The following is a 53,369-nucleotide window of genomic DNA, read 5'->3' as shown; positions in this document are numbered from 1 at the left end:
ACGAGCTTCGCCGGACCGGGTGCGGCGGGGCGGCAGATGCGCGTGGCGAAGGGGCGATCCGCATGGGGAATGGTCAGCTCGATCAGCTCGCCCCCGCCCTGGTCCTGCGCCTCCGCCGCACAGGCGGCGAGCAGCAGCGCGGCGGCGAGGAGCGCCCGGCGGATCACTCCCCGCCCTTGTTCCGCATGAGGCGCGCCTTGTCGCGCTGCCAGTCGCGCTTGGCGATGTCGGCGCGCTTGTCGTGCATCTTCTTGCCGGCGGCGAGGCCGAGAATGACCTTGGCCCGCCCCTTCTCGTTGAAGCGGATCTCCAGCGGCACGAGCGTCGCGCCCTCGCGCGTCACGGCGCCCGTCAGGGTCCGTATCTCCTTGCCGTGCAGCAGCAGCTTCTTCGGCCGCACCGGGTCGAACTTCGCCATGAAGCTGCCGGCCTGATACTCCGGGATGTGGCAGCCGAAGAGCCACATCTCGCCGTCCCGCTCGCCGGCCCAGGCCTCGGCGATGGAGGCGCGGCCGAGGCGCAGGCTCTTCACCTCGGGCCCGTGCAGCACGAGGCCCGCCTCATAGGTCTCGCCGATCTTGTAGTCGTAGCGCGCGCGGCGGTTTTGCGCCGCCGTGCCCGTGCTGATGATCGGCTTCTTGCGTGGCTCCGCGGCCATCAGGTGTCTTTCAGTTGAGCAGGCCCGCGCCGCGCATCGCGCTCTCCACGCGCTTGCGCGTGGCGTCGCCGATGGGGGCGAGCGGGAGGCGGCAGAACTCGCTGCCGCGGCCAAGCAGGCTCGCCGCGTACTTCACCGGGCCCGGCGAGGTCTCCGAGAACAGCGCGTCATGCACCGGCACCAGGCGGTCCTGGATCGCGATCGCGTCGTTCACGCGGCCCTCGCGCCAGGCCTTGTGCATGTCGGCGCAGAGGCGCGGCGCGATGTTGCTGGTGACCGAGATGCAGCCGTGGCCGCCGGACGCCATGAGCGCGAGCACCGTGTGGTCCTCGCCCGAGAGCTGGATGAAGTCGGCGCCGCAGGTCATGCGCTGGTGCAGCGGGCGCGCCAGGTTCGCCGTCGCGTCCTTCACGCCGATGATGTTCTTGTGCTTGGCGAGGCGGCCCATCGTCTCCGGCGTCATGTCCACCACGCTGCGCGGCGGGATGTTGTAGATGATGAGCGGCAGGTCCACGGCGTCGGCGATGGCCTTGAAATGCAGGTACATCCCCTCCTGCGTGGGCTTGTTGTAGTAGGGCGTGACGACCAGCGTCGCGTCCGCGCCGGCCTTCTTCGCATGCGCAGCGAGGTCGATGGCCTCGGCCGTGCTGTTGCTGCCTGCGCCGGCGACGACCGGCACGCGGCCGCGCGCGGTCTCGACGCAGATCTCCACCACCCGCTTGTGCTCGTCATGGCTCAGCGTCGGGGATTCGCCGGTCGTGCCGACGGGCACCAGGCCCTCCGTGCCTTCCGCGATTTGCCATTCCACGAGGTCCGCGAACGCCTTCTCGTCCAGTTTGCCGTCGGCATGCATGGGCGTGATGAGGGCGGTCAGCGATCCCTGCAGGCGAAGGGCGGACATGGGCGATTTCCTTGTGCGTTTGGCGCAGGTGCGCGCGCAGCGGTGAGAAATAGGCAAGACTCCGCGGCGTAACAAGCGCGTTGCCCGGATGACCTGCCCTGCGTGGCCGGGTTAGAATGCGGGATGCGCCGGATCCTCGCCCTTCCCGCCCTGGCTCTCACCGCCACCCTGAGCCTGCCCCTGGCCCTTCCCGCCGCCTGGGCCCAGCCCGCCCGCGAGGCTGGGCGGCAGGCGCTGGCCGCGGCCCAGTCCCAGCGATGGATCGACGCGCAGCAGGCCGCCGCCAGCGCCGATCCGCTCGTCGCCAAGATGGTGAACTGGATGCGCTTCACCCAGCGCGGCGGCAGCAGCAGTGCGGCCGAGATCGTGGCCTTCATCGAAGGCGCGGCCGACTGGCCGAGCCAGGACGCCCTGGCCCGCCGCGCCGAGGAGCTCCTGGCCTCGGACCCCGACGACGCGCTGGCGATCCGCTTCTTCACGCCCCGTCCCGCCCGCACGCTGGATGGCGCTATCCGCCACGTCACGGCGCTGCAGAATGCCGGCCGCACCTCCGAGGCCCGCGCCGCCGCCCGCCGCGCCTGGGCCGAGGACACGCCTTCGGACGCCTTCGCGGAAACGACCTTCCTGGAGCGGGCAGGTTCCCTCCTGAACTCCGACGACCACTGGGCGCGCTTCAACCGCCTCTCCTTCGGGCGCGACCCGGCGGCCGGCCAGCGGCTGGCGCCCCTGCTCGACCCGCAGCGCCGGGCCCTCGCCCAGACGCGCCTCGCCTATGCCGTGGATGGGGGCGCGAGCGACCCGAACCCGGCCGCCGCCGCCCGCGATGCCGGCGCCACGCTGGAGCGCGCCCGCGGCCTGCGCCGCCGCGACCAGGACGCCGCCGCGGCCGCCGCCTGGGCCGCGGGCGTCGACGCCCAGGCCAACCTTCCCGCCGATGCCCAGCGCGCCATCTGGACGGAGCGCCAGGTCCTGGCGCGCAAGCTGGTCCGCCTCGGCGATCCGCGCACGGCCTACACGGTCGCGGCGCAGCATGGGCAGACCCTGCCCGGCGAGTCCCGCCAGGAGGCCGAGTTCCTGGCCGGCTTCATCGCCCTCCGGCTGCTCGACGACCCGGTCCGGGGCCTCGCGCATTTCCAGCGCCTCGGCGAGGGCAGCCGCAGCGCCATCACCCAGGCCCGCGCCGCCTACTGGCAGGGCCGCGCCGAGCGCGACCCCGCGCGCGCCCAGGCCCAGTTCCAGCGCGCCGCCGCCTTCCCCGTGACCTTCTACGGCCAGATGGGCGCGCTCGCCCTCGGCGAGGGCGGCACGCAGATCTCCCAGCGCATCGCCAGCCTGCCGGTCCCACGCCCCACGGAGGCCGAAGCCCGCGCCTTCCTGGAGCGCGAGCTGCCCCGCCTCGTCTTCACCCTGGGCGAGCTGGGCGAGGCGCGCCGCGCGCGCCCCTTCCTGCTGCGGCTGGAGGAGACTGCGCCCAGCAATGCCGAGCGCCTGCTGGTCGCGCGCCTGGCCACCATCATCGGCCGGCCGGACTTCGCCGTCTGGGTCGCGCGGCGCGGCGGCGCGCATGGCGCGATGCTGGTCGAGGACGGCTGGCCTGCTCCCTACCCCGCGCCGGAGGGCGGCGCCGAGCCCGCCGTGGTCTTCGCCATCACCCGGCAGGAGAGCAATTTCGACACCGAGGCCGTCTCCTCCGCCAGCGCCCGCGGGCTGATGCAGCTGATGCCCGCCACAGCGCAGAACGTCGCGCGCCGGATGGGCGTCCCGCATCAGGTGGGTTGGCTGACCTCGGACCCGACGCACAACATCCGTCTCGGCTCCTTCTACATTCAGGACCGGCTGGACACCTTCGGCGGCGTGATGCCCTTCGCCTTCGCGGCCTACAATGCGGGCGGCGGGCGCGTGACCGAGTGGATCAGCACCTTCGGCGACCCGCGCGGCGGCGGAATTCCCATGCTGGACTGGATGGAACTCATCCCCTTCGGCGAGACCCGCAACTACGTGCAGCGCGTCATCGAGAACGTCGCGGTCTACCGCGCCCGGAACCCGCGCGCGGCGAGCATGGACCACCCCATGGCGCAGTGGACCCGGTGAGGACGACCCGGTGAGGGGCATCGCGTCGCTGGGCGGCATCGGCTTTCTGCGTCCTGCTCCCGGCACCTGGGGCTCGCTGGCCGTCCTGCCCTTGGCGCTGCTGCCGCCCTGGGCCCTGGTGCTGGCCGCCGCGATCTTCACCGCGGCCGGATACTGGGCCCTGACCCGCCTGCCGGAAGCCGCCGAGGACCCGGGCTGGGTCGTGGTGGACGAGGCGGCCGGGCAATCCCTGGCGCTGGCCGCCGCCGGGGCGAGCTGGCTCGGCGTCGTGCTGGCCTTCCTGCTGTTCCGCGCGTTCGACATCCTGAAGCCCGGTCCCGTCGGCTGGGCCGATCGCCAGCACGGCCCCTTCGGCGTGATGGCGGATGACGTGGTGGCGGGCGCGCTCGCCGCTTTGGCGCTACTGGGGATTTCCTGGCTGGGATGGCTCTGATGCTGGACGACGCGACGCTCGAAGAGGCCGCACGCCTGCTGCGCGACATGGAGGCGAAGCGCCTGACCCTGGCCACCGCCGAGAGCTGCACGGGTGGGCTGATTGCCGCCGCGCTGACCTCCATCGCCGGTTCCTCCGCCGTGGTGCTCTCCGGCTTCGTGACCTATTCCAACGAGGCCAAGACCGCGATGGTCGGCGTACCCGCGGACCTCATCGCCCAGGTCGGCGCCGTCTCGGAGGAGGTCGCGCGCGCCATGGCCGAGGGCGCACAGGCACGTTCCGGCGCCTCGCTGGCCCTGTCCTGCACCGGGATCGCGGGCCCCGGGGGCGGCAGCGCGGCCAAGCCTGTTGGCCTGGTCCACCTCGCCGCCCATCGCGCCGGCCAGCCGACCCTGCATCGCCGCCGCGTTTTTTCCGGCGACAGGACAGCCATCCGCGCCGCCACCGTGCGGGAAGCCTTCCAGATGGCACACTCCCTGCTTGGCTGAACCGCGCCCATCTGAGCAGCTGATTCGCCGCTCGGCGTAGCCGCCCCGGCGGATCAGACGCTATATCAGTTCGATGACAAGGACCGCCCCCCATGCCCGATAACGACGAATGGGAAGTCCCCGAGGCCTTCCAGCCAGACCCGTCCGAGTTCGCTTTCGACCTCGATGAGCGGCTGGCCAGCGTCGTCGCTATCAAGGCCCTGGTGCCGCCGGACGCGACCTCCGCGCCCTCGCTGGGCGTGGAGCGAGAGGGCTCGGGCGTCTGGATCGATGCGGGCGGGCTGGTGCTGACGATCGGCTATCTCATCACCGAGGCCGAGCAGATCTGGATCACCAATTCGGACGGCAAGGTGGTCGAGGGCACGGCGCTCGCCATGGATTTCGAGACCGGCTTCGGCCTGGTGCAGGCGCTCGGCCGCCTGCCGAACCAGAAGGTGGCGCCGCTCGGGGATTCGGATTCCATGCGGCACGGCACCCATGGCGTGCTGGCCGCCGCCGGCGGGCGCAGCCACGCGCTGGCCTGCACCGTGGCCGCGCGCCAGCCCTTCGCGGGCTATTGGGAATACCTGCTGGAGAACGCGATCTTCACCGCCCCGGCACATCCGCATTGGGGCGGCGCGGGCCTCTTCGGCAGCGACGGGCGGCTGGTGGGGATCGGCTCGCTGATCCTCCAGCAGGGGCAGGAGGGCGGCAAGCGCATGGACCTCAACATGGTCGTGCCCGTCAGCGAGCTGCTGCCCATCCTGGAGACGCTGCGCCGCACCGGCCATTCCGGCCGCCCTGCACGCCCCTGGCTCGGCCTTTACGCGACCGAGGACGACGAGGCGGTGGGCGTCGGCTCGCTCGCCAAGGGCGGCCCGGCCGAGCGCGCCGGCGTGCGCCCGCGCGACCGCATCCTGGCGGTGGATGGGCAGAGCGTGAACGACCTCGCCTCGCTCTGGACCGCCGTGCGCGCGGCGGGGCCCGCCGGCTCGGAGGTGCGGCTCACGCTCTCGCGCGGGAACCGGCAGCTCGACCTCGCCATCACCAGCAGCGACCGCTCGCGGCATCTGAAGGCGCCCCGGCTTCACTAGCCAGCTCCGCCCTCGGGGCCCGAGGGCGCAGAATACCACGCAACCGTCCGCCTCCTTGCAGGTTGTTCCGCCGCAACGGCGGAGCCATTTCCCATGCTGGCGCGGGCGGTCACGATGGCGAAGGATATCGTCAACGGCTTCCTCGAGGACGAGGCGCTGACGCGCGCGGCGGCCATCGCGTATTTCGCACTCTTCTCGCTGGGCCCCCTGCTCTTCCTCATCACCGGCCTCGCGGGCGTGGTCTTCGGCGAGCAGGAGGTGAAGCGCGCGCTGGCGGAGCAGATCACCGGCCTCATCGGGACCGAGGCAGGCGGCGCCGTTCAGGGCATGGCGCAGAACGCGCTGGGCGACGCCAAGGGCGGCTGGGCCTTGGCCCTTGGTGTGGCCACGCTCACACTCACGGCCTCGGGCGCTTTCGGCGCCCTGCAAAGCGCGCTGAACGCGATCTGGCGGACGGAGACACCTCCATCCGACGCGGAGACGACGACGGAGGCCATCACGCATTTCGTGCGGGCCAAGGCGCTGAGCCTCGGCCTCGTCGGCACGACCGGCTTCCTGCTGCTCGTCTCGCTGGTGGTCAGCGCGGCGCTCTCGACCTTTCAGAACTGGCTCAGCAGCCGCATGCCCGGGCTCGACCTCCTGCTCGGCATCCTGAACTTCTCGGTGTCGCTGATCTTCATCACGCTGCTCTTCGCCGCGATCTACAAGATCCTGCCCGACCGTCGGCTGCATTGGCGCGACGTGCTGGTCGGCGCCTTCGCGACGGCCCTGCTCTTCTCGTTCGGCAAGACGGCGATCGCGGTGTACATCGGCAGCTCGGGCGCCGCCGAGGGCTTCGGCGCCGCCGGTTCGCTCGCGATCATCCTGCTGTGGCTGTACTACTCGGCAGTGATCTTCCTTCTGGGGGCCGAATTCACGCGCGCCTGGTCGGGCAAGGAGCCGACGACCATCGAGGCGGCCGCGATGGTCGGCGCGCCGCCGCCCGCGCCCAAGGGCAGCGGCGCCCTCGCGCTCGACGGGACGAAAGCGCGCGAGGCCCAACTGCTGCTCGCGCTCACCGGGATCGCAGCCATCCTCTCGTTCATGCGGCGCGGCCGCCGCGCCTGATGCCCGCCCCCACGCACCCGGCGCCGGCGCTCGCCTCGGAAGCCGAACTAGTTCAGCGGCACTTCCATCCGGCTCAGCACGGGCTTCCACGCCTCCTGCTGGTCCGTAAGGAAGCGCGCGAACTCGGCGGGCGTACTGCCGACGATGTTCTGCACCTCGCCCGTGATGCGCTCCCGCACGCGGGTGTCCGTCAGGGACTGCACCGCGGCCGCGTGCAGCGCCGAGATCGCGTTCTGCGGCGTACGTGCCGGCGCCAGCAGTCCAAACCAGCTCAGCGCCTCCAGGCCCGGCGCGAATTCGGCGAAGGCCGGCACGTCGGGCGTCTGCGGCATGCGCTGCAGGCTCGTCCAGCCGAGGATGCGGCCCTGGCCGTTGCGCATCACCGGGATCGCCGTGCTGCCCGCGACCACCAGCAGGTCCAGGTTGCCGGCGACGAAATCGTTCATCGCCGCCGCGTCGCCGCGATAGGTCACATCCTGCATGGTGATGCCGAGGCGCTGCAGCACCATCAGCATCGCGACGTTGGTCAGCGTCGTGGGCCCATTGGTGCCGTAGGTGATCCGGCCCGGGCGCGCCTTTGCAGCCTCGATCAGCTCCTGCACGTTCTTCGGCCCGTCCGGCCGCGCGATGACGGCGAAAGGATAGGTGGTGCAGAGCGAGATCGGTGCGAAGTCCTCGATCTTGTAGGGCAGGTTGCGCTGCACGATCGGGTTGATGGTGAGCGTCGTGCCGGAGGACATCAGCAGCGTGTGCCCATCGGGCTGCGCGCGCGCCACCGCCTCGCCGCCGATGATCGTATTGGCGCCAGGGCGGTTCTCCACCTGCACGGGCTTGTTCAGCGCCTGCGTCATGCGCTCGGCCATCAGGCGCGTCAGCACGTCGGTGCTGCCGCCCGGCGCGAAAGGCACGATGATGGTGACGTTGCGCGACGGGAAGCCGCCCTGCTGGGCAAGCGCGGGCGTCGCCAGCAGCGGCAGCGCCGCGCCCAGCGCGCGGCGGGTGATCTTGGACATGTGGTACCTCCGTTTAGCGCGATTATGACGGCGCGGCGCGAGGTGTCGAGTTCACGAGACCGGAATGTGGCGGAACCGGTAACCGCGGCTACATTGTTTGGCCGCAATACCCGGCCAATCCAGGCCGGGCGGTAAGCCGAAGGGAAACGCCGTGGCCAAGATCGTTCTGGTTGTCGAGTTCAAGCTGAAGGAAGGCGCGCATGCCGCCTTCAACACCATCATGCGCGACCACGCTGCCGGCACCCTCGCCGACGAGCCGGGCTGCGAGCGCTTCGACGTGCTGCAGCCCATGGGCAAGGAAGGCCCGGACCTCAGCCGCGTCATGCTGGTGGAAGTCTATGCCGACGACGCGGCGCTCGCCGCGCACACCGCCAATCCACGCCTCGGCCGCACCCGCGCCGCCTATGCCGACCTCATCGAGGATCGGAAGATTCACCTCTGTCACTTGTAAGGAGATCATGATGTTCCCGAAGCAGCTTCGCCTGGCCCTCGTCGTCGCCGGCCTCGGCCTCGGCACGGTGGCCTGCACGAATCCCTACAGCCCTGGCCAGCGCGCCGCGGGCGGCGCCCTCATCGGCGCCGGCGGCGGCGCGGCGGTTGGCGCGCTGGCGGGTGGCGGCCAGGGTGCGCTGATCGGGGCAGGCGTCGGCGCACTGGGCGGCGCGGCCATCGGCGCCGCGACCACCCCGCAGCCGCCGCGCGGCCGCTACTACCGCGGCTACTGACGCGACGCTTTGCGAACCTCTCCGGGCGTGGCACCATCCCGCCCGAGAGGAACGTACAAGATGAACTGGCTGAACGGGGCGATCGACGTCGATCTGCATCCCATGGTGCCCGGGCTTTCGGCCCTGGCGCCCTACCTCCCGCCCCTCTGGCGCGATCATATCCACATGCGCGGGCTGGAGGGCTTCGACAGCCAGTCCTTCCCGCCCAATTCGCCCAAGGTGGTGCGCGCCGACTGGCGCCCCGCCAGCGGGCCGCCCGCCGCGACCATCGGCCAGCTGCGCGAGCAGGTTCTCGACCCCTGGCAGATCTCGCGCGGCATCGTGACGCCGCTCTATGGCGTGCAGCTCGTTTTCAGCGAGGACATGGGCAACGCCTTCACCGCCGCGCTCAACGACTGGACGCGCGCGGAATGGCTGGATGCCGAGCCGCGCCTCGCTGGCTCCATCGTGCTGCCGATGTTCAATCCGGAGCACGCGGTGGCGGAAATCGAGCGCCTCGCGCCCGATCCGCGCTTCGTGCAGGCCATGGTGCTGGTGATGGGCGAAAGCCCGCTCGGCCGCCGGCACAACTGGCCGATCTTCGAGGCGCTGGCGAAGCACGACATGCCGCTCGCCATTCACGCCGGCAGCACCTACCGCAATCCCGTCACCTCGCTCGGCTGGCCCTCCTGGTACGCGGAGGACTACGCGGCCAACCAGCAGGCCTTCCAGAGCACGCTGGCCTCCCTCGTCACCGAGGGCGTCTTCGTGAAGTTCCCGAAGCTCAAGGTCGTGCTGCTGGAAAGCGGCGTGAGCTGGCTGCCCGCCTTCCTGTGGCGCCTGTCGAAGACCTGGAAGGGCGTGCGCTTCGAGGTGCCCTGGATCGACCGCTCGCCGCTCGAGATGGTGCGCGACCATGTGCGCCTCTCCATCCAGCCCTTCGACGCGCCGGACGATGCCGAGACGGTGAAGCGCCTCATCGACCATCTTGGCAGCGACGAGCTGCTGATGTGGTCGAGCGACTGGCCGCATTGGCAGTTCGACGGCGATCCACGGCTGCCGCCGGGCATCGCCCCCGAGCTCGCGCGGAAGATCTGCGTGGAGAATGCGCTCTCGACCTATCCTCGCCTCGCCGCGGCCCATGCCGCGACGGCGAGCTGACCGGAGGATCGTGCCATGAACGTCATCCGTCCCCAGGCGGCCCCGGGCCGTCCCCTCGCCGCGACGCAGGGCCTCGTGGATGTGGACATCCATCCGCGTCCGCGCTCGCTCCATGATTTCGACCCGTGGCTGTCGAAGGAGGTGCGGGAGCGGCTGCACACCTACGGCATCCGCCCGCGCCACGGCTTCGTGAAGGGCTCGCCCTACTTCAAGTCGCAGCCGCTCGCCTCGCGCAAGGATTCCTGGCCCGTGGGCGGCACGCCGGCGAGCGACCTGAGCTTCGTCGCGGAGCAGCACCTGGATTTCCACGGCGTGGATGTGGGCGTGCTCAACCCGCTGCAGCCCACGGGCCAGGGCGACCAGAACAACCCCTTCTCCGCCGCCATGGCGCATGCGGTGAACGAGTGGCAGCTCGCCAACTGGGTCGACAAGGACGACCGCCTGCGCGCCTCCGTCGTCGTGCCCTATGAGGACCCCGAGGCGAGCGCGAAGGCGATCCGCCTGCGCGGCGGCGACCGGCGGTTCTGCCAGGTGCTGCTGATGAGCCGCACGTCGCATCCCCTCGGCAATCCGAAATACTGGCCGATCTTCGAGGCGGCGGAGGAGGTGGGCCTGCCCATCGGCATCCACGCCTTCGGCTATTCCGGCTGGGCCATGACCAATGGCGGCTGGCCGAGCTTCTATATCGAGGAGGTGAGCGAGCACGCGACCTCCTGCCAGTCCCTGGTCAACTCCATGGTGCTGGAGGGCGTGTTCGAGCGCTTCCGCCGATTGCGCGTCGTGCTCATCGAATGCGGCTTCGGCTGGCTGCCCAGCGTGGCCTGGCGGCTGGACAAGCACTTCCCCTCGCTGCGCCACGAGGTGCCGCATCTCAAGCGCCTGCCGTCGGAGCAGATCCGCGAGCACATCTGGGTCAGCACGCAGCCCGTCGAGGAACCGCCGCGCCCCGAGCAGCTGCTAGACTGCATGGGCTGGATCGGCTGGGACCGCATCCTCTATGCCAGCGACTATCCGCACTGGGATTTTGACGATCCGCGCTACGCGATCCCGAGCTTCATTCCCGAGGCGCATCGCGCCGCGATCTTCGGCGGCAATGCCCGCAAGGTGTACGGCTTCTGATGACACGCCATGTCGTGGCCCCCGTGGCCGAAATCGCGCCCGGCGAGCGCCGATTGGTGGAGCTGGACGGCAAGCGCATCGTCCTCTTCAACCTGGAGGGCGAGTTCTTCGCGCTGTCCGACCGCTGCCCGCACCAGGGCGGCCCGCTCTCAAAGGGGCCGGTCATGGGCCTCGTGCAAAGCGCCTGCCCTGGCGAATACAGCTACGATCGCGAGGGCGAGATCGTGCGCTGCCCCTGGCATGCCTGGGAGTTCGATATCCGCACCGGCAAGTCGCGCTTCGACCCCCGGCGCATGAAGGTGCGCGCCTTCCCTGCCTGCGTGGAGAAGGGCGAGGCGCTGGAACTGCAGGCGGAGACGTTTCCGGTCAGCGTCGAACAGGAATACGTGGTGGTCGAGGTCTGACGAAACCTTCCCTTCGTTGCGTGGTTAGCAGCGCAACGAAAGGAGTCTCCCGCCATGAACCTCGTGATCTATATCGTCGGCCTCGTCGTCGTCATCGCCGCCATTCTGAGCTTCTTCGGCCTGCGCTGAGTCAGGCGGCGAACTCGCGCGTCACGCGCTCGAACGCGACATCCAGCCAAGGCAGCAGCGCCTCGACATCCGAGCGCTCCACGGTGGCGCCGCACCAGATGCGCAGGCCCGGCGGCGCGTCGCGGTAGCTGCCCGCATCCAGCGCCACGCCCTCGTTCTCCAGGATCGCGGAAAGCCGCTTGGCCACAGCCTCCTGCTTCGCGGGCTCCATCGCCGTGAACCAGGGGGCCACGATCCGCAGGCAGACCGAGGTGCAGGAGCGCGTGGCCGGGTCCTCGGCCAGGAAGCGCGCCCAGTCGCTCTTCGCTTCCCAGGCGGCGACGGCGGCGAGGTTGCCCTCGGCACGTGCGACCAGGGCCTTCAGCCCGCCGATGCCCTCGGCCCAGCGCAGCCCGTCCAGCGCGTCCTCGACGCAGAGCATGGAGGGAGTATTGATCGTATCGCCCTTGAAGATCCCCTCGATGAGCTTCCCGCCCTTGGTGAGGCGGAAGATCTTGGGCATCGGCCACGCCGGGCGGTGCGCTTCCAGACGCGCCACGGCACGCGGCGAGAGCGCCATCATGCCGTGCGCGGCCTCGCCCCCCAGCACCTTCTGCCAGGACCAGGTGACGACATCGAGCTTGTGCCAGGGCAGGTCCATGGCGAAGGCGGCGCTGGTGGCATCGCAGATGGTCAGCCCCTCCCGGTCCTCCGCGATCCAGCCGGCATCCGGCAGGCGGACGCCGCTCGTGGTGCCGTTCCAGACGAAGACGCAGTCGCGCTTCGGGTCCACCGCGGAGAGGTCCGGCAGCCGGCCGTAGGGGGCGCGCAGCAGCCGCAGGTCCGGCAGCTTGAGCTCCTTCTCGATGTCCTGCGCCCATTCGGCCGAGAAGCTCTCCCAGGCCAGCACGTCCACGCCGCGCGGGCCCAGCAGGCCCCACAGCGCCATCTCCACCGCGCCCGTGTCCGAGGCCGGGACGATGCCGAGCCGGTAGTCGGGAGGCAGGCCCAGAAGCGCCGCCGAGCGCGAGATGACCTCCGCGAGCTTGGCCTTGGGCGCCGGGGCCCGATGGCTGCGCCCCAGGAGTGCGCCCTCCAGGGCGGCGAGCGAGAAGCCCGGGCGCTTGGCGCAGGGGCCCGAGGAGAAATGGGGATTGGCGGGCTTCAGCATGGCAGTTTCCTCGCATGCGCGGGGCGCCATGTCATCCGGCGGCCTTTTCTTCCGGCGCGCCCCAGCGCAGTGTCCGCCGCATGGCCGACGCCCTCGAAACATTCTGCCAAGCCCTGCCCAAGGTCGATCTCCACGTCCACCTGCTGGGCGCCGTGCGCCAGTCCACCTTCGCCGAGATGGCCGCCCGCACCGGCATGAGCGAGGCCGAGACCGAGGTCCTCTACGCCCGCGACGCCAAGCCCAAGGGCGTGCTGCACGTACTCCGCGCGCTGGAGCAGCGGGTGCTGCGCCAGCCCTCCGACCTGCACCGCATCGCCTATGAGCATCTGCAGGACGCCGCCGCCCATGGCGTCCGGCACAACGAGATCTTCTGGAACCCCACGGGCACCGAGCACATCTTCCCCTACGCCAAGGGCGCCGACGCCATCCTGGCCGGCTTCGCCGATGCGGCGGTGGATTTCGGCGTCTCCGCCCTGCTCATCCCCTCCATCGACCGCGAGGCCACGCCCGAGGCGGCGACCGCGCTCGCCGAATGGATGCTGGCCTACCGGCGCGACCCGATCATCGGCATGGGCATCGACTACCGGGAGACGGACCGCCCGCCCGAGCTCTTCTGGAAGGCCTGGCGCCTGGCCAAGCGCGGCGGCTTCCGCCTCACCGCCCATGCGGGCGAATTCGGCTGCCACCCCCGCAACGTCGAGACCGCGATCGACCTGCTGGAGGTGGATCGCATCGACCACGGCTATACCATCCTGGAGGATGAGGCGCTGACGGCCCGCTGCGCCGAGCGCGGCATCCTCTTCACCGTGGTGCCGACCAATTCCTACTACCTCCGCACGCTCCCGCCCGAGCGCTGGGCGCTGGACCACCCCATCCGCCGCATGCCGGGCGCTGGGCTGCTGATCCACCCCAACACCGACGACCCGCCGCTGCACCAGGTCACGCCGACCCGCTGCTGGCGCATGATGGTCGAGGATTTCGGCTTCGGGCTGGCGGACCTGCGCGGCTTCACGCTGAACGGCATCCGCGGCGCCTTCCTGCCGGAGCCCGCGCGGCGCCATCTCGAAGGCGTCTTCGCGCAGGAGTTCGACGCGCTGGCCGCCGAAATCTACCCCGAAGGAATCATCGCATGATCGGCCGCCGCGCCCTTCTCGCCGCCCCCGGCCTGCTGGCCGCGCCGGCGTTCGCCCAATCCTGGCCGACGCGGCCCATCACGCTCATCGTGCCCTTCGCGGCCGGCGGCAATGTGGACACGGTGGCGCGCCTCACCGCCGCCGAGCTCTCGAAGCGCCTCGGCCAGAGCGTGGTCGTCGAGAACGCGCCCGGCGCGGGCGGCACCATCGGCACGGAGCGCGTGGCCCGCGCCGCGCCCGACGGACAGACGCTGCTGGTCGGCGTGGAGAGCCCCTTCACCATCTCGCCGCACGTCACCCCCGGGGCCGTGCGCTACGACGCCGTGCGGGACTTCGCGCCTATCGGCATGATCGCGTCGCTGCCGCTGACGCTGGTGGGGCGGCCGGACCTTCCGGCGAACGACCTCGCGGGCGTCATCGCCCTTGCCAAGTCGCGGCCCGAGGGGCTGACCTTCGCCTCCTCCGGCACCGGCACCTCGCTGCATCTCTGGGGCGAGATCATCGCCCGCCGCTCCGGCGCGAAGCTGGAGCACGTGCCCTATCGCATCGCGGCGCAGATCCCGACGGACCTGATGGCGAGCCGCCTCGACCTCGCCGTACTCACGGTGACGAGCACGGGGCCGCTGCTGCGCGACGGGCGCATCAAGGGCTTCGCCATCTCCTCGCTGGAGCCCGCGCCGGGCCTGCCGGACCTGCCGCCCCTGGCGCGCCTGCCGGAATTCGCGGGGCTGGAGATCCTGGCCTGGCAGGGCCTCTTCGCGCCCGCGCGGACCGATGCCGCCATCACGCGCCGCGTGGCGACGGAGCTCGACGCCATGCTGGCCGATGCGGAATTCCGCCAGCGCCTCGCGAATGTCGGCATGACGCCCTGGCACAAGACGCCGGAGGAGCTGACCGAGCTCGTCCGCAGCGAAAGCGCGCGTTATGCCGAGGTGGTGCGGGCTGGCAATATCCGCGCGGACTGAGCGGCACGTCCTGGGCCGCGCCGGTTTCGGCGCGGGCCGCTAAGGCGCGTGGAAGAAGGTGGGCGACGCCCGCAGCGTGCGCCACGCGATCCAGCCGATCGCAAGGCTGCATACCGCCAGCGCCGCCGCGCCGATCCCGAAATCCGCGAGCCGCATCGTGATGGAGGCGAAGGCCGCGAGCGGAAAGGTGAAGGCCCAGAAGCCCGGGTTGAACCCGCCTGCCACCAGGAAGGGAAGCTCGATCACCAGCAAGGCCAGCGTGAAGCACGCGAAGCCGTAGAGTGCGAAGACCAGCGGCCCGTGCCCGCCCAGCGCCTCCAGCGCCAGCGCGCTCACGGCCGGCGGTGCGAGCAGGATGAAGAAGGCCGGCCGCAGCACGACGGGCAGCGGCGGCCCCTCCACCATGCGATGCAGCAGCAGCGGCTGCAGCGCCAGCCAGAGCGTCGTGCCGACGCCGAAGAGCATCCAGCCCAGCATCGGCATGCCGAGCGCGGGGGCGAAGATGCTCGCCACCAGATTGCCCACCAGGGGTATCAGCAAGGGCGGCGCCAGCATGGCCCCGCTCCCCTCGCCGCGCAGCGCGCGTCCGAGCAGCGCGAGACCCACCCCCCATTGCAGCGCGACCGCGACCAGCAGCACGACGCGCGCGACGCCGGGCACGTAAGGAAGCAGCGTCGCCGCCACCAGCATCAGGCCGATGGCGATGGCGCCAGCGAAGCTGCCGCGGAAGGGATGCTGCCAATCCTCGCGCGCCATGAAGGGATGGCGCATGGCGCGCATCACGTGCAAGGCGGTGATGACGATCCAGGCCAGTGCGGTCAGCGCCATCAGCGCCTCGCCCACCGGCGCGGCCCAGGGCGCGGCCTCCGCGAAGACGCGCCAGGCAAGTCCCATGCCGCCCAGGCCCATCGGCACGGCCAGGAGCGGCAGCGGGAAGTAGGCGAGCGTGCGGTCAGCCAAAACGCGTGGCGTCCACCGTCACGCCATGATCCAGCGGCCCGTGCCCGCTGCCGAAGCCGGGCGCGGCCAGGATGGCCGCGCGCACATAGGCCCGCGCGCGCGCCACGGCCGGCACCATCGCCATGCCCTGCGCGAGCCCGGCCGCGATCGCGGATGCCATGGTGCAGCCCGTGCCGTGCGTGTGGCGCGTGGCGACGCGGCGATCCTCGAAGCGCGTGATCCCCTCGGGCGTCGCCAGCAGGTCCACCAGCACCTCGCCTTCCATATGGCCGCCCTTGAGCAGCACCGCCGGCACGCCGAGCGCGAGCAGCGCCTTCGCGGCGCGCTCCATCCCGGCTTCGCCGTCGATGCTCATGCCCGCGAGCACCTCTGCCTCGGGAATATTGGGCGTGATCAGCGTGGCGAGCGGCAGGAGGCGGCGCTTCAGCGTCTCCACCGCATCCTCGGCCAGCAGGCGATGACCGCCCTTGGCCACCATCACGGGGTCGGCGACGAGCGGCACGCCCGGCGCGCGGGCGGCGATCTCGTCGCACACCGCCTCGATGGTCGGCACGTCATGCAGCATGCCGGTCTTGATCGCATCGGCGCCCAGGTCGTCCAGCACGGAGGCGATCTGCTGGCGGATGAAGCCGGGCTCCACGCCCAGCACACCCTGCACGCCCAGCGTGTTCTGGGCCGTCAGCGCCGTGATCGCCGTCATCGCGAAGCCGCCCAGCGCGGTGACCGCCTTGATGTCGGCCTGGATGCCCGCGCCGCCCCCTGAGTCGGAGCCGGCGCAGATCAGAACCTTGCCCTTCATGCGCTGACTTTGGACCGGATCGTCCCGCACAGGCTGTCCATCACCTGGTTCAGCCGCGCCTCCTCCTCCGCCTCCACCATCACGCGGATCACGGGCTCGGTGCCGCTGGCGCGGATGAGCACGCGCCCGGACTCGCCTAGCGCCGCCTCCTCCGCGGCGATGGCGCTCTGCACGCCCGCGTCGCGCAGCGGCGAGGCGCCGGTGTAGCGGATGTTCACGAGCTTCTGCGGCAGCGTCTCGAACTGGCGGCAGGCCTCGCTCGCGGGGCGCTTCTGCTCGACCAGCACGGCCAGCACCTGCAGCGCGGCCACCAGCCCGTCGCCCGTCGTGCCGAAATCGCTGAGGATGACGTGGCCGGACTGCTCGCCGCCGAGGTTGCAGCCGATCTCGCGCATGCGCTCGCCCACGTAGCGGTCGCCCACGGCCGTGCGGTGCAGGGTGAGCCCCTTGCCCTTCAGGAAGCGCTCCAGCCCCATGTTGCTCATGACGGTGGCGACGATGCCCTCGCCCGTGAGCCGCCCCTCCGCGGCCCAGGACGAAGCGATGAGCGCCAGGATCTGGTCGCCGTCGATCACGTTCCCCTTCTCGTCCACCAGCACCACGCGGTCGGCATCGCCATCCAGCGCGATGCCGAGGTCGGCGCGGCGTTCCGTCACCAGCGCGGCCAGCTGCGCGGGGGCGGTGGAGCCGACATTGCGGTTGATGTTGAAGCCGTCCGGCGCGACGCCGACGCTCACCACCTCGGCCCCCAGCTCCCACAGCACGGTGGGCGCCACCTTGTAGGCAGCGCCATGCGCGCAATCGACGACGACGCGCAGGCCCTCCAGCGTCAGCCCCCGCGGGAAGCTGGCCTTCGCGGCCTCGATGTACCGGCCCGGCGCGTCCTCCAGCCGCGAGGCGCGGCCGAGCTTCTCCGGGCTCACCAGCGCGGAGGCCAGATCGCCCTCCATCAGCCGCTCGATCGCGCTCTCCTGCTCGTCGGAGAGCTTCAGCCCGTCGGGGCCGAAGAGCTTGATGCCGTTATCCTCGTGCGGGTTGTGCGACGCGCTGATCATCACGCCGAGATCCGCGCGGAGCGAGCGCGTCAGCAGGGCGATGGCCGGCGTGGGCAGCGGCCCCACCAGCACCACGTCCATCCCGGCCGAGACGAAGCCGGCCGTCAGCGCGGGCTCCAGCATGTAGCCGGAGAGGCGCGTGTCCTTGCCGATGACGACCCGGTGGCGGTGCGTGCCGCGGTTGAAGAATCGCCCCGCCGCCTGGCCGAGCCGCAGGGCGGTGCCGGCATCCATCGGCGGCCGGTTGGCCGTGCCGCGAATGCCGTCGGTGCCGAAAAGCTTGCGCTTCGAGGCGCCTGGAAGAGTCCTGAGGGTCATCGGGTTCGTCATGCGTTCGGGAGCCTAGCGCCGGATCCACCTCGGCGGCTCCGGCTTGAGCTGTCTTGCTACCCCCCGCGTCCCGTGGACACAATCGCGGCATGACCTCCCCCCGCGAACGCGCCCTCGCCTTCTGCACCCGCTTCGGCCTGCGCGCGCCGATCCTGCAGGCCCCCATGGCCAGCTCCTCGCCCCCCTCGCTCGGCATCGCCGTGGCCAATGCCGGGGGCATGGCCGGGTTCGGCGCGCTCAATTCCAACCCCGAGGAGATCGCGGGCTGGGCGCGGACCTTCCGCGCCGGCAGCAACGGTGCCTTCCAGATCAACCTCTGGGCGCCCGACCCGCCACCGGTCCGCGACGCGGCGCATGAGGATGCGGTGCGCGCGGCGCTCGCGACCCTCGGCCCCGAGCCCGCCCCGCTCGGCGACGGCCCCTTCGTGCAGGACTTCGCGGCCCAGTCCGAGGCCGTGCTGGCGGCGGGACCCGCCGTGGTCTCCACCATCATGGGCATCGGCTGGACGCCGGATTTCGTGGCGCGGCTGAAGGAGCGCGGCATCCTCTGGATCTGCAACGCCACCACGCTGGCCGAGGCGCGTGAGGCCGAGGCCGCCGGCGCCGACGCCATCGTCGCCCAGGGGGCGGAGGCGGGCGGGCATCGCGGCAGCTTCGACCAGGCGAAGGCCGAGACGCAGCTTATCGGCCTCGTCGCGCTGATCCCGCGCTTCGCGGACGCGCTGTCGGTGCCCGTGATCGCGGCGGGCGGAATCATGGACGGGCGGGGCGTCGCGGCCGCGCTGACGCTCGGGGCCAGCGCCGTGCAGATGGGCACGGCCTTCCTGCGCTGCCCCGAGGCGCAGGTGGCACCGGCCTGGGCCGATGCGCTGGCGGGCGCCGCGCCAGAGGATACGGTACTGACGCGCGGCTTCTCCGGGCGCCTCGCGCGCGGCATCGCCAACCGCGCCACCGAGATGTTCGAGCGCGTGAAGCCCGCCCCCTACCCGTTGCAGCGCGTGCTCACCACGCCCATGCGGACCGAGGCCGGCCAGGAAGGCGATGCCAGCCGCATGCAGCTCTGGGCCGGACAGGGTGCCGCGATGGCGCGCGCGGAACCGGCCGGCGATGTCCTGCGGCGCATCTGGGCCGAAGCCGAGGCGCTTCTGCCGGCCTGACGGTGCCTAGGCCATGGGCTCATGGCCACGGAGTCATATCGGAACTGACCAGCGCCCCGGGCGCATGGCTGCGCTGCCCGGATCACCGCAACGAACCGGGCAGGGCCGTGTTGGGATGAGTGGAACAAAGGGGAGATGATCCAATGTCCGCTCACGACAACCACATGGCCCAGGAACTGGCCCGCAAGGTCCGCGACGCGCGCTTCGCGAGGGGCCACCGCGAAGCCATGGCCGGCTTCGGCGGCCATGACGAGGCCAGCGCGGGCGACCGCCGCCGCGCCTGGCGGAAGGCCACGCCCTCGCCGTTGCGCCCCGCTCGCGGCGTGATGCATCCGAACGGCGATCACCGCGCGGGCGAGGTGAACGAGGCGCCGCTTCCGGCCTGGACGGGCCGCTAGCGCCTCAGCGCGCGGGCGTCCGGCCCGCGAGAAGAACGTCGCGCCATTTCGCCGTCTCGGCGGCGATCATGGCGCGGAATTCCTCGGGCGTGCTGGAGATGTTGGGCGATCCCATCTCGGAGATCCGCCGCTTCACCTCCGGCTCGGCCAGGGCGGCGACCGTCGCGGCATGCAGGCGCGGCACCATGCCGGGCGGCATGTCCGCGGGCGCCAGCAAACCGTACCAGCCGCCCGCCTCGAAGCCCGGAAGGCCGGCCTCGCTCATGGTCGGCACGTCGGGCAGGAGCGGTGCGCGCTCGGCGCTGGTGACCGCGAGCGCGCGCAGCGCGCCCTGGCGCACCTGCTGGGCGACGAGCACCAGATTCTCGAAGGTATAGGGCATCTCGCCCGCGACGATCGCCATCACGACCGGCGCGCTGCCGTTGTAGTGGACGGGCTGGGCCGGGAAGCCCACGCGCTGGCGCAGCGCCTCGCCCGCCAAAAGCTGCGGCGAGCCAAGGCCGGGCGTGGGATACATCACCTCCTGCCGGATGCCGCGCAGGGCATCCATCATCGAGCGCAGGTCCCGCCAGGGCGAGTTGGCGGGAACCACCAGCACCAGCGGCGTGCGCGCGAGGATGCTGATGGGCGTGAAATCCGCCGCGGCGTCGAAGCTCAGATTGCTCTCGATCGTCGGGCTGACGGAAAGCGGACCGGAACTGCCGAGCAGCAGCGTGTACGGATCGCCCTTCGCGCGCGCGACGACGGCCGTCCCCACATTGCCGCCGGCACCGCCGCGGTTCTCGATCACGAAGGGCTGGCCGAGGCTGCGCTGCAGCGGCTCGGCGATCAGCCGCGCCAGCGTGTCGATGATGCCGCCCGGCAGGAAGGGCACCACAATGCGGACAGGCCGGTTCGGCCACGCCTGTTGGGCATGGACGCGACCGGCCAGCGGCAGCAGCGGCGCGGCCAGGAGGCCGCGCCGCGAGATATCCGGGATCACTGGGGTTCCAGCACGAACTTCAGGACGGTGTCCTTCGTCACGATGCCGCCGCGGTCGCCCGGCGTGAGCTGGCCGTAGCGCTGAGCGAAGCTCGGCGGCAGCGGCCGCCCGTCCGGCGGCGAGAGCCAGAGCCGGAAGAGGTGGCGGCGGCGCTCCGGCTCGGGCCAGTCCTCGAAATCGGTACGGCTGTGCAGGATCTGGTGGTTGTGCAGGAACTGCATGTCGCCCGGCCGGAACTCGATCTTCAGATTCAGCGAGGGATCGCGCGTGAGGTCGTCGAACATCTGCAGCGCCTCGGTCTCGGCGGCGGTGAGACGGCGGGCCTCCGGGAAGTTCTGCTGCGCCGAGCGGATGTACTGGCCGGAATAGATCGTCGTCAGCTGCCCCTCGTGCCAGCTGAAGACCGGCACCTCGAACCAGGGCAGCATGCCCGGCGGGATCTCGCCGCGCCGGTCGGTCGGGAAGGCGTGGAAGAGCTGCTCGTAGAGGTCGGGGCGGCGCTTCAGCATCTCGTCATGCAGCGTGACGGAGCTAACGATCATGCTCTCGCCGCCGGAGCGCGAGGTCTTGAGGCAGAGCAGCCCCACGATGTCGCAGGAATCCGTGTGGTACTCGAGCTCGCGGTTGGTCTGGTAGTAGCGGACCGTCGGCTTGCTGATGTCGAGGCCGAGATCGCGCACATGGCCCAGCAGATGCCCCTTGGCGTTCTGCGAGCGGAAGCTGCCGAGATGCGCGCCGATGCCGAGATAGGCGATGGCCGCCTGCTCGGTCGTGTACTTCGCCACCTCGAAGCCGCGGAACTGCACGAAGCCGCGCCCGTGCAGCAGGTCCTGCAGAATGCCGTCCAGCACCGGGCCGAGCGTCGGCAGGCGGAAGGTCTGGCGCGAGATGCGCCCCATCTCCTGTCCCGAGGCCTGGTGCGCGCGGATCGCGGCGTCGATCTCCGAGAGCTCTGCCGCCGTGAACTGGTGCAGCCAGGAGCCGTCCCGGATCATTTCCGGGCCGGTCCAGGCGGCGGGGCCGCCGATCGGGCCAGGCGGTAGCGCGACGCGCTCCTCGGCGAGGGCGTGGGACATGTTTTCCTCCGAAGTCTTTTCTTCTGAGGGACAGGCTGGGGCGGCATCCGGGCTAAGTCTATTTCATTTTTTGCGCTTATTTATCAGATTACCTTATGGCCAACATCACCCTCCGGCAGCTCCGCGCCTTCCTGGCCGTCGCCCGCGCCCGCAGCTTCACCCGCGCCGCCAGCGAGCTGAACCTCACGCAATCCGCGCTGACCATGGCGATCCGCGGGCTGGAGGAGGAGGTCGGGCTCAGGCTGCTCGACCGCAGCACCCGCGCGGTGGCGCCCACCGCCCATGGCGAGCGCTTCATGGCGACGGCCGAGCGCCTGCTGGACGAGATGCAGCGCGCCATCGACGACCTGCGCGCCATCGCCGACCGGCAGAGCGGCCTCGTGGTCATGGCCGCCACCGCCTCCTTCATCGGCCCTGTCGTCGCGCCTGCGCTGCAGGCGGTCGCCGAACGCTTTCCCGGCATCGCCGTCCGGCTCATCGAGGAGCACACGGACGGCGCCGCGCGCCGCCTGCTGGCGGGCGAGCTCGACTTCGCCATCACCACCCTGCCGCGCCCCGAGCCGGGAATCGAGGCGATCCCCCTGATGCGCGACCGCTTCGGCCTGCTCTGCCCGCGCGGCCATCCCCTGGCGCGTGCCGGGAAGAGCCTGGGATGGGGCGTGCTCGCCGATTTCCCGCTGGTGGGGATGAGCCAGCTCAACGGCATGCGGCGCGCGCTCGACCAGGACGGCCACGGCGCCAAGGCGGTGCACGGGCTGCGCTACGAGGTCTCCAGCATGACCACGCTGCGCAGCCTCGTGGAGCAGGGCGTCGGCGTCGGGGCGGTGCCGGCGCTGGCGGCGCGCCCCCTGCGCGGCTCGGGCCTCGCCTGGCGCAAGCTGGAGCCGGCGGTGCATCGCACGGCCTCCCTGGCGCGCCGCGCCGGCCGGTCCCTCACCCCCGCCGCGACCGAGGTGGTGACGGCCCTGCTGGCGCAACTGCAATCCCTGCGCGACCCGGGCATCGAGGTGCTGACCGATCGCGGCGCGCTGGCACGCGAGGGCTGGATCGTCCCGGCGGAATCCGGGGCGACGACGCGGGTGACAGCGACTCGCCCGACTGCGTAACCTCCGCCCGCCAAGCAGGGAGCGGGCGTGCATGGAGCGTTTCTTCGGCCTCGCCGAGCAGGGCACGAGCGTGAGCCGCGAGGTCGCGGCCGGCCTCGCGACCTTCCTCACCATGGCCTACATCCTGGTGGTGAACCCGCAGATCCTGGCCGCGGCCGGGATCGACCACGGGGCCGCCTTCGTGGCCACCTGCCTCGCGGCGGCCATCGGCTCGGTGCTCATGGGGCTGATCGCGAACCTTCCCATCGCGCTGGCGCCCGGCATGGGGATCAACGCCTACTTCGCCTTCGTCGTGGTGGGCGCCATGGGCGTCTCCTGGCAGGCGGCGCTGGGCGCGGTCTTCGTATCGGGCATGATCTTCTTCGCCGTCAGCGTCTCCCGCGTGCGGGAGTGGCTGATCGACGGCATCCCGCTCTCGCTCAAGCTCGGCATCGCCGCGGGCATCGGCATGTTCCTCGGCCTGATCGGGCTGAAGAACCTGGGCCTCGTCGTCGCGCATCCGGCGACGCTTGTGGGAATGGGCAATATCGCCTCCGCCCCGGTGATCATCGGCAGCCTGGGCTTCGTGCTGATGGCCGCCCTTTCGGCGCGGCGGGTGCCGGGCGCCATCATCATCGGCATTCTCGTCACCGCCGCGGCGGGCATCCCCTTCGGGCTGACCACCTTCCAGGGCTTCGTCGCCACGCCGCCCTCCTTGGCGCCGACCTTCCTGCAGCTCGATATCGCGGCTGTCTTCAACATCGGCATGCTGGGGGTGGTCTTCACCTTCTTCCTGGTGGACCTGCTGGACAATGCCGGCACGCTCATCGGCACCACGCACCGCGCCGGGCTGATGCGGCCCGACGGCAGCGTGCCGCGCCTCGGCCGCGCGCTGCTGGCCGACAGCGGCGGCGCCATGATCGGCGCGGCGCTCGGCACCTCCACCACCGTCAGCTACATCGAGAGCGCAGCCGGCATCCAGCAGGGCGGGCGCACGGGGCTGACGGCCATCGCGGTGGGAGGCTTCTTCCTGGTCGCCCTCTTCGCGGCCCCTCTTGCGGCCTCGGTGCCGGAATATGCGACGGCGCCCGCGCTCATCTTCGTCGCCTGCCTCATGGCGCAGGCGCTGAAGGGGGTGCATTGGGACGACGAGACCGAGTACCTCCCCGCCATGATCACCGTCTTCGCCATGCCCTTCACCTTCTCCATCACCACGGGCATCGGCCTCGGCTTCCTCGCCTATGTAGGCGTGAAGACGCTGGCCGGCCGGGCGCGCGAGGTGCATGGCGCCGTCTGGGTTCTCGCGGCGCTCTGCGCGGTGAAGTTCGCGCTGATCTGATGCTTCGTCCCGCCGCCTTCGCGCCGCTGCGCCATCCTGCCTTCCGGCTGCTCTGGATCGCCAACCTCGCCTCCAACACCGGGCTCTTCATCCAGAACACGGCGGCGGGCTGGCTGATGACCAGCCTGGACCCGGCGCCGATCATGGTCAGCTTCGTCCAGGCCTCCTCCCAGCTGCCGGTCTTCCTGCTGGCCCTGCCCGCCGGCGCGCTGGCCGACATCATGGACCGCCGCCTCTTCCTCATCGGCGCGCAGGTCTGGATGATGCTGATCGCGACGCTGCTCTGCCTGCTGACGGCGGGCGACGCGCTGGGACCCTGGGGGCTGATCGCCTTCACCTTCGCACTCGGCGCGGGCCTCGCCATGACCTTTCCCGCCTGGGCGGCGACCACGCCGGAGCTGGTTCCGCGCGAGGACCTGGTGGGCGCCATCGCACTCAACGGCATCGGCTTCAACCTCACGCGCGCCGTGGGCCCCGCCATCGGCGGGCTCGTCGTCGCCTGGTTCGGGGTCGAAGCGGCCTTCGCGCTGAACGCGCTCTGCATCCTGACGCTCGTCGTCTCGCTCTTCTTCTGGAAGCGAGAGCCCATGGCGTCGCGCATGCCGCGCGAGCATTTCCTCTCCGCCGTTCGGGCGGGCGCGCGCTTCGTGGCGGCAACGCCCGCCATGCACGCGGCGATCCTGCGCGCGGTGGTCTTCTTCCTCTTCGGCTCGGCCGTCTGGGGCCTGCTGCCGCTGCTGGTGCGCGAGACGCTGCAGCTCGGCCCGCAGGCCTTCGGCCTGCTGCTGGGTTGCATGGGCGCGGGAGCGGTGATGGCGGGCTTCCTGCTGCCCGCGGTACGCGGCCGGATCGACCGCTCGGACATCGTGCTCTGGTCCTCGGTGCTGAACGGGGTGGCGCTGGCCATCCTGGCGACGCTGCACCACTGGTTCTTCGCCGCGCTCGGCATGCTGCTCTACGGCGTGGCCTGGATCTCGGCGGCCTCGACCATGCAGGCCGCGGCGCAGATGGCCGCACCCGCCTGGGTGCGCGCGCGCGCGATGGGCGTCTACCAGATGAGCTTCTTCGGCGCGATGGCCGCCGGCGCGGCCTTCTCCGGCTGGATCGCGGGGCGCATCGGCGTCGAGATCACGATGGGCGCCTTCGCGCTCTGCGCGCTGGTCAGCGCCTTCGCCGTGCGCCGCTGGCGCCTGGAGGGCGACCTGCCCGCCACGCCCCAGAAGGTCGAGCTCGCGCGGCCGGAACCCGCCGACTCGTCGCTGCGCAGCCTGCTGCACGAGGGCGAGAACCGCGTGCTGGAGGTCGTGCGCTATCACGTCGCGCCCAAGGATCGCGAGGCCTTCCTCGCCGCGGTGTCCCAATGCCGGCGGGTGCGGCTGCGCGGCGGCGCGCGGACGTGGCGCCTCTATGAGGACGTGGCTCACCCCGAGCGCTGGGTGGAGCTCTGGACCATCGAGAGCTGGGCCGAGCATCTGCGGGAATCCACGCGCCTGACGGATGAGGACCGCTCCATCCTCGCGCGCGCCGCGCAATTCGATACGCACGGCACAGGGCCGGAAGCTGCGCGCTATGTGAATGTCAGGGTTTGACAGGCATCGATGGCGGATGGCGCAATGCTACCCATAGTTTGAAGGGTAAGGAGAACCTACGAATGGCCAAGCTTTCCAAGACCCGAAACACGCTGGGCGAGAATGCCCGCCTCGCGAGCGTCAACCTGCTGAACGCCGCCCTGGCTGACCTCATAGACCTCAGCAACGCCGTGAAGATGGCGCATTGGAACGTGAAGGGTCCGCAATTCGCTGCCCTGCACCTTCTCTTCGAGACCTTCTACGACCAGCTGGCCGAAGCGGTGGACGACACGGCCGAGCGCGTGGTCCAGCTCGGCGGCACGCCGGAGGGCACGACCCAGCAGGTGGGCGCCGCGACGCGCCTGGCGGCATACCCCGCTGACCTGAAGGACGGCATCAAGCACGTCACCGCCCTGGCCGAGCGCTATGCCGCCCTCGCCACCACGACGCGCGAGGCGATCGACGCGGCGGACGAGGCTGGCGATGCCGATACCGCGGACCTCTTCACCGCGACCTCGCGCACGCTCGACAAGGCGCTGTGGATGCTGGAAGCGCATTTGGGCTGAACGGGCCGCGCGTCCGGGCCCTTTGGCGGCCCGGACGCGGGGTGAGCTCAGCGCTTGCATTCTGTGATATTTTTCCCATCTCTCGGGCCGCCAAGGGGCGCGGTTTGTCCGAAGCGCGCCGCGGCGAGCGCGGGTAAGATAGTAAGATGGTAAGATAGTAAGGCGGCCGCGAATCGGGCAGGTCCGGACAATGGCCGCGTCAGAACATGGGGCAGTTCAATCGCTTGCCGTCGTCAGTTGCCCTCCTGTTCCCTTGCCCTGTAGGTAGCGCCCATGGGTGATCTCTTCGGGGGCCGCGGCGGCAAGGCTGCGTCCAGCTACAGCGCGGCCGATATCGAGGTGCTGGAGGGGCTGGAGCCCGTCCGGCGCCGGCCGGGCATGTATATCGGCGGCACGGATGACAATGCGCTGCATCATCTCGCGGCCGAGATCATCGACAACGCCATGGACGAGGCCGTGGCCGGCCATGCCGACCGCATCGAGGTCTCGCTGGAAGCGGGCAACTGGCTGACGGTGCGCGACAATGGCCGCGGCATCCCGGTCGACCCGCACCCGAAGTTCCCGAAGCTCTCGGCGCTGGAGGTGATCCTCACCACGCTCCATTCGGGCGGCAAGTTCTCGGGCAAGGCCTACGACACCTCGGGCGGCCTGCATGGTGTCGGCAGCAGCGTGGTGAACGCGCTGGCCGAGGAGCTGGAGGCGGAGGTCGCGCTGGGCGGCGAGCTGTTCCGGCAGACCTATGCGCGCGGCAAGCCGACCTCGAAGCTCAAGCGCGTCGGCGAGGTCCGCAACCGGCGCGGCACCACGATCCGCTTCAAGCCGGATCCGGAGATCTTCGGCAACCTCCAGTTCCGGGCAGAACGGCTGTTCCGCCTCTGCCGCTCCAAGGCCTATCTCTATCGCGGTGTCGAGATCCGCTGGCGCTGCGACGCCGCGCTCGCCACCGGCGACACGCCGGCCGAAGCGGTGCTGCACTTCCCGGGCGGCCTCTCGGACTTCCTGGCCGTGGCCGTCGAGGGGCGCGGCGCCGTGGTGCCCACGCCCTTCGCGGGCACCGCCGAATTTCCGGATTCCGCCGGGCGCTGCGAATGGGCCATCACCTGGCTCGACCAGGGCGAGGGTTTCCTCTCCACCTACGCCAACACCATCCCCACTCCGCAGGGCGGCACGCATGAGGCTGGGCTGCGCGCGGCGTTGGTGAAGGGGCTGCGCGCCTATGGCGAGATGAAGAAGGAGAAGCGCGCCGCCACCGTCACCGCCGACGACATTCTCGGCGGCATGGCGGGGATGCTCAGCGTCTTCATCCGCAACCCGCATTTCCAGGGCCAGACGAAGGACAAGCTCACCAACGCCGATGCGCAGCGCCTGACCGAGAACGCGCTGCGCGACCCGTTCGACCACTGGCTCGCCGGCGACCCCCAGAGTGCGGACAACCTCCTCGCCTTCGCGGTCGAGCGGGCGGAGGAGCGCCTGCGCCGCCGCGCCGAGAAGGACACGCCACGCAAGACCGCGACGCGCAAGCTGCGCCTGCCCGGCAAGCTCACCGACTGCTCCAGCGAGAGCAGCGCGAACACCGAGATCTTCCTGGTCGAGGGCGACAGCGCCGGCGGCTCCGCCAAGCAGGCGCGCGATCGCGAGACCCAGGCCGTGCTGCCGCTGCGCGGCAAGATCCTGAATGTCGCCAGCGCCTCGGCCGAGAAGCTGCGCGGCAACCAGGAGCTGAAGGACCTCATCGAGGCGCTGGGCTGCGGCGTGGGCGACCGCTTCGACCTCGCGAAGCTGCGCTACGGCCGCATCGTCATCATGACCGACGCGGACGTGGACGGCGCGCATATCGCCGCGCTGCTCATGACCTTCTTCTACAAGGAGCTGCCGGAGCTGGTGCGCGCGGGGCGCGTCTTCCTGGCGCAGCCGCCCCTGTACCGCCTGCAGGCGGGCGACAAGAGCGTCTATGCAATGGACGATGCGGACCGCGAGCGGCAGATCAAGCGCCACTTCAAGCCGAACCAGAAGGTCGAGGTCAGCCGCTTCAAGGGCCTCGGCGAGATGCCCGCCGCCGTGCTGCGCGACACGACGATGGCGCCGAAGCACCGCGTGCTGCTTCAGGTGACGCTGCCGCCAGAGGAACGCGCCCGGACCGCCGAGCTGATGGAAGCGCTGATGGGCCGCAAGCCGGAGCTGCGCTTCAAGTTCATCCAGGAGAACGCCTCCAAGATGGACGCGGAAGCGGTGGACGCCTAGTTCCCGCTTTCAGGCGCCGGCCGCATTCGCGGCCGGACAGTCCCGGAAGGTCAGGCGGGCTGGGCGAGCAGCTGCTCGACATCCGCCCGGATCGCGCCCGGCTTGGTCGCGGAGCCGTAGCGCTTCACGACGCGTCCCTGCCGGTCGACCAGGAACTTCGTGAAGTTCCACTTGATGCCGCTGGTGCCGAGGAAGCCCTTCGCCTGCGATTTCAGCCAGGCATAGAGCGGATGCGTCCCGGGCCCGTTCACCTCGACCTTCGCGAACATCGGAAAGTCCACGTCGTAGGTCAGGCGGCAGAACTCGGCGATCTCAGCCTCGCCGCCCGGCTCCTGCCCGCCGAACTGGTTGCAGGGAAAGCCGAGCACCGCGAACCCCCGGGGGGAAAGCTCCGCATGCAGCTTCTCCAGCCCGTCATATTGCGGCGTGAATCCGCATTTGCTGGCGGTGTTGACGATGAGCAGGACCTGGCCGCGGAAGCGCTCGAGCGGCACCTCCTCGCCCGTAATGCCCTTGGCGGAGAAGTCCCAGGCCGTCGTCACCTCAGATGGGCTTGTGCGCGCGGTCGAGCAGGCGGCTGAAGAAGCCGGGCTTCTTCGCCGGGGCGGCCTCGGCCGCCTGGGCCTTGGCGGCGAGCGCGGCTTCTTCCTGCGCGCGCTTTTCCTTGTCGCGCAGCCAGGCGTCGAGCGACATGCCGGCCTTGGCGGCGCGCTTGGCCTCGTAGCTGCGCTGGCCTTCGGTCAGCTTCTTCATGTCCATGAGGGGATGGCTCCGCGGGAGGGGGGCTTGCTGGCCCCCTTGTGCCGAGAGGAAGGGCTTGCGGCAAGCCCGTCCCTGCGCTTCACCGGGAGGCATGGACGCAAAGGTCAAGGCGCATATCTGGGTCTCGATGGCCATCCGCATGTCGGACATGGCCGGCCGGCCGGCCGCCGTCCTTCGCAAGGGCGACCCGGACTCCGGCGGGCTGATCTGCGTGCTGGAAGGGCGCGAGGGCCAGATGGTGCTGGCGCAGGCCCGTGACATGGAAGGCCGCCCCGCCTGGGTCCGCGGAACCGGCCCCGCCCCCGTGGGGCGGGAGGAAGCCGATGCCTATATCCAGCGCCAGGTGAAGCGTGACCCCGATGTCTGGGTCATTGAGTTCGAGGCGCCGGACTACCTGCCGCCCTTCGAGGCCCGCTTGATCTGAGCGGCTACGCGCTCTCGCGCTGCCGGTAGCCCTGCGGATTCGCGACGTGCCAGTTCCAGGCGGTGCGCACGATGTCGTCCAGCTCGGCATGCTTCGGCCGCCAGCTCGTCTCGGCCCGGATCCGTGCGGAGGAAGCGACCAGCGCCGGCGGGTCGCCCGCACGGCGAGGGCCGTTCTCATAAGGCACTTTCCGCCCGGAGACGCGCTCGATCGCCTCGATCACCTCGCGCACCGAATGCCCTGCGCCATTGCCCAGGTTGTAGCGCACCGACCCCTGCTCCAGCCGGGGCAGCACGGCCACATGCGCGGCGGCAAGGTCGGCGACATGCACGTAGTCGCGCACGGCCGTGCCGTCCTTGGTGTCGTAGTCCGTGCCGAAGACATGCAGCGGCGGCGCCTGGCCGAGCGTCGCGAGGATCGCGCGCGGGATGAGATGCGTCTCGGGATCGTGATCCTCGCCCGCGCGGCCGAGCGGGTCGGCGCCGGCCGCGTTGAAGTAGCGCAGCGAGGCCGACCGCAGGCCATGCGCCTGTTCGGCCCAGGCGAGCGCCTGCTCCATCATGAGCTTGGAGAGGCCGTAAGGGTTCACCGGGGTGGTCGGAGCTTCCTCGGTGATGGGCACGGTCTTGGGAACCCCGAACACCGCCGCCGTCGAGGAGAAGACGAATTTCAGGCAGCCGGCGCGCACCGCGGCATCGGCAAGGTCCACGGCATTGCCCAGGTTCTCCCGGCAATAGCGCAGCGGGTTCTTCATGCTGTCGCCGACCAGCGACAAGGCCGCCAGGTGGAAGACGGCATCGAACTTCCAGGCCGCGAAAACCTCGGCCAGGCGCTGCTTCTCGGAAAGATGCGCCTTGATGAACGTCACCTCGGCCGGCACCGCCTCGCGGTGGCCGGTAGAAAGATCATCCAGAACCACCACCGAATGGCCGGCATCGAGCAGTGCCAGCACGACGTGGCTTCCCACATAGCCGGCGCCGCCGGTCACCAGATAACGAGCCATTCCACACCGCCTTGCTGCACCGTTTGGTGCACTGCAAATGTGGCATGAATTCGCTAGGGCCGGGAAACAATCGCGGCAATGAGGACCGCAATCCGGTCGGACACGCCCCGGCTCACCTCCGCGCCGCGGGCGAGGCGGCGCAAGTCCCGCCGCCCGAGCGTAAGCGGCAGGGCGGCGGCCATCGCGGCGCGCGGCAGGCCCTTGAGATCCGGCGGCGCCGGGGCGCCCTGGGCCAGCTGACGCACCACCGGACCGGCTTCTCGCGGGTCCGCAATCACCACTTCGGGCATGATGAGTTCGCGCGGCAGCAGGCAGCGCTCCTGCGCGGCCAGGGCCGGCACGGCCCGCAGCAGCCCCGCGAGTCCGTAGAGCATGCCCGCCTGCTGCAGCCCCGGCAGCAGGGCGGGCGGCGCGCCCAGCAGCCGGCCGGCCACCACCGCGAAGCCCCCCGCCGTGCCCCGCAGATAGGAATGCAGCGCGGCCGTGGTCTCGATCCCTTCCTCGTCGGTCTCGGCCTCGCGGGCCTCGGCCATGGCGATGAGGCCCTCGGCGTCCAGTTCGCCCGTCCGGATGGCCGCGTGGAGCGGAGCGGCGACCTCGTGCTGGCGGACCGGGCGGCCCGCCACGGCCTCTTCCACCGCCTCGCGCCACCAGGTGAGGCGCATGAGGGCCAGCATCGGATGGCTCGCGACCTCGCGGGCGCGGGCGAGTTCGTGATTGAAGGCGATCAGCGTGAAAAGCGCCTCCCGCCGCTCCGCCGGCGCGAAGAGGGCGCAGAAGAAGCGGTCCGGGTCGTGGCGGCGCGCGATGGCGCCGCAGGGGGAAAGTTCGGGCACGCGCAACCGCATGGCCGCAAGAGCGTCATTCGGCAAGCGGTTGACGCCCTCCGCCACCCTGCTTAGCTGCGCAGCATCCTTCCCTCTGGAGAAACGCCATGGCCTTCAGCCTTCCCCCCCTCCCCTACTCGACCTCGGCCCTTGCCGGCCAGGGCATGTGCCAGGAGACGCTGGAGCTGCATCACGGCAAGCACCACAACGCCTATGTGACGGCGCTGAACGGCCTGATCGAGAGCAAGGGCCTCGCCGGCAAGTCGCTGGAGACCATCGTGGCCGAGGCCGGCAAGGCCGGCGCCGATGGCCTGCCCGTGCTTAACCAGGCCGGCCAGCACTACAACCACGTGCTGTTCTGGCAGGTGATGAGCCCCTCGGGCGGCGGCGACAAGCTGCCGGCCAAGCTCGCCGCCAAGATCGACAGCGACCTCGGCGGCCTCGCGGCCTTCAAGGAGGCCTTCAAGCAGGCCGGCGTCACGCAGTTCGGCTCGGGCTGGGCGTGGCTGATCATCGGCAATGACGGCAAGCTGAAGGTCACGAAGACCCCGAACGGCGCGAACCCGATCTCGACCGGCGAGGGCAAGCCCATCCTCGGTGCCGACGTGTGGGAGCACGCCTACTACCTCGACTTCCGCAACGTCCGCCCGAACTACCTGGACAACTTCCTGAACAAGCTCGTCGACTGGAGCGTGGTCGAGAGCCTGCTGGACAAGGGCGGCCTGGAGAGCGGCCAGAGCGCCTGATCCTTTCGCGAGGACCGAACAAGGGGGCGCGGCTCGCGAGGGCCGCGCCCATTTTTCGTGGCGGAGAAGGCGGCCTCAGACCCGCGCGGCCGCCAGGTCCAGCAGGGCCTCCGCGAAGGCGGCCGGAGCCTCCTGGGGCACGTTGTGGCCGATGCGCGGCAGGATCCGGCGGGCGAAGGGGCCCGTGAAGCGCGGCGAGCCCGCCTCGGGCGGCGGGTTCACTCCGTCGGAGCCGCCATGGAGGTCGATGCTGGGCACGGTGATGTCCGGCTGGGCGGCCAGCGCCGCCTCGATGCCCGCATGCGCCGGGTCGCCGGGGACCAGCCCGAAGCGGTGCCGGTAGGATTGCACCACCACGGAGACGTAGTCCTCGTTTTCCCAATCGGCGGCGCTTTCGGCGAATTCGGCGTCGGTGAAGGACCAATCCGGCGACCAGAGCTTCCACAGCAGCCGGCCCATCTCCGCGCGATACTTCGCGAGCCCGAGCGCGCCACGTTCGCCATGGAGGTAGTACTGGTACCAGTGCCGCATCTCGCGGTCCGGCGAGGCCGGCTCCGTGCTGCGGGCGATGTCCTGGATGTTGTAGCCCGTGCAGGTCACCAGGCCCGCGCAGCGTTCCGGGTGCAGCGCCGCGACGATGCAGGCCGCGCGCCCGCCCCAGTCATATCCGGCCAGCAAGGCGGAAGGGATGGAAAGCGCGTCCATCAACGCCAGGAGATCCGCACCCAGCGCGCCCTGCGCGCCAGAGCGCATGACGCCCGGCTTCAGCCGCGTGCGGCCATAACCGCGCAGATGCGGCACGAGCACGCGATGACCCGCGCCGGCCAGGATCGGCGCCACCGCGTCATAGGCCCGCGGCGAGTAGGGAAAGCCGTGGAGAAGGATGGCGGGCGGGCCCAGGGATGCCCCCGGGGCCGGCCCGTGCTCCTCCACGGCGATGATGGCCTGCGGTGTCTCGACGAACCGCAGCGCCATGGCCTCAGCCCTTGGTGTCGTTGGCCGCCTGCGGGCGGATCACGCTGCTGATCGTGCCGCGCACCACCGTGACGCGGACATTGGAAGCGATCTCGACCTCGACCTCGTCGGAATTCTCCTTCACCGACTTGATCTCGCCCACGATGCCGCCCGCCGTGATCACGCGGTCGCCGCGCTTCAGGCTGGTCAGCATCGCGCGATGCTCCTTCATCTTCTTCTGCTGCGGACGGATCAGCAGGAAGTAGAACACCACGAAGATCAGCAGCAGCGGCAGAAGCTGCATGATCATGGCGCTCGCGCCACCGGCGGCGTCCTGGGCATAGGCCGGAGAAATCAGCATCGGTCCTCGCAGAATGTCTTTCGTCCGGGCAGATGAACCGGGCCGGGTTCCGCGTCAACAGCCATGCGATTCGTCTCACTTGCGCGATGACGCGCGGGCGGCTTCAAACCACGCCATGGAAACGGAACTTCTGGCGCGTATCGCCGCCGCCCTCGAACGCCTGGCCCCCCCGCCCCCGCCGCCGCCGACCCTGGAAGGCGCCGACGCCTTCGTCTGGCATCCCGGCCAGAACCGCCTCGTGCCGGTCCCGAAGGTCAGCCGGGTCGAGATCGGCCTGCTGCAGGGCGTGGAGCGGCAGAAGTCCATCATCCTCGAGAACACGCTGCGCTTCGCCCGCGGCTTCCCGGCCAACAACGCCATGCTCTGGGGCTCGCGCGGCATGGGCAAGTCGTCCCTGGTGAAGGCCGCGCATGCGGAGGCCAATGCCCAGCATCCCGGCAGCCTGGCGCTGATCGAGATCCATCGCGAGGACATCCGCACCCTGCCCGACCTGCTGGGCCACCTCCGTACGCAGGAGCGCCGTGCGCTGGTCTTCTGCGACGACCTCTCCTTCGAGAAGGAGGATGCGGACTACAAGGCGCTGAAGTCGGTGCTCGACGGCGGCATCGAGGGACGCCCGGCGAACGTGCTTTTCTACGCGACCTCGAACCGCCGGCACCTGATGCCGCGCGACATGATCGAGAACGAGCGCAGCACGGCCATCAACCCCTCCGAGGCCGTGGAGGAGAAGGTCTCCCTGAGCGATCGCTTCGGCCTCTGGGTCGGCTTCCACAACTGCGACCAGGACACCTTCTTCGCCATGATCGACGGCTATGCCGCGGCCATGAACCTGCCGGCCTCGACCGAGGAACTGCATCGCGAGGCGGTGGAGTGGAGCGTGACGCGCGGCGGGCGCTCCGGCCGCGTGGCCTGGCAGTTCATCCAGGAAATGGCGGGGCGGCTCGGCGTCAAGGGATAAGGGCTCAATCGGGATGAAGTTCATCGAGACTCTCGACGAATTGCACGGCCATTACGGCGTGCCCGGCGCCGCCTCCACCAAGAAGGAGATCGGCTGGTTCATCCCGGAATACCGGCGGATCATCGAGGCCGCGCCCTTCCTCTCGCTCGCGACGGTGGGGCCGGAGGGCGTGGATTGCTCGCCGCGCGGCGACCTGCCTGGCCAGCTCGTGCGCGTGCTGGACGACCACACGCTGGCGCTGCCCGACCGGCGCGGGAACGACCGCATCGACAGCCTGCGCAACATCGTGCGCGACCCGCGCGTGGCGCTGATGTTCCTCATCCCCGGCAGCGGCAATGCGCTGCGCGTCAATGGCACCGCGCGGCTGACGGCGGATGAGGAGCTGCGCCGGAGCTTCGAGATGGAAGGAAAGCAGCCCCGCACGGTGGCGATCATCCGGGCCGAGACCATCTACTTCCAATGCGCCCGCGCCGTGATCCGAGCGAAGCTCTGGGAACCCCACGCCAAGCCAAGCCTGCCGACGCCGGGCCAGATCCTGGCGGCGCTGACGAAGGGCGCGGTGGGTGGCGAGAACTACGACCGCGAGTGGCCGGAGCGCGCAGCCAAGTCGATGTGGTGAGGCTTCCGCCCTCGCAGCGCGACGCCAAGGGCCGCTACCGCAATCCCGATGGCGGGGTCGCCGGGCAGTCGCTGCGCAACGTCTGGCGCATGATGCGCGAGCGTGGCGGCACGCCCTGGCCCGCCAGCCTGACGGATCCGCCGCAGCCACCGCCGCCGGACGAGGTGCCGCACGGCCACGCGGCATTCACCTTCGTCGGCCACTCGACCTTCCTGATCCGGCTGGATGACGGCACGACGATCCTCACCGATCCGATCTTCAGCGAGCGCTGCAGCCCCGTGACCTGGGCCGGCCCGAAGCGCGTGCGGCCGCCGGCCCTCGCGCTCGACGCCCTGCCCCGGATCGACGCTGTGCTGGTGAGCCACGGCCACTACGATCACCTCGACATCCCGAGCCTGCGCGCCCTGCACGCGCGCTTCCGCCCGGCCATCTTCACGGGGCTGGGCCATGCGGCGCTGATGGCACGGCATGGCATCCCAGGCGCCACGGAACTGGACTGGGGCGGCGAGGCGCTGCTGCCCGGCGGCCACCGCGCCACCTACCTGCCCATGCGCCACTTCTCGGCTCGCGGGATCCACGACCGGTCAAAGGCGCTCTGGGGTGGCTTTGCGGTGGAGCCCGCCACGGGCGGCCGCCTGGCCTTCCTGGGCGACACGGCGGCCGGCGGGCATCTCGACGTCATCGGCCGCGCCTTCGGCGGCTTTGGCGCGGCGCTCATCCCCATCGGCGCCTATGAGCCCGTCTGGTTCATGCAGGCTGTCCACATGACGCCCGAGCAGGCGCTGGAAGCACAACTCCAGCTTCGCGCCCGCACGGCCATCGCCATGCATTTCGGCACCTTCAAGCTGACGCAGGAGGCCATCGACGAGCCCGTGCGGCGGCTCGAAGCCGGGCGGAATGGGCAGGATTTCCGCGTGCCCCTCTTCGGCGGCACGCAGGTCGTGCCGCTTCGGGCGGGGCCGTAACTTCCGGGGGTGGCGCCAGGGCAGCTTGCGGAACCCGCTTCGGAGGTTCCCAATGTCCGCCGTGTCCCGCGCCCTCCCCGCCGCCTCGCCCCCCTTCTTCGGATGGCGCGTCACCTGGGCGGCCTTCACCGTCGCGATCTTCGCCTGGGGCGTGAGCTTCTACGGCCCGCCGGTTTTCCTCCATGCGGTACACGAGGCGCGTGGCTGGCCGATCTGGCTCGTCTCGGCGGCGGTCACCAGCCATTACCTCTGGGGCGCCTTCGTGGTGGCGAACCTGCCGGCGCTTCACGCCCGGTTCGGCGTGGGTGGCGTGACTGCGCTGGGCGGCGTGCTCAGCGGGCTCGGCATGCTGGCCTGGGCGCTGGCGGTCGCGCCCTGGCAGCTCTTCGCCGCCACGCTGGTCAGCGGCTCCGGCTGGGCCATGACAGGGGCAGCGGCGATCAACGCCATGGTGTCTCCCTGGTTCATTCGGCGACGGCCGGCGGCACTGAGCCTTGCCTATAACGGGGCATCGGTTGGCGGGATCGTCTTCTCGCCGCTCTGGGTCGCGCTCATCGCCGCCTGGGGCTTTGCCGGAGCCGCGGCGGGGGTTGGCCTCGCCATGGCAGTGACCCTCGGCCTTCTCGCGGCACGCACCTTGTCCGTCACGCCCGAACAGCTGGGCCAGGCGCCGGATGGCGACGCTGCCGGGCCAGCCGCCAGTCGCACCGGCGTGCACCATGCGCCCCTCCCCGGCCGTGACCTCTGGCGCAACCTCCGCTTCGCGACCCTGGTGGTATCGAGCTCGCTCAGCCTCTTCGCGCAGATCGGGCTGATCGCGCATCTCTTCTCGTTGCTGGTGGTGCCGATGGGGACGCATCTGGCCGGTTTCGCGGCGGGTCTCGCCACCGTCTGCGCCATCCTGGGCCGGAGCCTACTGGGCTTCCTGCTCACCCCCGGCCGCGACCGGCGCGTCGCCGCCATCCTGAACTCCCTCGTGCAGGTCGTGGGATCGCTGGTGCTGCTGGCCTCCGGCGGCACGGATATCGCGTTGCTGCTGTCGGGGATCGTGCTGTTCGGCCTGGGGCTGGGGAACGCCGCCTCGATCCCGGCGATGATCGCGCAATCGGACTTCGCGCCGGCCGATACCGGCCGGGTCGTGGCGCTGGTAACGGCCTGCAGCCAGGCGACCTATGCTTTCGCGCCCGCCGCCTTCGGCCTGCTGCGAGATTTCGCCACGGGGCCGCATGGGCTCTTTGCCGCGGCGGCTGCCATTCAGCTTGCCGCCGCCCTGGCCATCCTGGCGGGGCGTCAGCCCTCGAGGTGAGGCCGCCTCAGGTGGCGGGCCAGCAGCCCGTCCACCGGCCCCGCTACCACCGAAACCAGCCAGAGTACCGCCGCCGTCAGTACGATGGCCGGGCCGCTCGGCAAATCCGCGTGGTAGGAGAGCAGCAGCCCCGCAAGGGTGGCAATGAGCGCGATCCCGACCGAGGCCGCGACCAGCCCGCCGACCTCGCGAGACCAGTGCCGCGCCGCGATGGCGGGCAGCATCATCAGGCCGACCGCCATCAGGCTCCCCACCGCCTGGAAGGCCGCCACGAGGTTGATCACCACCAGCGCCAGCAGCCCGAGGTGCCAGACGCTGCCGCGCACCCCCACCGCCTGGGCGAAGGAAGGGTCGAAGCATTCCAGGATCAGCGGCCGCCAGGCGAAGGCGAGGAAGAGCATCGTCAGGCTCGCCGCGCCGCCCATGAGCAGCAGCGCCGCATCATCCACGCCCAGCACGGAGCCGAAGAGGAGCTGCGTCAGCTCGACCGCCGAGCCGCGCCAAGAGATGAGCGCCACGCCCGCCGCCAGGGCCGTGAGGTAGACGCCGGCCAGCGCCGCATCCTCGCGCCCGCCTGTGGCCCGCGCCAGCGCGCCGGAACCCAGCGCCACGACCAGCCCCGCGACCAGGCCACCCAGCGCCAGCGCCGGCATCCAGAGCCCCGCCAGCACGAAGCCCAGCGCCACGCCGGGCAGGATGCCGTGGGCCAGCACATCGCCCGTCAGGCTCATCCGGCGCAGCATCAGGAAGACGCCGAGCGGCGGCGCGGAAAGGCTCAGCGCCAGGCAACCCACCAGGGCGCGGCGCAGGAAGCCGAATTCGGCGAAGGGCGCGAAGAGCAGGTCCCACATGTGGGGAGGATCAGGCGGCGCAGGCCTCGGCCTGCTCGGCCCAGGCTTCGGACATCATGCGCGCCTTCAGGCGGTTCTCGGCCGAAAGCGCCGCATCGGTCGGGCCGCAGGCAATGGCCTCGCGCGCCAGGACCAGCGTCTCCGGGAACTCCCGGCGAACCAGGTCGATATCGTGCAGCACGGCCAGAATGCTGCGGCCCTCGCCATGCCAGCGGCGCATCACCGCGAGCAGGTCGGCCGAGGTGCGGGCGTCCAACGCGTTGAAGGGCTCGTCCAGCAGGATCACCGGCGCGTCCTGCATCAGCAGCCGCGCGAAGAGCAGGCGCTGGAACTGGCCCGAGGAGAGGCTGCTGACCGGGCGCCGCGCGAAGCCGTGCAGGCCCACGGCATCCAGCGCCGCCTCGATGCGCTCCGGGCGCGCGATGGCGCGGAAGGCGCCGCTCTCGGCCCAGAGGCCAAGGAGGACCGCGTCGCGGCAGGTTAGTGGAAACTGGCGGTCCAGCGCGGCCTGCTGCGGCAGCAGGGCCACCTGTCCGGGGGCCACGCCCTCGATGCGGCCGGAGGACGGCGCATGCAGGCCAGCGATAGCGCGCAACAGCGTCGACTTGCCGGCGCCGTTCGGGCCGACCACGGCCATCATGGCGCCGGGCTTCAGCGAGAAATTCACGTGATGCACCGCCGGACGCCGCCCATGGGTGACGGTGAGGTCGCGGACGCGGATCTCGCCGGGGGGCAGCATCGCGTTCATGCAGACAGGGCCCAGGCAATGGCTGCCCAGAGCCCCGCGAGGATCGCGGCGGCCAGCCAGACCCGGGAAGCGGAACCGCTCGCCAGGTCAAGAGGGTTGGGCCATGCGGACATGATGTTATCCCATAACATGGTCGCCGCCCATTGGCCAAGCAAGCCTGCTCATGGGTAATATGCGCCCATGGCTTCCCCTGACGATGCGCTGCGATCAGCGCTGGCACGGCATCGAGCCTTCGCCACCTTCCTTCTGATCCTCATGGCCGGGCTGACCATCCTGGCCTATTGGCTGCCCCCCAGCTTCGGAGTGGACCTGTTGGCGGCCTCGGCGAAGGCGGGCGTCGTGGGCGGGCTGGCGGACTGGTTCGCGGTCACCGCCCTCTTCCGCCGGCCCATGGGCCTCCCCATCCCGCACACGGCGATCATCCCCCGCCAGAAGGAGCGGCTGGGCCTCGGCCTCGGCCGCTTCGTGGCCAACCACGTCTTCACGGAGACCGAGCTGCGCCGCGTCATCGGGCGGCTGGACATCGCCTCCATCCTGGCCGGCTTCCTGACCAACCGCGAAGCTGCCCGTCCGGCCGCCGAGGCGCTGGCCACGGCCATCCCCCGCCTCTTGCGCACGCTGGAGGATGGGCGGGCACTGCGCCTCTCCATGCGCCTTCTGCCCCGTGTGGCGGGCGGTCCGGGTGCGGCGGTGGTGGTGGCGCGAGCGCTCCGTGCCCTGATGGCGGGCGGGCAGCACCAGGCGGTCTTCGACCTCGCGCTGGCCCAGCTCAAGGTCGTGCTCGCCGCCAAGCAGGAGGAGCTGCGCGACGCCATCAAGCGCCGCGTGCGCGAGCAGGGCGGGAAGCTGATGGGCTGGGCCGCGGGCGCCTATGTGGCGGACAAGGTCCTAGCCGTGCTCAACGCGGAGCTCGAGAAAGTAGAGCCCGGCGAATCCGATCTCCGCCTCGCCTTCGAGGCTTGGATCGAAGCGGAGATCGAGCGGCTGGAGCAGGATCCGGAGCGCGCGGCTGCGCTGGGCCTGGCCATCCGCCGCGCTCTCTCCCACCCCGCCGTCGCCGAATGGCTCGGCGACCTCTGGACCCGTCTGCGCGACATGCTCGCCGCCGACGCGCTCAATCCGGAAGGGCGCAGCGTGCAACTCATCGAGGCCGCGCTCGCCAATACCGGCCAATTCCTCGCGGAGAACGAGGCGGCGCGCGCGCGCGTGAATTCCACGGCCGAAGCGGCGCTGGCCCGCCTCCTGCCTTCCGCCCAGGCGCGGCTGTCGGACTTCATCGCCGGGGTCGTGAAGAGCTGGGACACGGCCGAGGTGACCGAGAAGATCGAGCTGCGCGTCGGCAAGGACCTGCAATACGTCCGGGTGAACGGCACGCTGGTTGGCTTCCTGGCCGGCGGCGGGCTCTACTTGCTCATCTTTTGGCTTACCGGCGGAAGGACGGTCCATTGAAGCACACCCCGCTCGCGTCCCTGGACGAGCTCTCGCCCGGCCAGGAGTTCGCCTTCGGCGAATTCGCCCTGAGCGAGGCGGAAATCATCGATTATGCGACGAAGTTCGACCCGCAATCCTTCCACATGGATCCAGAGGCCGCCCTTTCGGCCCCGCTCTTCGGCGGCTTGGTAGCCAGCGGCCTGCACACCATGGGCGCCTGCTTCGGCCTGATCATGGGCAGCGGCCTGTTCCGCGAGGTCAGCCTGGGGGGCAACCGCATCGACACGCGCTGGCCGGCGCCCCTCCGGCCCGATGAAGCGGTCGCGGTGACCGGCCGGGTGGAGGCCATCAAGCCTTGGCGCTCGCGGCCCGGAATCGGTGTCGCGACGATGGAATATACGGGCACCCGCATCGCCGATCAGCGCGTGGTGATCGAGATGACGGCAACGCATTTCCTGAAGCGCTGAGCTTCAACGGCAGGAACAGCGCGCGCCCTCGCCGCCGAAATTGCGCCGCGCGAAGTTCTGGGCGTCCGAGAGATAATCGAAGCTCTGCAGCAGGCAGGTGGGGGAGCCGCGCGCATCCTGCATCTGCTGGGGCGTGCGGCTATCGACCTCGATCTTCTCGTTGGCGCAGTAGACGCTGTAGCGGGTCGGCTGGGCGGCCGCCGGAAGGGCGGGCAGCGTCCACAGCAGGGCCAGCGGAATCAGGCGACGCATGCTCACCTCCCTGGTTTCGGGGAGGATGCGCCGAATCGGCCTCCAGACAAGAAAAAAGCGCCGGAGCCATGGGCCCCGGCGCTTCTTCAGATCAGGTCCACGCCCGGCGAACCGGGCGCGGCGAGGGATCAGCCCGCGGCCTTCATGATCTCGTCGGCCACGTTGCGCGGCACGGGATCATAGTGGTGGAACTGCATGGAGAAGGACGCACGGCCCTTCGTCATGCCACGCAGGTTGGAGATGTAGCCGAACATCTCCTTCAGCGGCACGTGGGCGCGGACGATGACCGAGGTGCCGGCCATGTCCTGGCTCTGGATCATGCCGCGGCGGCGGTTGAGGTCGCCGACGACGTCACCGACATGGTCCTGCGGGGTCGTGACCTCGACGTCCATGATCGGCTCCAGGATCACCGGGCCGGCCTTCTTCATGCCTTCGCGGAAGCAGGCCTTGCCGGCGATCTCGAAGGCCAGGGCCGACGAGTCGACGTCATGGTACTTGCCGTCAACCAGGGTGAACTTGAAGTCCACCGTCGGGAAGCCGGCGAGCACGCCCGTGTCGGCCTGGACCTTGATGCCCTTGTCGACGGCCGGGATGTACTCCTTCGGCACCGCGCCGCCGACGACGGCGTTCACGAACTCGATGCCCTCGTTCCGCTCCTTCGGCTCGAAGATGATCTTCACCTCGGCGAACTGGCCCGAGCCACCCGACTGCTTCTTGTGGGTGTAGGTCTCGGTGTGGCTCTTCGTGATGGTCTCACGATAAGCCACCTGCGGCGCGCCGATGTTGCAATCCACGCCATATTCGCGGCGCAGGCGGTCCACGATGATCTCGAGGTGCAGCTCGCCCATACCCGAGAGGATGGTCTGGCCCGTCTCCTGGTCCGTCTTGAGACGGAGGGAGGGGTCCTCGCCAGCCAGCTTCTGCAGGCCGATCGTCATCTTCTCGACGGCTTCCTTGGTCTTCGGCTCGACCGAGATGTCGATGACCGGAACCGGGAAGGCCATGCGCTCGAGCACCACCGGATCCTCGGCGGAGGCCAGCGTGTCACCCGTGCCGGTGTCCTTCAGGCCCACGAAGGCCGCGATGTCGCCGGCGCGGACTTCCTTGATCTCCTCGCGCTTGTCGGCGTGCATCTGGAACATGCGGCCGATGCGCTCCTTGTGGCCCTTGGTCGTATTGAGGACCTGGTCGCCCTGGCGGAGCACGCCCGAGTAGACGCGAACGAAGGTGAGGTTGCCGTACTTGTCGTTGATGATCTTGAAAGCGAGGCCGGCGAAGGGGCCGTCCTCCTTCACGGGGATGATGCGGCGCGGGGCGTTCTCGTCCTGGCCTTCCTCGGGGGCGACCATGATGCCCTCGACGTCCACCGGGCTCGGCAGGTAGTCGACGACCGCGTCGAGCAGGGGCTGCACGCCCTTGTTCTTGAAGGAGGAGCCGCAAACCACCGGGCGGAACTCGCCGGAGATCGTGCCCTTCTTGATGGCGCGCTTCAGCAGCTCGACGGAGACGTCGCCGTCCTCGAGGTACTTCTCCATCGCCTCGTCATCGGCGGAGACGACGGTGTCGAGCAGCTTCTCGCGGTACTCGGCGGCCTTGTCGGCCAGGTCGGCGGGGATCGGGGCCTCGTGGAACTTGGCGCCCAGTTCGTCGCCTTCCCAGATCAGCGCCTTCATCTCGACGAGGTCGACCACGCCCTTCAGGCTGTCCTCGATGCCGATCGGCAGCTGCAGGGCGACCCAGTTGATGCCGAGCTTCTCGGTCAGCGTCGCCGCGGCCTTGTAGAAATCGGCGCCCGTACGGTCGAGCTTGTTGATGTAGATGATGCGGGGAACGTTGTAGCGGTCCGCGAGGCGCCAGTTGGTCTCGGACTGCGGCTGCACGCCGGCCACGCCCTCGATCACGAAGACCGCGCCGTCGAGCACGCGCAGCGAGCGGTTCACTTCGATGTTGAAGTCGATGTGGCCCGGGGTGTCGATGACGTTGATGCGATAGTCGCCCCACACCGCCGTCACCGCCGCCGAGGTGATGGTGATGCCGCGCTCGCGCTCCTGGTCCATGTAGTCGGTCGTGGTGTTGCCGTCATGCACCTCGCCGATCTTATGGGACTTGCCGGTGTAGTAGAGGATGCGCTCCGTGGTCGTCGTCTTACCGGCGTCGATATGCGCGGTGATGCCGATGTTGCGAATCTTGTCGAGCGGGGTGTGAGCCACGGTAGGCCTCCATGCGGCAAGAGCAGGCGAGCGCCGTGGGAGCGCCGCCTGCCCCGAAATCTTTCGGTCAAGATAGGTCGTGGGGCGGGAGATGCCCTCTCCGGGCGGAATTTGCAAGCCGGGAAGCGCCGGATCGCCCTGCGTCAGGCGCGGGGCGGCCCGTTCAAGGCCGCAATTCCGGAATTTCTCCACCCAGGAGACGCCAGGGCGGGCCCGGAGGCCCCTCCCCGACTGGGTTGGCTCAGCGAAGGCCCGCGCAGAAGGTCTGGATGCGCGAGCAGGCTTCCGTCAGCAGCTCGTCGCTGGTGGCGTAGCTGATGCGGAAGTGACCCGGGAACATGAAGGCCGATCCGTGGACGGCCGCCACGCCCTGCTCGTTGAGCAGCGCGATCACGAAATCCTCGTCCGTCTCGATCTTCGCGCCGCCGGCGCTGGTCTTGCCGAGGCAGCCATGGACCGAGGGGAAGACGTAGAAGGCGCCGTCCGGCGTGATGCAATGGATGCCCACGGCCTTGTTGAGCATGCCGACCACGAGGTCGCGGCGGCGCTCATAGACCTTGCGCATGTCCTCCACGCTCTCCTGCGGCCCTTCCAGGGCGGCGACGGCCGCGGCCTGGCTGATCGAGCTGGTGCTGGAGGTGGACTGGCTCTGCAGCTTGTCCATCGCCTTGATCAGGCCGATCGGCGCGCCGGCGAAGCCGATGCGCCAGCCGGTCATGGCATAGGCCTTGGAGGCCCCATTCATGGTCAGCGTGCGGTCGTAGAGCTTCGGCTCCACAGCGGCGATGGTCGAGCCCTGGAAGTCGCCGTACACCAGCTTCTCGTAGATGTCGTCGGTGAAGACCCAGACGTGCGGGTGGCGCAGCAGCACCTCGGCCAGGCCCTTCAGCTCCTCCTTGGTATAGGCGGCGCCGGTCGGGTTGCAGGGGTTGTTGAGGATCAGCCACTTGGTCTTGGGCGTGATCGCGGCCTCGAGCTGCTCGGGCGTCATCTTGAAGCCCTGGTTCTGCCCGGCGGCGACGATGACCGGCTTGCCGCCCGCCAGCGCCACGATGTCCGGATAGGAAACCCAGCACGGCGCCGGAATGATCGCCTCCTCGCCGTCATTCATGGTGGCGAGCATGGCGTTGAAGATCACCTGCTTGCCGCCAGTGGAGACGATGATCTGCTCGGGCTTGTAGTCGAGGTTGTGCTCGCGCTTGAAATAGGCGGCGGCCGCCTTGCGTAGCGCCGGCGTGCCGGCCACGTCCGTATAGCGCGTGTCGCCCGACTGGATGGCCGCGATGGCGGCGTCCTTGATGTGCTGGGGCGTGTCGAAATCGGGCTCGCCGGCCGAAAGGCCAATGACGTCTTTCCCCGCCGCCTTCAGCTCACGCGCCTTCGTGGAGATCGCGATGGTCTGGGAGGGGGAGATGCGGTCAAGCCGTTCGGCGATGAGGTTCATGGTCCGTCCTACGGGAATCCGCGGGAAATTCGCGGCGGCGGAACCTATCGCCGCGGGAAGCCCGGTTCAACCCGGCGGGCGGCGCATCACCCATGCAATCCCGCTCAATCCGCCCGCCATGGCCAGAAAGACCACCGCGAGCGCATTGGCCTCCGGCGTCATGCCGAGGCGAAGCTGGGAGAAGAGATAGACCGGCAGAGTGGTGGCTCCAGGGCCGGAGACGAAGCTGGCCAGCACCACATCGTCCAACGAAAGAGTGAAGGCCAGCAGCCAGCCGGCCGCCAGGCTGGGCGAGATCAGCGGCAGGGTCACCGTGCGGAAGACGGTCCACGGCGAGGCACCGAGGTCGGAGGCCGCCTCCTCCAGGGCCGGGTCGATCGCCGCGAGTCGCGCCTGCACCAGCACGGCCACATAGGCCATTCCGAGGACGGAATGGGCCAGCCAGACGGTGACGGCGCCGCGCTGACCGGGCCAGCCCGTCAGCGCCTCCAGCCCCACGAAGAGCAGCAGCAGCGAAAGGCCCGTCACCACCTCCGGCAGGACCAGGGGCGCGCCCGCCAAGGCGCCGAAGACCGGCCGGCCCCTAAAGCGGCCATGGCGGGCCAGGACCCAGCCCAAGGCGAGGCCGAGAAGGGTCGCGAGGCTCGCCGCCGCCGCGCCCACCCTGAGCGAGAGCCACGCAGCCTCCAACATGCGCTCGTTGCGCGCCAAGGCGCCGAACCAGTGCAGCGAGAAGCCGCCCCACTGGAAGGGCACGCGGCTCGCCGAAAAGGCATAGACGGCCATGATCAGCACCGGCGCCCAGAGAAAGCCCAGGCCGAGGACCAGGAGCAGCCGCCTCATTTCAGCACCGAGAGGCGCTGGTAGAGCGCGATGGGCACCAGCAGCAGGGCCAGCAGCGCCGTGGAGAGGGCCGCGGCGGCGGGCCAGTCGCGGGTCTGGAAGAATTCGCCCCAGATGGCACGGCCCATCAGCATCGAATCCGGGGCCCCGAGCATCTCGGGGATCACCACCTCGCCGGCCGCCGGGATGAAGACCAGCAGGAAGGCCGCCGCCGCGGCAGGCGCCGCGAGCGGCAACGTCACCGTGGCGAAGACCATGATCGGCCGCGCGCCGAGGTCGGACGCGGCCTCCTCCAGCGCCGGGTCGCGCTTGGCAAGCGTCGCCACCAGGGGCAGGACGGCGAATGGCAGGTAGGAATGCACCATGCCGAGCAGCAGCGCGCCCTCGCTGTAGAGCATCTGCAGCGGCTCCGAGATCAGGCCGAGCCGCATCAGCATCGTGTTCACCCAGCCCGTATCCCGCAGGATGCCGACCCAGGCGGTGAGCCGCAGCACGAAGCCTGTCCAGAAGGGGAGCAGCACGAGGGCCAGCAGCAGGGGCTGACGCGATGCCGGGGCGCTCGCGATCCCGAGCGCCATGGCGAAGCCCAGCACCAGGCACAGCGCGGCCGTGACGGCGGCGAGCCGGAGCGAGCGCAGCAGCGTGTCCAGATAGAAGCCGTCACCCAGGATCAGGCCCCAAGCGTCGGTGCTCCCCTGCCACCCGCCGCGTCCGATGGGCGGAATCACCGGCGGCACGCCCGTATCCGGCGTGCCGAAGCCCATGCCCAGCACGACCAGCAGCGGCGCCGCGACCAGCACCAGCAAGGCGGACCAGGCGAGACCGCGCGTCATGACTGGAGCGGCGCCAGCGCCGCCTCGTCCCATTCCAGGAAGATCCGCGCGCCGGCCTCCGGCAGCCTCATGCCCGCCGGGAGCACCACGCGCAGCAACGGCCCGCCCTCCACCTGCGCGAGCAGCAGCGCATCGCCGCCGCGGAAGGCGAGGTCGGTGACGCGCGCCTCCGTGCCATTGGCCTCCGGCGCGGCCGACGCCAGCCGGATGCGCTCGGGCCGCAGCGCGTAGGCAGGCGCCGCGCTGGCGGCGCTGAGCTTGAGGCGGCCAGCCTCCAGCACATTGGCCGCGCCGAGGAAGCGGGCGACGGAGCGCGTGGCCGGGCGCTCGTAGAGCTCGCGCGGCGGCGCCACCTGCGCGATGCGCCCGCCCTCCAGCACCGCCACGCGATCCGCGAGAGAGAGCGCCTCGGCCTGGTCATGCGTCACCATCACGAAGCTGGCGCCAAGCCGCCGCTGCAAGGCGCGCAACTCCAGCCCCGTGCGCTCGCGCAGGCCGGAATCCAGCGCGGCCAACGGCTCGTCCAGCAACAGCAGGGGTGGCCGGCGTGCGAGCGCGCGGGCCAGCGCCACGCGCTGCTGCTGCCCGCCCGAGAGCTGCCGCGGTCGCCGCGCCTCCAGCCCGGCGAGGCCGAGCAGGGCCACCAGCTCCGCTACACGGGTGGAGGTCGCCGCCCTGCCCTCCCCGGCGCGGCGCAGGCCGTAGGCGATGTTGTCCGCCACGCTCAGGTGCGGGAACAGCGCATAGGATTGGAACATCATCGCGACGTCGCGCGCGGGCGGCGGCAGGCGGGTGATATCGGCGCCGCGCAGCGAGACGCGCCCCTCATCCGGCATCTCGAATCCCGCCACGATCCGCAGCAGCGTGGACTTGCCCGAGCCCGATCCGCCCAGCAGCGCGAAGAACTCACCCGCGCCGATATCCAGGGATAGCGCGTCCAGCGCAGTGGCCGCGCCGAAGCGCTTCGTCACGCCCTCGAGCGAAAGGAGCGTCACCGCCCCGCCTTGAACCGCGACCAGAGCCGGGCCCGCGCACGCTCACCCGCCTGGGCCGGCGTGCCGGCGATGAAGCTTTGCGCCAGCGCCTGGGCGTCGGGAAAGACGCTCGGGTCGTTCTGGATCTCCGTGGGCAGCAGCACGCGGGAGGCAGGTACCGCATTTGGATAGCGAACCTGCCGCGTGACGCCGGCCATCACATCCGGCTGCAGCAGGAAGTTGATGAAGGCGTGGGCGGCATCCGGGTTCGGGGCATCGGCCGGTATCGCCACCATGTCGAACCAGAGCTGCGCGCCCTCGCGCGGCATGACGTAGGTGACCTCATGACTCCGCCGCGCCTCCCTTGCGCGGGCGCCTGCCTGGATGACGTCGCCCGAATAGGAGAAGGCGAGGCAGATCTCGCCGGCGGCCAACGCGTCGATGATCGCGGGCGGCGAAGGGATGGAGCGCAGATAGGGACGGATCGCGAGCAGCGCGCGCTGCGCATTGTCCAGGTCCGCCTGGGCCGTGCTGTTCGGGTCGGCGCCCACATGCCGGAGCACCGTGGGCAGCACGTCGATGGCACTGTCCATCACGGCGATGCCGCAGCGCGCGATGCGCCGCGCATGCTCGGGATTCAGCAGCAGCTGCAGGCTGTCCATCGGCGCATCGGGCGCGACCTCACGGATGCGCGCGGCATTCATGCCGAGGCCCACGGTGCCCCAGAGATAGATCACGCCATGCCGGTTGCCGGGATCCACGCTCGCCACCCGCGCCATCAGCGCCGGATCGAGATTCGACGCATTCGGCAGCCGCGCCATGTCGAGCGGCCGCAGCGCGCCCGCGCGGACCAGGCGGTTGAAAGCAGGCTCGCTGGTCGGCACCACGATATCGTAGCCCGAGCGCCCGGCGGACAGCTTGCCCTCCAGCGTCTCCAGCGTGTCGTAGACATCGTAGCGGATGCGAATGCCCGTCTCGCGCTGGAAGCGCTCGATTGCATAGGGATCGATGTAGTCGGCCCAGTTGTAGATGTTGAGCACCGGCTGCGCGCGGGCACCTGTCGCGGCGAGCAGGAGCGCGAGGCAGAAGATCAATGGGCGCATGGGCAATCGGCGCATGGGCATTCTCCGGGCGTGAGACCGCTATGGGGCAGGCGGGCGCGCTTGCCAATACGTTCGCTATTTCGCTCACTTTTCCGCTTGAAGTTCCTGTTTTGTTCTGATATCTGCAACTCCGCCAAGGGGCGAACTGCGTCCACCGCATCCCCCCGGCCTCCACATCCTTCCGCCCCCCAGCCGAACGCCGCGACCAGCCTGGCCGCGACGCAGGAGACGCACGTCCCATGCCCTATATCGCCACCGACCTCGTGCCGCTGATCCAGACGGCCCGCTTCAACCTCTGGCACTACCGCAGCACCGATCTCAAGGCGGACATCGTGGCCGGCGGCTATTTCAGCGGCGCCACGTCGCGCCTCCAGGCGGGCGACATGATGATCGTCCAGGCCGCCGACGCCATGGCCATCCTTCCGGTCCGCGCCAACGCCGGCATCGGCCCGGGCGTGACCCTCGACGGCTCGGTGACGCCGATCGCGCTGACCCGCACCGTCGCGCAGACCTTCCGTCTGGTTCAGGCGGCAAGCGCCGTGGTCGCGACGATCGTGCTGGCCCCGCTGGTCGCCGGCATCATCATCGGCACCGCCATCCCGGTCTCCGCGCAGGTGACGGGGCCGATCAACCAGGTCGTGGTCTCGCTGCGGAACAGCCAGGGGGCGATCATCCCGCCCACCAGGCTCGTGCCGGTCGAGCAGGGCTACGCGACGACGACGCTGCCCACGCCGGCCATCGGAACCGGCTATCGCATCCAGGTCGAGGATGGTGACGACCGCGGCATCGTCGTCACCTCGCGCAGCTTCAACATCCTTCCCGACCTCCAGCTCATGCTGACGGAGGACGGCGTAAAACTGCTGCAGGAAAACGGCTCGGCAATCGCGCAGTACTGAGCCCCCGTCCCTCCCCCTTTCCGACACCAGCGGACGGAGACCATGCCCGACCTGAAGATCAGCGAGCTGCCGGCGGCCACGAGCCTGGCCGACAGCGACCTCACCCCCCTTGTCCAGACCTCGCCCGCTCTGACGAAGCGCGCGACCCTTCTCCAGCTCCGGCGCTCCGTCCTCGCTGATCGCGGCGTGGATGTGCGCGACTACGGCGCGGTGGGCGACGGCTCCACCAATGACGCGCCGGCCATCCAGGCCGCGATCAACGCGCTCGGCAGCGCGGGCGGCGTCGTGCAGCTGGGCGCACGGGCCTATCGGCTGATGTCGCCCATCACCGTGACCAACGGCGCGGTGCGCCTGCAGGGCGCGGGCTACAACGAAGGCGGCAATCCGGGCGACGGCACCTGGCTCTGCGTCTACGAGACAGGCTTCACGCCCATCACCTTCACCGGCACGGCGGCGCGCGGTTCCGTGGTGAAGGACCTCGCCGTCCGGCAGTCGCACACGGCGGCACAGAACGCCTCCTGGGCGCCCGCGAACTACGACTATGTCTTCAAGGTCGTGAACTGCTTCGGCGGCGTGGACTTCGACAACATCCTGTTCTCCGGCGTGAACCGGGGCATCTACTCGCGCAACTCGGGCCGCTGCGACTTCCGGCGCATCCGCGGCCAGGTCTTCACCACGGCCATCGAGATCGACGAGTGCTACGACGCGGCGCGGATGCACAACCTGCACCTCTGGCCCTACTGGTCGTCCAACGATCATGTGGTCCACTGGCAGCAGGCCAATGGAGATGCGCTGGTCTTCCGGCGCTGCGATGGCGTCTTCGTGGACCAGGCCTTCGCCCTCGGCTACCGCTCAATGTTCTGCTTCACCTCGTCGGCTGCCGGCTACACGCAGAAGTTCAGCATCGGCCAGGCCTACGCCGATTTCGTGAAGCACGGCCTGTGGATCGACACCGCCAATACCGACGGACAGATCGATTCCATGACGGTGCAGGGCGAGATCTTCAACGGTTTCGGCGCGCCGCTGCCCGGGGCCATCGGCATCTACATCGCCTCCTCCGGCACGCGCGTGCAGATCGGTTCCCTGCGCGTGGACGATGCGGAGGACAATTCCATCCGCATCGAGGCGCATTCCAACCGCCTCGACATCGGCTCGCTGCGCTGCGTGAACTACAACCAGCGCAACACCGGCGCGGCGGCGATCCACCTGGCGAACGCGGCCACGGGCGTCCCCAACCGCGTGAACCTCGGCAGTCCGCCGCTGCTCGAGACGGCGATCCCGGGCCCGGTGGTCAATGCCGGCACCAACGGGTCCGTGGGAAGCTTCGGTCCGGATGGCGAGGCTGCACGGCCCGGCGTCGCGGTCGGCCGCACCGACACCGGGCTGTTCCGGCCGGCCGCGGGCGGGCTCAGCCTCTCCTCGGGCGGGGTGGAGGTGATGCGGGCGACCAGCGGTACGCTCAGCCTGGGCGCCGCGCCCGGCTCGAACGCGCTGGAGGTGACGACGCCCGCCAATGCGGTGAACCGCATGGAGATCCGTGGCGCGGCGACCGGTTCGCCGGCTCTCGTCGGCTGGATCGCGACCGGCTCGGACGCGAACCTCACCGCGGTGATCGGGCAGCCCAAGGGAACCGGCTCCATCCAGGCGCAATTCACCGACGGCACCGCCGCAGGCGGCAATGCGCGCGGCAGCATCGCCACCGACTGGCAGACCAGCCGCACGAACGCGGCGATGGTGGCCAGCGGCGCCAGCTCCACGATCGGCGGCGGCGTCAACAATCGGGCGGCCGGCGGCAATGCCACCGTGGCTGGCGGCTCGGGAAACAGCGCCATCAACGGCAACTGCACCATCGCCGGCGGCTCAGGCAACACCACGGCCGCATCGGGCGCCACCGTCGCGGGCGGCGTGTCCAATACCGCCGATGGAAATTCGGCCTGGATTCCCGGCGGGACCCAGGCCACGGCGCGCGGCCGCTCAGGCGTCGGGGTCTGGTCGGCCGGCAACTTCGCGACAGTAGGAGACGCGCAGAGCGCCGAGGCCCTGCTGCGACGCATCACCACCGACGCCACGCCCACGAGGCTGACCGCGGATAACGCCGCTCAAGGCAGCGCGAACACGCTCAACTTGCCCAACAACGGGACTTACATGGCCCGCATCCGGGTCGTCGCACAGCAGACCGCGGGTTCGGCCGGCACCACGGGCGATTGCGCAGGCTGGGAGATGACCGCGCTGATCCGGCGCGGAGCCAGTGCGGCGGCGACCACCCTGGTCGGCAGTTCCGGCACCAGCGTCGGGCCAACGCACGCGGACGGCGGCGCCGCCGCTTGGCGCGTGGGCATTGCCGCCGACACCGCCAATGGGGCCTTGGCCCTGACCGCGACCGGCGAGGCGAGCAAGACCATCCGCTGGGTAGCGCGCGTTCTCTCCGTCGAAACCACGGCCTGACCCCGAAAGGAGCCACCCATGGCCTTAGTCCAGCCCCTCGAGATCAACGACACGGGCATCGCCGCTGCCTATTGGCGGCTCACCCACCTCCAGTTCGACCGCATCGCCGGGGTGCTGGAGGCGCAGCTCCACGGCTATCGCGACGAGGCGGCGCGCCGTGCCGGCAAGGCACCGCTGCACCGCCTCGGCTTCCGCTTCGACCAGGATGCGATGGAGGAGCCCGGCCATATCGGGATCGATGCCCTCTATCGCGCCATCCGCCAGCAGCCCGCCGGCACGGATGCGGAGGGGCGGCCCCTGCCATCCCTCTTCGCCGACGCCGCCGACGCCTGATCCCACCACCGCAGAAAGGACCACGATCCATGAGCTCCATGACCGACTACGCGAAGAACATCCTCGCCCGAGCCCTTTGCGGCCGCGCGCCGGTCCTGCCCAATGCCGTCTACCTCGCGCTCGGCACCGGCGGCAGCAACCCGACGGGCGTGAGCGGAGAGCCGGTGGGCAACGGCTATGTCCGCCAGCGCGTCACTTTCACCGGCACCGGCGTGCAGACGAATGCCGAACCGGTGCGCTTCACCTTCACCGCGGCCGGCGGCAGCTTCTCCCATATCGGCCTGTTCGATGCGGCAACGAGCGGCAATGCCCTGACTTGGTCAGCGCTGACGACGCCGGTGGCGGTCTCTGGGCCGGGTACGGTCACCATCAATCCCGGCGGGATGACCATGACGGGCGAATGATCCGTGGCGGCGAAGAGGAAATTCGGGGCATGAAGATTGCTTAAGGTCCCCCGACATCCGGAGGACACCCGACCATGCTTCGCCGCCAACTTCTCGCCGCCGCCCCGCTGATGGCCGCGCCCGCGATCGTCCAGGCACAGGCCGCCTGGCCGAACCGCCCTGTCCGCGTGATCATTCCCTTCACGCCGGGCGGGGCTTCGGATCTCATGATGCGGCCGGTGGCGGAGCGGCTGGAACGCGTGCTCGGCCAGTCCTTCGTCATCGACAACCGCGCGGGCGGCGGTGGGGCGGTGGGCCTGGGCGCCGCCGCGAATGAGCGGCCGGACGGCTACACCCTCCTGCTCACCACGCCTGGGCCGCTCGTGCTGCTGCCGCAGATGCAGGCGAACCTGCCCTACTCTTCGGCACGCAGCTTCACCTACATCTCGCTGATGGGCGGCGCGCCGATCGTCTGCGCCGTCGCCGGCAACGGGCCTCTTCGCGACCTCGCCAGCTATGCCGCGGCGGCCAAGCGGGCGCCCGACGCCGTGAGCTTCGGCTCCTCGGGCATCGGCTCCATGGGGCATCTCACCGGCGTGCTATTCGGCATGGAGACGGGATCCCAGCTGCTGCACGCCCCCTTCCGCGGCGCGCCCGAGGCTCAGACCAGCGTGCTCAGCGGCGCCACGACCTCGCTGTGGGATACGGCCGCCGCCAACGTGGCCGCGATCCGCGCGGGCAACATGCGGGGGCTCTGCGTTTCCTCGGCCGAGCGCGCGGCGATCCTGCCCGACGTGCCGACGGCGCGCGAGGCGGGATTCCCGAATGTAGTGAGCCTCAACTGGTTCCTGCTCTGCGGCCCGGCGGGGCTGCCGGACGCAATCACGGAGAGGCTTTCCGCCGCCGTCACCTCGATCCTGGCCGAGCCCGGCATTCGCGAGAAGCTCGACTCCTACGCATTCGTCTCGGCTGGCCAGGTGCCCCAGCCGCAGCTCGCGGCCTGGGTGGCGGCGGAATATGCCCGCTGGACCCCCGTGATCCGGGCCTCCGGCTCCTGATCTAGCGCTTCGCGCCCCAACGCATGAGCCAGACCGCGGGCACCACCCAGATTACGCCCGCGGCGATATAGTAGAGCACCTGAAGGGC

58 protein-coding genes (2 of these 58 only partly in view) are annotated in these 53,369 nt (G+C 70.3%); 32 read left to right on the top strand and 26 right to left on the bottom strand.

What is annotated here, in order from left to right; all coding sequences use genetic code 11:
• The 3 genes in view from WJM96_RS06995 to dapA are tightly spaced (at most 10 nt apart) and all read right to left on the bottom strand, a layout consistent with a single transcriptional unit that may run on beyond the window.
• Nucleotides 1–167: the 5' end (the start) of an alpha/beta hydrolase family protein gene (locus WJM96_RS06995; protein WP_424811717.1), read on the bottom strand. Its footprint begins 673 nt before the window's first position; the window shows 167 of its 840 coding nt (coding positions 1–167); the start codon lies at nt 165–167; its stop codon lies beyond the left edge, outside the window.
• Complete coding sequence (smpB, locus tag WJM96_RS06990; protein WP_424811716.1) at nt 164–658, bottom strand: SsrA-binding protein SmpB; 495 nt, start codon at nt 656–658, stop codon at nt 164–166. Before smpB ends, WJM96_RS06995 begins: the two co-directional genes overlap by 4 nt.
• A gap of 10 nt (nt 659–668) precedes the next feature.
• The gene (gene dapA, locus WJM96_RS06985; RefSeq protein WP_424811715.1) at nt 669–1,559 is read right to left on the bottom strand and encodes a 4-hydroxy-tetrahydrodipicolinate synthase; all 891 of its coding nucleotides are present in this window, start codon (nt 1,557–1,559) and stop codon (nt 669–671) included.
• Between the two features lie 123 nt (nt 1,560–1,682).
• Between dapA and WJM96_RS06980 the strand changes: the two genes are divergently transcribed.
• From WJM96_RS06980 to WJM96_RS06960, 5 genes are all read left to right on the top strand, one after another.
• Nucleotides 1,683–3,650, top strand: a complete 1,968-nt coding sequence (locus WJM96_RS06980) for a lytic transglycosylase domain-containing protein (protein ID WP_424811714.1) — start codon at nt 1,683–1,685, stop codon at nt 3,648–3,650.
• Nucleotides 3,651–3,660: 10 nt separating this feature from the next.
• Complete coding sequence (locus WJM96_RS06975) at nt 3,661–4,083, top strand: phosphatidylglycerophosphatase A family protein (protein ID WP_424811713.1); 423 nt, start codon at nt 3,661–3,663, stop codon at nt 4,081–4,083.
• Nucleotides 4,083–4,571, top strand: a complete 489-nt coding sequence (locus tag WJM96_RS06970) for a CinA family protein (RefSeq protein ID WP_424811712.1) — start codon at nt 4,083–4,085, stop codon at nt 4,569–4,571. Before WJM96_RS06975 ends, WJM96_RS06970 begins: the two co-directional genes overlap by 1 nt.
• Nucleotides 4,572–4,663: 92 nt before the next feature.
• Nucleotides 4,664–5,644 (top strand): S1C family serine protease, encoded by a 981-nt coding sequence (locus WJM96_RS06965; RefSeq protein WP_424811711.1) that lies wholly within the window; start codon nt 4,664–4,666, stop codon nt 5,642–5,644.
• Between the two features lie 93 nt (nt 5,645–5,737).
• Nucleotides 5,738–6,751 carry a YihY/virulence factor BrkB family protein gene (locus WJM96_RS06960; RefSeq protein ID WP_424811710.1) on the top strand — a complete coding sequence of 338 codons (1,014 nt, stop codon included), beginning with the start codon at nt 5,738–5,740 and terminating at the stop codon, nt 6,749–6,751.
• A 47-nt stretch (nt 6,752–6,798) separates the two neighbouring features.
• Here WJM96_RS06960 and WJM96_RS06955 read toward each other — a convergent pair whose 3' ends face one another.
• Nucleotides 6,799–7,764, bottom strand: a complete 966-nt coding sequence (locus WJM96_RS06955; RefSeq protein ID WP_424811709.1) for a Bug family tripartite tricarboxylate transporter substrate binding protein — start codon at nt 7,762–7,764, stop codon at nt 6,799–6,801.
• A gap of 151 nt (nt 7,765–7,915) precedes the next feature.
• Between WJM96_RS06955 and WJM96_RS06950 the strand changes: the two genes are divergently transcribed.
• From WJM96_RS06950 to WJM96_RS06930, 5 genes are read left to right on the top strand one after another with little or no spacing between them, the layout of a single operon-like run.
• Entirely contained in the window at nt 7,916–8,215 is a 300-nt protein-coding gene (locus WJM96_RS06950) for a putative quinol monooxygenase (protein ID WP_424811708.1), read from the top strand.
• Nucleotides 8,216–8,222: 7 nt separating this feature from the next.
• The gene (locus tag WJM96_RS06945) at nt 8,223–8,489 is read left to right on the top strand and encodes a YMGG-like glycine zipper-containing protein (protein WP_424811707.1); all 267 of its coding nucleotides are present in this window, start codon (nt 8,223–8,225) and stop codon (nt 8,487–8,489) included.
• A gap of 60 nt (nt 8,490–8,549) precedes the next feature.
• A complete protein-coding gene (locus tag WJM96_RS06940; protein ID WP_424811706.1) occupies nt 8,550–9,629 on the top strand; it encodes an amidohydrolase family protein in 1,080 nt (359 codons plus the stop codon).
• Between the two features lie 15 nt (nt 9,630–9,644).
• Nucleotides 9,645–10,748: an amidohydrolase family protein gene (locus WJM96_RS06935; protein WP_424811705.1), complete on the top strand. Its 1,104-nt coding sequence runs from the start codon at nt 9,645–9,647 to the stop codon at nt 10,746–10,748.
• Nucleotides 10,748–11,152 carry a Rieske (2Fe-2S) protein gene (locus tag WJM96_RS06930; protein ID WP_424811704.1) on the top strand — a complete coding sequence of 135 codons (405 nt, stop codon included), beginning with the start codon at nt 10,748–10,750 and terminating at the stop codon, nt 11,150–11,152. The genes WJM96_RS06935 and WJM96_RS06930 overlap by 1 nt, the downstream gene beginning before the upstream one ends.
• Before the next feature lie 130 nt (nt 11,153–11,282).
• Here WJM96_RS06930 and WJM96_RS06925 read toward each other — a convergent pair whose 3' ends face one another.
• Nucleotides 11,283–12,431 carry a phosphoserine transaminase gene (locus WJM96_RS06925; RefSeq protein ID WP_424811703.1) on the bottom strand — a complete coding sequence of 383 codons (1,149 nt, stop codon included), beginning with the start codon at nt 12,429–12,431 and terminating at the stop codon, nt 11,283–11,285.
• An 80-nt stretch (nt 12,432–12,511) separates the two neighbouring features.
• Between WJM96_RS06925 and WJM96_RS06920 the strand changes: the two genes are divergently transcribed.
• Together WJM96_RS06920 and WJM96_RS06915 are read left to right on the top strand one after the other, a co-directional pair.
• The gene (locus WJM96_RS06920; protein ID WP_424811702.1) at nt 12,512–13,564 is read left to right on the top strand and encodes an adenosine deaminase family protein; all 1,053 of its coding nucleotides are present in this window, start codon (nt 12,512–12,514) and stop codon (nt 13,562–13,564) included.
• The gene (locus tag WJM96_RS06915; RefSeq protein WP_424811701.1) at nt 13,561–14,529 is read left to right on the top strand and encodes a Bug family tripartite tricarboxylate transporter substrate binding protein; all 969 of its coding nucleotides are present in this window, start codon (nt 13,561–13,563) and stop codon (nt 14,527–14,529) included. The genes WJM96_RS06920 and WJM96_RS06915 overlap by 4 nt, the downstream gene beginning before the upstream one ends.
• A 39-nt stretch (nt 14,530–14,568) precedes the next feature.
• On the opposite strand, the gene WJM96_RS06910 is transcribed toward WJM96_RS06915, so the two are convergent.
• From WJM96_RS06910 to glmM, 3 genes are read right to left on the bottom strand one after another with little or no spacing between them, the layout of a single operon-like run.
• Entirely contained in the window at nt 14,569–15,489 is a 921-nt protein-coding gene (locus WJM96_RS06910; RefSeq protein ID WP_424811700.1) for a hypothetical protein, read from the bottom strand.
• A complete protein-coding gene (thiD, locus tag WJM96_RS06905; RefSeq protein WP_424811699.1) occupies nt 15,482–16,288 on the bottom strand; it encodes a bifunctional hydroxymethylpyrimidine kinase/phosphomethylpyrimidine kinase in 807 nt (268 codons plus the stop codon). Before thiD ends, WJM96_RS06910 begins: the two co-directional genes overlap by 8 nt.
• Entirely contained in the window at nt 16,285–17,661 is a 1,377-nt protein-coding gene (gene glmM / locus WJM96_RS06900; RefSeq protein ID WP_424811698.1) for a phosphoglucosamine mutase, read from the bottom strand. Before glmM ends, thiD begins: the two co-directional genes overlap by 4 nt.
• A gap of 101 nt (nt 17,662–17,762) precedes the next feature.
• On the opposite strand from glmM, the gene WJM96_RS06895 reads away from it, so the two are divergent.
• Both WJM96_RS06895 and WJM96_RS06890 read left to right on the top strand, forming a co-directional pair.
• On the top strand, nt 17,763–18,830 hold the full coding sequence (locus WJM96_RS06895) for an NAD(P)H-dependent flavin oxidoreductase (protein WP_424811697.1): 1,068 nt from the start codon (nt 17,763–17,765) through the stop codon (nt 18,828–18,830).
• 143 nt (nt 18,831–18,973) lie between these two features.
• Complete coding sequence (locus WJM96_RS06890) at nt 18,974–19,228, top strand: hypothetical protein (RefSeq protein WP_424811696.1); 255 nt, start codon at nt 18,974–18,976, stop codon at nt 19,226–19,228.
• A gap of 4 nt (nt 19,229–19,232) precedes the next feature.
• On the opposite strand, the gene WJM96_RS06885 is transcribed toward WJM96_RS06890, so the two are convergent.
• Nucleotides 19,233–20,210, bottom strand: a complete 978-nt coding sequence (locus WJM96_RS06885) for a Bug family tripartite tricarboxylate transporter substrate binding protein (protein ID WP_424811695.1) — start codon at nt 20,208–20,210, stop codon at nt 19,233–19,235.
• Entirely contained in the window at nt 20,207–21,286 is a 1,080-nt protein-coding gene (locus WJM96_RS06880; RefSeq protein ID WP_424811694.1) for a TauD/TfdA family dioxygenase, read from the bottom strand. The genes WJM96_RS06885 and WJM96_RS06880 overlap by 4 nt, the downstream gene beginning before the upstream one ends.
• 95 nt (nt 21,287–21,381) lie before the next feature.
• Between WJM96_RS06880 and WJM96_RS06875 the strand changes: the two genes are divergently transcribed.
• The 5 genes from WJM96_RS06875 to parE all read left to right on the top strand — a co-directional run bounded on the left by WJM96_RS06875 (nt 21,382) and on the right by parE (nt 28,085).
• Nucleotides 21,382–22,392, top strand: coding sequence for a LysR family transcriptional regulator (locus tag WJM96_RS06875; RefSeq protein ID WP_424811693.1), 1,011 nt, complete (start codon nt 21,382–21,384; stop codon nt 22,390–22,392).
• Nucleotides 22,393–22,423: 31 nt separating this feature from the next.
• Complete coding sequence (locus tag WJM96_RS06870; protein WP_424811692.1) at nt 22,424–23,710, top strand: NCS2 family permease; 1,287 nt, start codon at nt 22,424–22,426, stop codon at nt 23,708–23,710.
• Complete coding sequence (locus tag WJM96_RS06865; RefSeq protein WP_424811691.1) at nt 23,710–25,299, top strand: MFS transporter; 1,590 nt, start codon at nt 23,710–23,712, stop codon at nt 25,297–25,299. The genes WJM96_RS06870 and WJM96_RS06865 overlap by 1 nt, the downstream gene beginning before the upstream one ends.
• A 62-nt stretch (nt 25,300–25,361) precedes the next feature.
• A complete protein-coding gene (gene dps / locus WJM96_RS06860; RefSeq protein WP_424811690.1) occupies nt 25,362–25,844 on the top strand; it encodes a DNA starvation/stationary phase protection protein Dps in 483 nt (160 codons plus the stop codon).
• 273 nt (nt 25,845–26,117) lie between these two features.
• Nucleotides 26,118–28,085 carry a DNA topoisomerase IV subunit B gene (gene parE, locus WJM96_RS06855; RefSeq protein ID WP_424811689.1) on the top strand — a complete coding sequence of 656 codons (1,968 nt, stop codon included), beginning with the start codon at nt 26,118–26,120 and terminating at the stop codon, nt 28,083–28,085.
• 50 nt (nt 28,086–28,135) lie between these two features.
• Here parE and WJM96_RS06850 read toward each other — a convergent pair whose 3' ends face one another.
• A complete protein-coding gene (locus tag WJM96_RS06850) occupies nt 28,136–28,627 on the bottom strand; it encodes a glutathione peroxidase (RefSeq protein WP_424811688.1) in 492 nt (163 codons plus the stop codon).
• Nucleotide 28,628: 1 nt separating this feature from the next.
• On the bottom strand, nt 28,629–28,838 hold the full coding sequence (locus WJM96_RS06845; protein ID WP_424811687.1) for a hypothetical protein: 210 nt from the start codon (nt 28,836–28,838) through the stop codon (nt 28,629–28,631).
• Between the two features lie 100 nt (nt 28,839–28,938).
• On the opposite strand from WJM96_RS06845, the gene WJM96_RS06840 reads away from it, so the two are divergent.
• On the top strand, nt 28,939–29,271 hold the full coding sequence (locus WJM96_RS06840; RefSeq protein ID WP_424811686.1) for a DUF1491 family protein: 333 nt from the start codon (nt 28,939–28,941) through the stop codon (nt 29,269–29,271).
• A gap of 4 nt (nt 29,272–29,275) precedes the next feature.
• On the opposite strand, the gene galE is transcribed toward WJM96_RS06840, so the two are convergent.
• On the bottom strand, nt 29,276–30,274 hold the full coding sequence (gene galE / locus WJM96_RS06835; RefSeq protein ID WP_424811685.1) for a UDP-glucose 4-epimerase GalE: 999 nt from the start codon (nt 30,272–30,274) through the stop codon (nt 29,276–29,278).
• A 53-nt stretch (nt 30,275–30,327) separates the two neighbouring features.
• Nucleotides 30,328–31,110, bottom strand: a complete 783-nt coding sequence (locus WJM96_RS06830; RefSeq protein WP_424811684.1) for a phytoene/squalene synthase family protein — start codon at nt 31,108–31,110, stop codon at nt 30,328–30,330.
• 98 nt (nt 31,111–31,208) lie between these two features.
• On the opposite strand from WJM96_RS06830, the gene WJM96_RS06825 reads away from it, so the two are divergent.
• A complete protein-coding gene (locus WJM96_RS06825) occupies nt 31,209–31,847 on the top strand; it encodes a superoxide dismutase (protein ID WP_424811683.1) in 639 nt (212 codons plus the stop codon).
• 75 nt (nt 31,848–31,922) lie between these two features.
• On the opposite strand, the gene WJM96_RS06820 is transcribed toward WJM96_RS06825, so the two are convergent.
• On the bottom strand, nt 31,923–32,822 hold the full coding sequence (locus WJM96_RS06820; protein WP_424811682.1) for an alpha/beta hydrolase: 900 nt from the start codon (nt 32,820–32,822) through the stop codon (nt 31,923–31,925).
• Nucleotides 32,823–32,826: 4 nt separating this feature from the next.
• Nucleotides 32,827–33,162, bottom strand: coding sequence for a preprotein translocase subunit YajC (gene yajC / locus WJM96_RS06815; protein WP_424811681.1), 336 nt, complete (start codon nt 33,160–33,162; stop codon nt 32,827–32,829).
• A 115-nt stretch (nt 33,163–33,277) separates the two neighbouring features.
• Here yajC and WJM96_RS06810 point away from each other — a divergent pair, with 115 nt between their 5' ends.
• The 4 genes from WJM96_RS06810 (at nt 33,278) to WJM96_RS06795 (ending at nt 37,010) form a co-directional block, all read left to right on the top strand.
• On the top strand, nt 33,278–34,120 hold the full coding sequence (locus WJM96_RS06810) for an ATP-binding protein (protein ID WP_424811680.1): 843 nt from the start codon (nt 33,278–33,280) through the stop codon (nt 34,118–34,120).
• 13 nt (nt 34,121–34,133) lie between these two features.
• Nucleotides 34,134–34,739: a pyridoxamine 5'-phosphate oxidase family protein gene (locus WJM96_RS06805; protein WP_424811679.1), complete on the top strand. Its 606-nt coding sequence runs from the start codon at nt 34,134–34,136 to the stop codon at nt 34,737–34,739.
• Nucleotides 34,736–35,704, top strand: a complete 969-nt coding sequence (locus WJM96_RS06800) for an MBL fold metallo-hydrolase (protein ID WP_424811678.1) — start codon at nt 34,736–34,738, stop codon at nt 35,702–35,704. The genes WJM96_RS06805 and WJM96_RS06800 overlap by 4 nt, the downstream gene beginning before the upstream one ends.
• Before the next feature lie 61 nt (nt 35,705–35,765).
• The gene (locus tag WJM96_RS06795; protein WP_424811677.1) at nt 35,766–37,010 is read left to right on the top strand and encodes an MFS transporter; all 1,245 of its coding nucleotides are present in this window, start codon (nt 35,766–35,768) and stop codon (nt 37,008–37,010) included.
• Here the strand turns inward: WJM96_RS06795 and WJM96_RS06790 are convergent.
• Both WJM96_RS06790 and WJM96_RS06785 read right to left on the bottom strand, forming a co-directional pair.
• Entirely contained in the window at nt 36,995–37,861 is an 867-nt protein-coding gene (locus tag WJM96_RS06790; RefSeq protein ID WP_424811676.1) for a metal ABC transporter permease, read from the bottom strand. The genes WJM96_RS06795 and WJM96_RS06790 overlap by 16 nt on opposite strands.
• Before the next feature lie 10 nt (nt 37,862–37,871).
• The gene (locus tag WJM96_RS06785; protein WP_424811675.1) at nt 37,872–38,609 is read right to left on the bottom strand and encodes a metal ABC transporter ATP-binding protein; all 738 of its coding nucleotides are present in this window, start codon (nt 38,607–38,609) and stop codon (nt 37,872–37,874) included.
• A 180-nt stretch (nt 38,610–38,789) separates the two neighbouring features.
• Between WJM96_RS06785 and WJM96_RS06780 the strand changes: the two genes are divergently transcribed.
• Both WJM96_RS06780 and WJM96_RS06775 read left to right on the top strand, forming a co-directional pair.
• The gene (locus tag WJM96_RS06780) at nt 38,790–40,058 is read left to right on the top strand and encodes a DUF445 domain-containing protein (RefSeq protein ID WP_424811674.1); all 1,269 of its coding nucleotides are present in this window, start codon (nt 38,790–38,792) and stop codon (nt 40,056–40,058) included.
• Nucleotides 40,055–40,507, top strand: coding sequence for a MaoC/PaaZ C-terminal domain-containing protein (locus WJM96_RS06775; protein WP_424811673.1), 453 nt, complete (start codon nt 40,055–40,057; stop codon nt 40,505–40,507). The genes WJM96_RS06780 and WJM96_RS06775 overlap by 4 nt, the downstream gene beginning before the upstream one ends.
• Before the next feature lie 3 nt (nt 40,508–40,510).
• Here WJM96_RS06775 and WJM96_RS06770 read toward each other — a convergent pair whose 3' ends face one another.
• The 7 genes from WJM96_RS06770 to WJM96_RS06740 form a co-directional block, all read right to left on the bottom strand.
• Entirely contained in the window at nt 40,511–40,759 is a 249-nt protein-coding gene (locus WJM96_RS06770) for a hypothetical protein (protein ID WP_424811672.1), read from the bottom strand.
• A gap of 128 nt (nt 40,760–40,887) precedes the next feature.
• Nucleotides 40,888–42,969, bottom strand: coding sequence for an elongation factor G (gene fusA / locus WJM96_RS06765; RefSeq protein ID WP_424811671.1), 2,082 nt, complete (start codon nt 42,967–42,969; stop codon nt 40,888–40,890).
• Between the two features lie 241 nt (nt 42,970–43,210).
• Nucleotides 43,211–44,413, bottom strand: a complete 1,203-nt coding sequence (locus WJM96_RS06760; RefSeq protein ID WP_424811670.1) for a pyridoxal phosphate-dependent aminotransferase — start codon at nt 44,411–44,413, stop codon at nt 43,211–43,213.
• A 66-nt stretch (nt 44,414–44,479) separates the two neighbouring features.
• The gene (locus WJM96_RS06755; protein WP_424811669.1) at nt 44,480–45,256 is read right to left on the bottom strand and encodes an ABC transporter permease; all 777 of its coding nucleotides are present in this window, start codon (nt 45,254–45,256) and stop codon (nt 44,480–44,482) included.
• Nucleotides 45,253–46,089: an ABC transporter permease gene (locus tag WJM96_RS06750; protein WP_424811668.1), complete on the bottom strand. Its 837-nt coding sequence runs from the start codon at nt 46,087–46,089 to the stop codon at nt 45,253–45,255. The genes WJM96_RS06755 and WJM96_RS06750 overlap by 4 nt, the downstream gene beginning before the upstream one ends.
• On the bottom strand, nt 46,086–47,084 hold the full coding sequence (locus tag WJM96_RS06745) for an ABC transporter ATP-binding protein (RefSeq protein WP_424811667.1): 999 nt from the start codon (nt 47,082–47,084) through the stop codon (nt 46,086–46,088). The genes WJM96_RS06750 and WJM96_RS06745 overlap by 4 nt, the downstream gene beginning before the upstream one ends.
• A complete protein-coding gene (locus WJM96_RS06740; RefSeq protein ID WP_424811666.1) occupies nt 47,081–48,166 on the bottom strand; it encodes an extracellular solute-binding protein in 1,086 nt (361 codons plus the stop codon). The genes WJM96_RS06745 and WJM96_RS06740 overlap by 4 nt, the downstream gene beginning before the upstream one ends.
• A 239-nt stretch (nt 48,167–48,405) precedes the next feature.
• Here WJM96_RS06740 and WJM96_RS06735 point away from each other — a divergent pair, with 239 nt between their 5' ends.
• The 5 genes from WJM96_RS06735 to WJM96_RS06715 all read left to right on the top strand — a co-directional run bounded on the left by WJM96_RS06735 (nt 48,406) and on the right by WJM96_RS06715 (nt 53,281).
• Complete coding sequence (locus tag WJM96_RS06735) at nt 48,406–49,062, top strand: hypothetical protein (RefSeq protein ID WP_424811665.1); 657 nt, start codon at nt 48,406–48,408, stop codon at nt 49,060–49,062.
• Nucleotides 49,063–49,104: 42 nt separating this feature from the next.
• On the top strand, nt 49,105–51,507 hold the full coding sequence (locus WJM96_RS06730) for a glycosyl hydrolase family 28-related protein (protein WP_424811664.1): 2,403 nt from the start codon (nt 49,105–49,107) through the stop codon (nt 51,505–51,507).
• 18 nt (nt 51,508–51,525) lie between these two features.
• Complete coding sequence (locus WJM96_RS06725; RefSeq protein WP_424811663.1) at nt 51,526–51,840, top strand: hypothetical protein; 315 nt, start codon at nt 51,526–51,528, stop codon at nt 51,838–51,840.
• Between the two features lie 29 nt (nt 51,841–51,869).
• Complete coding sequence (locus WJM96_RS06720; protein ID WP_424811662.1) at nt 51,870–52,244, top strand: phage tail fiber protein; 375 nt, start codon at nt 51,870–51,872, stop codon at nt 52,242–52,244.
• 74 nt (nt 52,245–52,318) lie between these two features.
• Nucleotides 52,319–53,281: a Bug family tripartite tricarboxylate transporter substrate binding protein gene (locus tag WJM96_RS06715; RefSeq protein WP_424811661.1), complete on the top strand. Its 963-nt coding sequence runs from the start codon at nt 52,319–52,321 to the stop codon at nt 53,279–53,281.
• A 1-nt stretch (nt 53,282) separates the two neighbouring features.
• Here the strand turns inward: WJM96_RS06715 and WJM96_RS06710 are convergent, their stop codons facing one another.
• Nucleotides 53,283–53,369, bottom strand: partial view of a DUF2842 domain-containing protein gene (locus tag WJM96_RS06710; protein WP_424811660.1) — the end only. 102 nt of this gene lie beyond the right edge of the window; only the last 87 of its 189 coding nucleotides appear in the window; the start codon falls outside the window, past its right edge; its stop codon occupies nt 53,283–53,285.

This window comes from Roseococcus sp. YIM B11640 (assembly GCF_049727625.1).
In the GTDB taxonomy this organism is placed as follows: Bacteria; Pseudomonadota; Alphaproteobacteria; order Acetobacterales; family Acetobacteraceae; genus Roseococcus.
Note: the sequence above shows the minus strand (reverse complement) of the source record. Positions and strands in the feature narration are given on the sequence as shown.

Excerpts from the sequence above, each read along its gene's own strand:
- WJM96_RS06870 (WP_424811692.1), top strand. The coding sequence starts at position 22,424 with ATGGAGCGTTTCTTCGGCCTCGCCGAGCAGGGCACGAGCGTGAGCCGC.
- WJM96_RS06980 (WP_424811714.1), top strand. The coding sequence starts at position 1,683 with ATGCGCCGGATCCTCGCCCTTCCCGCCCTGGCTCTCACCGCCACCCTG.
- WJM96_RS06825 (WP_424811683.1), top strand. The coding sequence starts at position 31,209 with ATGGCCTTCAGCCTTCCCCCCCTCCCCTACTCGACCTCGGCCCTTGCC.
- WJM96_RS06725 (WP_424811663.1), top strand. The coding sequence starts at position 51,526 with ATGGCCTTAGTCCAGCCCCTCGAGATCAACGACACGGGCATCGCCGCT.
- WJM96_RS06890 (WP_424811696.1), top strand. The coding sequence starts at position 18,974 with ATGTCCGCTCACGACAACCACATGGCCCAGGAACTGGCCCGCAAGGTC.
- WJM96_RS06770 (WP_424811672.1), bottom strand. The coding sequence starts at position 40,759 with ATGCGTCGCCTGATTCCGCTGGCCCTGCTGTGGACGCTGCCCGCCCTT.
- WJM96_RS06970 (WP_424811712.1), top strand. The coding sequence starts at position 4,083 with ATGCTGGACGACGCGACGCTCGAAGAGGCCGCACGCCTGCTGCGCGAC.
- WJM96_RS06820 (WP_424811682.1), bottom strand. The coding sequence starts at position 32,822 with ATGGCGCTGCGGTTCGTCGAGACACCGCAGGCCATCATCGCCGTGGAG.
- thiD (WP_424811699.1), bottom strand. The coding sequence starts at position 16,288 with ATGAAGGGCAAGGTTCTGATCTGCGCCGGCTCCGACTCAGGGGGCGGC.
- WJM96_RS06920 (WP_424811702.1), top strand. The coding sequence starts at position 12,512 with ATGGCCGACGCCCTCGAAACATTCTGCCAAGCCCTGCCCAAGGTCGAT.
- WJM96_RS06755 (WP_424811669.1), bottom strand. The coding sequence starts at position 45,256 with ATGAGGCGGCTGCTCCTGGTCCTCGGCCTGGGCTTTCTCTGGGCGCCG.
- WJM96_RS06750 (WP_424811668.1), bottom strand. The coding sequence starts at position 46,089 with ATGACGCGCGGTCTCGCCTGGTCCGCCTTGCTGGTGCTGGTCGCGGCG.
- WJM96_RS06875 (WP_424811693.1), top strand. The coding sequence starts at position 21,382 with ATGGCCAACATCACCCTCCGGCAGCTCCGCGCCTTCCTGGCCGTCGCC.
- WJM96_RS06935 (WP_424811705.1), top strand. The coding sequence starts at position 9,645 with ATGAACGTCATCCGTCCCCAGGCGGCCCCGGGCCGTCCCCTCGCCGCG.
- WJM96_RS06940 (WP_424811706.1), top strand. The coding sequence starts at position 8,550 with ATGAACTGGCTGAACGGGGCGATCGACGTCGATCTGCATCCCATGGTG.
- galE (WP_424811685.1), bottom strand. The coding sequence starts at position 30,274 with ATGGCTCGTTATCTGGTGACCGGCGGCGCCGGCTATGTGGGAAGCCAC.
- parE (WP_424811689.1), top strand. The coding sequence starts at position 26,118 with ATGGGTGATCTCTTCGGGGGCCGCGGCGGCAAGGCTGCGTCCAGCTAC.
- WJM96_RS06965 (WP_424811711.1), top strand. The coding sequence starts at position 4,664 with ATGCCCGATAACGACGAATGGGAAGTCCCCGAGGCCTTCCAGCCAGAC.
- WJM96_RS06930 (WP_424811704.1), top strand. The coding sequence starts at position 10,748 with ATGACACGCCATGTCGTGGCCCCCGTGGCCGAAATCGCGCCCGGCGAG.
- smpB (WP_424811716.1), bottom strand. The coding sequence starts at position 658 with ATGGCCGCGGAGCCACGCAAGAAGCCGATCATCAGCACGGGCACGGCG.
- dapA (WP_424811715.1), bottom strand. The coding sequence starts at position 1,559 with ATGTCCGCCCTTCGCCTGCAGGGATCGCTGACCGCCCTCATCACGCCC.
- WJM96_RS06960 (WP_424811710.1), top strand. The coding sequence starts at position 5,738 with ATGCTGGCGCGGGCGGTCACGATGGCGAAGGATATCGTCAACGGCTTC.
- WJM96_RS06740 (WP_424811666.1), bottom strand. The coding sequence starts at position 48,166 with ATGCGCCCATTGATCTTCTGCCTCGCGCTCCTGCTCGCCGCGACAGGT.
- WJM96_RS06720 (WP_424811662.1), top strand. The coding sequence starts at position 51,870 with ATGAGCTCCATGACCGACTACGCGAAGAACATCCTCGCCCGAGCCCTT.
- WJM96_RS06730 (WP_424811664.1), top strand. The coding sequence starts at position 49,105 with ATGCCCGACCTGAAGATCAGCGAGCTGCCGGCGGCCACGAGCCTGGCC.
- WJM96_RS06735 (WP_424811665.1), top strand. The coding sequence starts at position 48,406 with ATGCCCTATATCGCCACCGACCTCGTGCCGCTGATCCAGACGGCCCGC.
- WJM96_RS06880 (WP_424811694.1), bottom strand. The coding sequence starts at position 21,286 with ATGTCCCACGCCCTCGCCGAGGAGCGCGTCGCGCTACCGCCTGGCCCG.
- WJM96_RS06945 (WP_424811707.1), top strand. The coding sequence starts at position 8,223 with ATGATGTTCCCGAAGCAGCTTCGCCTGGCCCTCGTCGTCGCCGGCCTC.
- WJM96_RS06760 (WP_424811670.1), bottom strand. The coding sequence starts at position 44,413 with ATGAACCTCATCGCCGAACGGCTTGACCGCATCTCCCCCTCCCAGACC.
- WJM96_RS06845 (WP_424811687.1), bottom strand. The coding sequence starts at position 28,838 with ATGAAGAAGCTGACCGAAGGCCAGCGCAGCTACGAGGCCAAGCGCGCC.
- yajC (WP_424811681.1), bottom strand. The coding sequence starts at position 33,162 with ATGCTGATTTCTCCGGCCTATGCCCAGGACGCCGCCGGTGGCGCGAGC.
- WJM96_RS06715 (WP_424811661.1), top strand. The coding sequence starts at position 52,319 with ATGCTTCGCCGCCAACTTCTCGCCGCCGCCCCGCTGATGGCCGCGCCC.
- WJM96_RS06840 (WP_424811686.1), top strand. The coding sequence starts at position 28,939 with ATGGACGCAAAGGTCAAGGCGCATATCTGGGTCTCGATGGCCATCCGC.
- WJM96_RS06895 (WP_424811697.1), top strand. The coding sequence starts at position 17,763 with ATGACCTCCCCCCGCGAACGCGCCCTCGCCTTCTGCACCCGCTTCGGC.
- WJM96_RS06865 (WP_424811691.1), top strand. The coding sequence starts at position 23,710 with ATGCTTCGTCCCGCCGCCTTCGCGCCGCTGCGCCATCCTGCCTTCCGG.
- glmM (WP_424811698.1), bottom strand. The coding sequence starts at position 17,661 with ATGACCCTCAGGACTCTTCCAGGCGCCTCGAAGCGCAAGCTTTTCGGC.
- dps (WP_424811690.1), top strand. The coding sequence starts at position 25,362 with ATGGCCAAGCTTTCCAAGACCCGAAACACGCTGGGCGAGAATGCCCGC.
- WJM96_RS06785 (WP_424811675.1), bottom strand. The coding sequence starts at position 38,609 with ATGAACGCGATGCTGCCCCCCGGCGAGATCCGCGTCCGCGACCTCACC.
- WJM96_RS06925 (WP_424811703.1), bottom strand. The coding sequence starts at position 12,431 with ATGCTGAAGCCCGCCAATCCCCATTTCTCCTCGGGCCCCTGCGCCAAG.
- WJM96_RS06915 (WP_424811701.1), top strand. The coding sequence starts at position 13,561 with ATGATCGGCCGCCGCGCCCTTCTCGCCGCCCCCGGCCTGCTGGCCGCG.
- WJM96_RS06790 (WP_424811676.1), bottom strand. The coding sequence starts at position 37,861 with ATGTGGGACCTGCTCTTCGCGCCCTTCGCCGAATTCGGCTTCCTGCGC.
- WJM96_RS06955 (WP_424811709.1), bottom strand. The coding sequence starts at position 7,764 with ATGTCCAAGATCACCCGCCGCGCGCTGGGCGCGGCGCTGCCGCTGCTG.
- WJM96_RS06810 (WP_424811680.1), top strand. The coding sequence starts at position 33,278 with ATGGAAACGGAACTTCTGGCGCGTATCGCCGCCGCCCTCGAACGCCTG.
- WJM96_RS06780 (WP_424811674.1), top strand. The coding sequence starts at position 38,790 with ATGGCTTCCCCTGACGATGCGCTGCGATCAGCGCTGGCACGGCATCGA.
- WJM96_RS06805 (WP_424811679.1), top strand. The coding sequence starts at position 34,134 with ATGAAGTTCATCGAGACTCTCGACGAATTGCACGGCCATTACGGCGTG.